Source organism: Pedobacter jamesrossensis (genome assembly GCF_042650905.1).
GTDB lineage: Bacteria > Bacteroidota > Bacteroidia > Sphingobacteriales > Sphingobacteriaceae > Pedobacter > Pedobacter jamesrossensis.
On the sequence record NZ_JBHSBY010000036.1, the window covers coordinates 1 to 53,278 of the forward strand.

At 37.1% G+C, this 53,278-nt stretch carries 43 protein-coding genes; 29 read left to right on the forward strand and 14 right to left on the reverse strand.

The genetic code is table 11. The features are described 5' to 3' along the window. On the reverse strand, positions 1-566 hold a 566-nt coding region (locus tag ACFOUY_RS07975), incomplete at its 3' end, for a hypothetical protein (RefSeq protein ID WP_378959967.1). Between the two features lie 560 nt (positions 567-1,126). Here ACFOUY_RS07975 and ACFOUY_RS07980 point away from each other — a divergent pair. Genes ACFOUY_RS07980 through ACFOUY_RS07990 form a run of 3 tightly spaced genes read left to right on the forward strand, consistent with a single transcriptional unit; the run spans position 1,127 to position 7,147 of the window. Then, positions 1,127-2,593 (forward strand): hypothetical protein, encoded by a 1,467-nt coding sequence (locus ACFOUY_RS07980; RefSeq protein ID WP_378959968.1) that lies wholly within the window; start codon positions 1,127-1,129, stop codon positions 2,591-2,593. Further along, on the forward strand, positions 2,590-5,778 hold the full coding sequence (locus ACFOUY_RS07985) for a SusC/RagA family TonB-linked outer membrane protein (protein WP_378959969.1): 3,189 nt from the start codon (positions 2,590-2,592) through the stop codon (positions 5,776-5,778). The genes ACFOUY_RS07980 and ACFOUY_RS07985 overlap by 4 nt, the downstream gene beginning before the upstream one ends. A gap of 10 nt (positions 5,779-5,788) precedes the next feature. After that, positions 5,789-7,147, forward strand: a complete 1,359-nt coding sequence (locus tag ACFOUY_RS07990) for a RagB/SusD family nutrient uptake outer membrane protein (protein ID WP_378959970.1) — start codon at positions 5,789-5,791, stop codon at positions 7,145-7,147. A gap of 43 nt (positions 7,148-7,190) precedes the next feature. Here the strand turns inward: ACFOUY_RS07990 and ACFOUY_RS07995 are convergent, their stop codons facing one another. Continuing rightward, entirely contained in the window at positions 7,191-7,535 is a 345-nt protein-coding gene (locus ACFOUY_RS07995) for a hypothetical protein (RefSeq protein WP_378959971.1), read from the reverse strand. A gap of 599 nt (positions 7,536-8,134) precedes the next feature. Continuing rightward, a complete protein-coding gene (locus tag ACFOUY_RS08000; protein ID WP_378959972.1) occupies positions 8,135-8,491 on the reverse strand; it encodes a hypothetical protein in 357 nt (118 codons plus the stop codon). Positions 8,492-8,675: 184 nt separating this feature from the next. Between ACFOUY_RS08000 and ACFOUY_RS08005 the strand changes: the two genes are divergently transcribed. Next, positions 8,676-9,515 (forward strand): LytR/AlgR family response regulator transcription factor, encoded by an 840-nt coding sequence (locus tag ACFOUY_RS08005; RefSeq protein ID WP_378959973.1) that lies wholly within the window; start codon positions 8,676-8,678, stop codon positions 9,513-9,515. Between the two features lie 250 nt (positions 9,516-9,765). Here the strand turns inward: ACFOUY_RS08005 and ACFOUY_RS08010 are convergent, their stop codons facing one another. Beyond that, complete coding sequence (locus ACFOUY_RS08010) at positions 9,766-10,266, reverse strand: DUF5712 family protein (RefSeq protein ID WP_378959974.1); 501 nt, start codon at positions 10,264-10,266, stop codon at positions 9,766-9,768. Positions 10,267-10,723: 457 nt separating this feature from the next. On the opposite strand from ACFOUY_RS08010, the gene ACFOUY_RS08015 reads away from it, so the two are divergent. The 6 genes from ACFOUY_RS08015 (at position 10,724) to ACFOUY_RS08040 (ending at position 18,169) form a co-directional block, all read left to right on the forward strand. Continuing rightward, positions 10,724-11,146, forward strand: a complete 423-nt coding sequence (locus ACFOUY_RS08015) for a (deoxy)nucleoside triphosphate pyrophosphohydrolase (RefSeq protein WP_378959975.1) — start codon at positions 10,724-10,726, stop codon at positions 11,144-11,146. A 3-nt stretch (positions 11,147-11,149) separates the two neighbouring features. Further along, the gene (locus tag ACFOUY_RS08020) at positions 11,150-14,302 is read left to right on the forward strand and encodes a DEAD/DEAH box helicase (protein WP_378959976.1); all 3,153 of its coding nucleotides are present in this window, start codon (positions 11,150-11,152) and stop codon (positions 14,300-14,302) included. Between the two features lie 14 nt (positions 14,303-14,316). Further along, complete coding sequence (locus ACFOUY_RS08025; RefSeq protein ID WP_378959977.1) at positions 14,317-15,279, forward strand: HNH endonuclease; 963 nt, start codon at positions 14,317-14,319, stop codon at positions 15,277-15,279. Positions 15,280-15,377: 98 nt separating this feature from the next. Beyond that, on the forward strand, positions 15,378-16,826 hold the full coding sequence (locus ACFOUY_RS08030; protein WP_378959978.1) for a redoxin family protein: 1,449 nt from the start codon (positions 15,378-15,380) through the stop codon (positions 16,824-16,826). A 182-nt stretch (positions 16,827-17,008) separates the two neighbouring features. Beyond that, positions 17,009-17,710 (forward strand): hypothetical protein, encoded by a 702-nt coding sequence (locus tag ACFOUY_RS08035; RefSeq protein ID WP_378959979.1) that lies wholly within the window; start codon positions 17,009-17,011, stop codon positions 17,708-17,710. Positions 17,711-17,785: 75 nt separating this feature from the next. Beyond that, complete coding sequence (locus ACFOUY_RS08040; RefSeq protein ID WP_378959980.1) at positions 17,786-18,169, forward strand: hypothetical protein; 384 nt, start codon at positions 17,786-17,788, stop codon at positions 18,167-18,169. Positions 18,170-18,343: 174 nt separating this feature from the next. On the opposite strand, the gene ACFOUY_RS08045 is transcribed toward ACFOUY_RS08040, so the two are convergent. From ACFOUY_RS08045 to ACFOUY_RS08055, 3 genes are all read right to left on the reverse strand, one after another. Further along, positions 18,344-19,849 carry a serine hydrolase gene (locus ACFOUY_RS08045; RefSeq protein WP_378959981.1) on the reverse strand — a complete coding sequence of 502 codons (1,506 nt, stop codon included), beginning with the start codon at positions 19,847-19,849 and terminating at the stop codon, positions 18,344-18,346. Between the two features lie 6 nt (positions 19,850-19,855). Continuing rightward, complete coding sequence (locus ACFOUY_RS08050; protein ID WP_378959982.1) at positions 19,856-21,010, reverse strand: transglutaminase domain-containing protein; 1,155 nt, start codon at positions 21,008-21,010, stop codon at positions 19,856-19,858. Between the two features lie 294 nt (positions 21,011-21,304). After that, positions 21,305-21,952 carry a GIN domain-containing protein gene (locus tag ACFOUY_RS08055; protein WP_378959983.1) on the reverse strand — a complete coding sequence of 216 codons (648 nt, stop codon included), beginning with the start codon at positions 21,950-21,952 and terminating at the stop codon, positions 21,305-21,307. Between the two features lie 345 nt (positions 21,953-22,297). Between ACFOUY_RS08055 and ACFOUY_RS08060 the strand changes: the two genes are divergently transcribed. From ACFOUY_RS08060 to ACFOUY_RS08075, 4 genes are all read left to right on the forward strand, one after another. Beyond that, complete coding sequence (locus ACFOUY_RS08060; RefSeq protein ID WP_378959984.1) at positions 22,298-22,507, forward strand: helix-turn-helix domain-containing protein; 210 nt, start codon at positions 22,298-22,300, stop codon at positions 22,505-22,507. Between the two features lie 13 nt (positions 22,508-22,520). Continuing rightward, entirely contained in the window at positions 22,521-22,850 is a 330-nt protein-coding gene (locus tag ACFOUY_RS08065; protein WP_378959985.1) for a HipA N-terminal domain-containing protein, read from the forward strand. Then, complete coding sequence (locus ACFOUY_RS08070; protein ID WP_378959986.1) at positions 22,847-23,830, forward strand: HipA domain-containing protein; 984 nt, start codon at positions 22,847-22,849, stop codon at positions 23,828-23,830. Before ACFOUY_RS08065 ends, ACFOUY_RS08070 begins: the two co-directional genes overlap by 4 nt. A 486-nt stretch (positions 23,831-24,316) precedes the next feature. Further along, positions 24,317-24,592 carry a helix-turn-helix transcriptional regulator gene (locus ACFOUY_RS08075; protein ID WP_378960010.1) on the forward strand — a complete coding sequence of 92 codons (276 nt, stop codon included), beginning with the start codon at positions 24,317-24,319 and terminating at the stop codon, positions 24,590-24,592. 370 nt (positions 24,593-24,962) lie between these two features. On the opposite strand, the gene ACFOUY_RS08080 is transcribed toward ACFOUY_RS08075, so the two are convergent. Beyond that, a complete protein-coding gene (locus ACFOUY_RS08080) occupies positions 24,963-26,072 on the reverse strand; it encodes a Fic family protein (RefSeq protein ID WP_378959987.1) in 1,110 nt (369 codons plus the stop codon). 480 nt (positions 26,073-26,552) lie between these two features. Between ACFOUY_RS08080 and ACFOUY_RS08085 the strand changes: the two genes are divergently transcribed. Continuing rightward, positions 26,553-27,920 carry a site-specific integrase gene (locus tag ACFOUY_RS08085; protein ID WP_378959988.1) on the forward strand — a complete coding sequence of 456 codons (1,368 nt, stop codon included), beginning with the start codon at positions 26,553-26,555 and terminating at the stop codon, positions 27,918-27,920. Beyond that, complete coding sequence (locus tag ACFOUY_RS08090) at positions 27,886-28,893, forward strand: hypothetical protein (RefSeq protein ID WP_378959989.1); 1,008 nt, start codon at positions 27,886-27,888, stop codon at positions 28,891-28,893. The genes ACFOUY_RS08085 and ACFOUY_RS08090 overlap by 35 nt, the downstream gene beginning before the upstream one ends. Before the next feature lie 158 nt (positions 28,894-29,051). Here ACFOUY_RS08090 and ACFOUY_RS08095 read toward each other — a convergent pair whose 3' ends face one another. The 4 genes from ACFOUY_RS08095 to ACFOUY_RS08110 all read right to left on the reverse strand — a co-directional run bounded on the left by ACFOUY_RS08095 (position 29,052) and on the right by ACFOUY_RS08110 (position 34,378). Continuing rightward, the gene (locus ACFOUY_RS08095; RefSeq protein WP_378959990.1) at positions 29,052-30,368 is read right to left on the reverse strand and encodes an HlyD family efflux transporter periplasmic adaptor subunit; all 1,317 of its coding nucleotides are present in this window, start codon (positions 30,366-30,368) and stop codon (positions 29,052-29,054) included. Between the two features lie 2 nt (positions 30,369-30,370). Continuing rightward, positions 30,371-32,662: a peptidase domain-containing ABC transporter gene (locus tag ACFOUY_RS08100; protein WP_378959991.1), complete on the reverse strand. Its 2,292-nt coding sequence runs from the start codon at positions 32,660-32,662 to the stop codon at positions 30,371-30,373. A 588-nt stretch (positions 32,663-33,250) separates the two neighbouring features. Next, positions 33,251-33,559 carry a hypothetical protein gene (locus ACFOUY_RS08105; protein ID WP_378959992.1) on the reverse strand — a complete coding sequence of 103 codons (309 nt, stop codon included), beginning with the start codon at positions 33,557-33,559 and terminating at the stop codon, positions 33,251-33,253. Continuing rightward, positions 33,560-34,378, reverse strand: a complete 819-nt coding sequence (locus tag ACFOUY_RS08110; protein ID WP_378959993.1) for a hypothetical protein — start codon at positions 34,376-34,378, stop codon at positions 33,560-33,562. Between the two features lie 61 nt (positions 34,379-34,439). On the opposite strand from ACFOUY_RS08110, the gene ACFOUY_RS08115 reads away from it, so the two are divergent. The 5 genes from ACFOUY_RS08115 to ACFOUY_RS08135 all read left to right on the forward strand — a co-directional run bounded on the left by ACFOUY_RS08115 (position 34,440) and on the right by ACFOUY_RS08135 (position 38,943). Next, the gene (locus tag ACFOUY_RS08115) at positions 34,440-36,014 is read left to right on the forward strand and encodes a nucleotidyltransferase domain-containing protein (RefSeq protein ID WP_378959994.1); all 1,575 of its coding nucleotides are present in this window, start codon (positions 34,440-34,442) and stop codon (positions 36,012-36,014) included. Positions 36,015-36,472: 458 nt separating this feature from the next. Beyond that, a complete protein-coding gene (locus ACFOUY_RS08120) occupies positions 36,473-36,775 on the forward strand; it encodes a hypothetical protein (RefSeq protein ID WP_378959995.1) in 303 nt (100 codons plus the stop codon). Between the two features lie 237 nt (positions 36,776-37,012). Then, positions 37,013-37,372, forward strand: a complete 360-nt coding sequence (locus ACFOUY_RS08125; RefSeq protein ID WP_378959996.1) for a plasmid mobilization protein — start codon at positions 37,013-37,015, stop codon at positions 37,370-37,372. After that, complete coding sequence (locus ACFOUY_RS08130) at positions 37,369-38,313, forward strand: relaxase/mobilization nuclease domain-containing protein (RefSeq protein ID WP_378959997.1); 945 nt, start codon at positions 37,369-37,371, stop codon at positions 38,311-38,313. The genes ACFOUY_RS08125 and ACFOUY_RS08130 overlap by 4 nt, the downstream gene beginning before the upstream one ends. A 21-nt stretch (positions 38,314-38,334) precedes the next feature. Further along, on the forward strand, positions 38,335-38,943 hold the full coding sequence (locus ACFOUY_RS08135; protein WP_378959998.1) for a hypothetical protein: 609 nt from the start codon (positions 38,335-38,337) through the stop codon (positions 38,941-38,943). Between the two features lie 129 nt (positions 38,944-39,072). On the opposite strand, the gene ACFOUY_RS08140 is transcribed toward ACFOUY_RS08135, so the two are convergent. Both ACFOUY_RS08140 and ACFOUY_RS08145 read right to left on the reverse strand, forming a co-directional pair. Next, entirely contained in the window at positions 39,073-40,296 is a 1,224-nt protein-coding gene (locus ACFOUY_RS08140) for a hypothetical protein (protein WP_378959999.1), read from the reverse strand. 61 nt (positions 40,297-40,357) lie between these two features. Then, a complete protein-coding gene (locus ACFOUY_RS08145) occupies positions 40,358-41,239 on the reverse strand; it encodes a HEPN domain-containing protein (protein ID WP_378960000.1) in 882 nt (293 codons plus the stop codon). Between the two features lie 123 nt (positions 41,240-41,362). Here ACFOUY_RS08145 and ACFOUY_RS08150 point away from each other — a divergent pair, with 123 nt between their 5' ends. The 8 genes from ACFOUY_RS08150 to ACFOUY_RS08185 all read left to right on the forward strand — a co-directional run bounded on the left by ACFOUY_RS08150 (position 41,363) and on the right by ACFOUY_RS08185 (position 53,208). After that, positions 41,363-41,773: a helix-turn-helix domain-containing protein gene (locus ACFOUY_RS08150; protein WP_378960001.1), complete on the forward strand. Its 411-nt coding sequence runs from the start codon at positions 41,363-41,365 to the stop codon at positions 41,771-41,773. Between the two features lie 313 nt (positions 41,774-42,086). Continuing rightward, positions 42,087-43,640, forward strand: coding sequence for a type I restriction-modification system subunit M (locus ACFOUY_RS08155; protein WP_378960002.1), 1,554 nt, complete (start codon positions 42,087-42,089; stop codon positions 43,638-43,640). Further along, positions 43,630-44,769 carry a restriction endonuclease subunit S gene (locus ACFOUY_RS08160; protein ID WP_378960004.1) on the forward strand — a complete coding sequence of 380 codons (1,140 nt, stop codon included), beginning with the start codon at positions 43,630-43,632 and terminating at the stop codon, positions 44,767-44,769. The genes ACFOUY_RS08155 and ACFOUY_RS08160 overlap by 11 nt, the downstream gene beginning before the upstream one ends. 120 nt (positions 44,770-44,889) lie before the next feature. Next, positions 44,890-47,271 carry a hypothetical protein gene (locus tag ACFOUY_RS08165; RefSeq protein ID WP_378960005.1) on the forward strand — a complete coding sequence of 794 codons (2,382 nt, stop codon included), beginning with the start codon at positions 44,890-44,892 and terminating at the stop codon, positions 47,269-47,271. Positions 47,272-47,275: 4 nt separating this feature from the next. Further along, positions 47,276-47,632, forward strand: coding sequence for a hypothetical protein (locus tag ACFOUY_RS08170; protein WP_378960006.1), 357 nt, complete (start codon positions 47,276-47,278; stop codon positions 47,630-47,632). A gap of 16 nt (positions 47,633-47,648) precedes the next feature. Further along, positions 47,649-49,136, forward strand: coding sequence for an RNA-binding domain-containing protein (locus ACFOUY_RS08175; RefSeq protein ID WP_378960007.1), 1,488 nt, complete (start codon positions 47,649-47,651; stop codon positions 49,134-49,136). Beyond that, on the forward strand, positions 49,133-52,318 hold the full coding sequence (locus ACFOUY_RS08180) for a type I restriction endonuclease subunit R (protein ID WP_378960008.1): 3,186 nt from the start codon (positions 49,133-49,135) through the stop codon (positions 52,316-52,318). Before ACFOUY_RS08175 ends, ACFOUY_RS08180 begins: the two co-directional genes overlap by 4 nt. A 218-nt stretch (positions 52,319-52,536) precedes the next feature. Further along, complete coding sequence (locus ACFOUY_RS08185) at positions 52,537-53,208, forward strand: hypothetical protein (RefSeq protein ID WP_378960009.1); 672 nt, start codon at positions 52,537-52,539, stop codon at positions 53,206-53,208. Positions 53,209-53,278: the final 70 nt, after the last annotated feature.

The window sequence follows — 53,278 nt, forward strand, 5'->3', positions numbered from 1 at the left end:
CTTTGATGGGTAGGGGTTGATTTTTCAGTAAGCTTAGAAAACACTAAATATTCATCAATAAATAAACTATTTTTATCAAACCTGATTTTTATCGGACAGTAATGTTTATAAATATGCACTTCCTTTCCCTTGATTATTTTTTTTCCAGCAATTTCAACCAAATCTTTATTTCTAGCCATCCCTGTTGAAATATATCCACTAGAAAAATCCCATTCTTTTTCAAGAAATAGGTTACGTATTTCACTTGTAATAAATCCATTGCTTCTGAAATCAGAATTTTCAAGTAACGTAAACCTAATGGCATGCCTCAACGTTGGCCTAGATTCTAAGAGGGTATAATATTCAATATTGTTTTTATGTTTAAGTGCTAGTTTTTCTCGGAAGCAAACATCTATTTCAAGATCTTCACTATTGATCTTATTTATTGATACTGTGAAAAATTCTGAAGCTTTATTGATAGTATCAATACTGAATTCAGCCTTATTAGACTTAATCAATCTCAGTTGTTTGTCAGAAATACCTAATAGGTTTGCAAACATAATATCTGTCAGTCCTGAGTAATCCAATAATTTAAAGATATTTCTCGTAATAATTTTGAGACTTAGATTGGCCATTTCGCTAATCTCGAGCAACACAAGACAACAAAAACGGTAATTTATTTCTTTTCTTGATGTCTATTGTGTAAGTTTGATTTATAATAAATAGGTATAAATAAGAGTTTTGCAACTCCAATCTCAGGCCGTTGATGCAAAACAGTAGATTTATACCCACTTCTTATATGGTTTATGTTATTTTAGCATTTCTAAATAAGAGTGGGTTTCTGCTGTAAATCCGTATCAACGTGAGGCCTGAGAACTGAATGGAGTTACGGTATGTGGGAGCCCACTTTTATAGTCTCTACACCAAGCAAGACTCGTATAACCGATACGAGTATGAATTTTAAACCAACACATCTTTTCGATCACCTCATCTCCTTGGTGATCTGCGCTCCAGAATAGCTCTATAAAATAAGGCAGAGAACCCTAATGGTTAATGATAGAAATAGAATAGGTTCTTATAATGCTCCCTGCCTTATTTTTCGCTCCTTCTCAAGGATTATCTCTTCTAAAACCAACTAACTGAATTCATGAAAAAAACGATAAAAATAGTCGTAATGGCTACGCTATGCCCTTTTCTTCCCAATCGTGAAAGGCCCTGCGAAAAATCAAAGCAGCAAAGACCAATTACAATCAGGCTACTTGCAGCACTTGCATTTAGAGAAACTAGGCCAAAAAAATTATTCCACAGCTTAACAATATTAGTCTTGGTGCTAATGTTTTCTTTAATCAGCGGCGTAAACGGACAAGAAAGTTATTCGAATATCCAGCCTTTACGGATCGGGGAAAAAGTGCCGGAAAATTTCTGGAAGATAAAACATACTTTTTTCGGCCAAGGAAAAATTACTATTCATGATCTATCCATATATAGGGGCAAACTCTTGGTCCTGAACTTTTGGGCTACCTGGTGCGGTAGCTGCGTAGCACATATGCCGGATAATGAAAAAATTTCAACAGAATTAAATGGTATTTTTTACCTAGTGCCCATCACCAGGGAACCTTATACTAAAATTTCTAATTTTTTTTCAAACAATGATCATGTTAAGAATATCAAGCTTCCAACAATTGTATCGGACGTTGCCCTAAAAGATTTTTTTCCTCATCAGATCTTGCCCCATTATATCTGGATAAGTAAAGAAGGGGAAGTACTTGCTTCATCCGAGCATGAGATGTTCACAAGGGATAATATCCGAAAATTAGCTAATGGCAGAGAAGTTTCCTTAGATGAAAAGATTGACCAGGATATGGATAAACCTCTTTATTTATCAAAAGAGATCCAAGGCAATGTTGAAGTTCGCCAATCTACGATACTCATCAAAGGCCGCATTAAAGGGCTTCCTACTATTAAGAAAATAAGAACAAAAGAAAATAAAACAACTGGCGTGCTGTATGCTAACCAACCTTTATTAAGAATCTATGCAGATCTGGGAAAAGGCTTAATCTCTGGCTTCAACCGTAAGAGAATAATAATAGCGCATGATAACCTCACCCCATTACAATCAGATAATGGCGAATTCGGAGATGAAGAATACTACTCTTTCGACGTTAACCAAACCCCATTTACAGATTCCATATTGCTTGAGCAGCTAAATCTTTCTTCCGGATTTTTAGGCAGAATAGAGAACAGAAAGGTCGCCTGCATGATACTTTCGAAAGTTGGCCCAATTCAAAAACTGGCCTCTTTGGGTGGCGAAAGGGTTAATGGGCTTTTTGAAAAAGATTCCAGCTGTATCCGCAATGGTACAATAAAAGCGATGGTCGCACGGATGAATGATATTGATATCCCTCTGCCAGTTGTAATTGATGAGACCGGGATCAGTGAGCGTATCGATATCAGCCTTAAATCGGATCCATCAGATTTAAACGGACTGAATAGAGAGCTGAAAGATTATGGCCTGGCACTTATCCCACAGGAAAGAAATATGGATATGCTTGTGATATCAAAGGGGAAAACAGTTCAGCAGAAATCAACGGAAATTCAAAAAGCAGGATTATGAGAAATACCTTATTGACATTATTATTTATATCGGTTTCAACGTTTGTCCATGGACAATATATCGTGAAGGGAAGAATAACGGGTGCCAACATGAGTCTTGCTGGTGCCTCAGTAAAATCAACCGATAATAAAATAAAGGTCACCAGTGATTCAGCCGGACGCTTCGAGTTCCGCACATCTGAAAAAGAAATCACGATATTGATTTCGCACATTGGTTTTAATACAGAAAAACTAGCAGTAAAGCTGCCACAGGATTTATCACTTACGATTAACCTTAATGCATCTGAAAGACAACTGGAAGACGTATCAGTATCCACAGGTTATCAGCTTGTACCAAAAGAACGATCAACGGGAGCTTTTGATTTCATCAAAAAAGAGACCTTCAACCAGCAAGTCAGCACCGATGTGTTGAGCCGTCTTGAAGCAATTGCCAATGGTGTAAGTTTCAACAGAACGACGCAATCAGCTTCAGGATTGATCATCAGAGGGCTAAGTACATTCAGTGGACCAAAACAACCTCTTATCGTCGTTGACAATTTCCCATATGAGGGGGACCTTAATAACCTGAACCCAAATGATGTAGAAAACATTTCAATTTTGAAAGACGCCGCTGCATCTTCAATCTGGGGGACCAGGGCAGGCAATGGAGTTATTGTGATCACAACCAAAAAGGGAAAGTTGAACACCGCCTTAAAAACGGAATTCAACACCAATTTAACAATAGTAGGTGAGCCAGATCTTTCTTACATACCGCAGCTTTCTTCATCAGTCTATATCGATATTGAGCGGATGCTCTTCGCAAATAAATACCGCTTTTCAGACACATCTTCAACCAGACGCCTTCCATTCAGCCCGGCATATGAGCTGATGTTTAAACAGCTCAATGGTAAAATAAGCAAGACAGAGTTGGAACGGCAGTTATCTGCTCTTGCAGCCGTTGACCTAAGAGATGAGTACCAGAAAGCTATGTATAGAAAAGCTGTCAACCAACAGTATGCATTAGCTTTGAGCGGTGGAACGGCGAAAGCCTCATGGTATTTTTCTTCGGGCTATGACAGAAATATCAGTAACCTTCATGCTGTTTACGACCGTGTAAATCTCAATTTCCAGAATTCTTATGCTCCGGAAAAATTCATAAAGCTCAACACGGCCATCCGCTACACCCAGAGCAAAAGCACCGGAGGAAGGCCCAGTTATGGAAGCATCAGGATGACTAATCAAGAACTTCCGCCATATACAAGGTTTATGGATGATAACGGAAATGCTTTATCTATCGCACGAACCTATAGGCAAAATTATATCGATACTGTGGGAAAGGGAAAGCTATTGAACTGGAATTACTATATGGATGATTACCGGAATAATTCCGCTGTGAATAAAATTAGTGACCTTGTCTTAAACCTCGGTGCAGATCTCAGTCTGGCCAAATGGTTAACCGGAGAGCTCAAGTACCAGTATGAGAAGCAGGATGCAAATTCCGATTTTCTAAATAGCGCGGACAGTTATCTCGCGCGAAACCTGATCAATCAGTATAGCCAGATCAATCAGGCAGCTGGCACGGTAAAATATATTGTTCCAAAGGGCGGCATACTGGACCAGTCAGCAAATCTGCTTATAGCTCAGTCCTTCCGTGCACAGCTTAATTTTAACAAGGCATGGGGTAAACATGAAGCTGCCGCATTGGCCGGAGTAGAACTGAGGGACCAGAGCCTCAACGGAACAACCAACAGAACTTTTGGATATGACCCCGAACTGATCACCTACCAAAATACGGACCTGACCATATCCTATCCGAGTATTGTAAACGGGGCAAGGTCGTTTATTCCGGATATGTCCGGTTTCACAGGGACAACCAACCGGTTCGTATCCGCGTTTTTTAACGGTGCGTACACTTATGATGGAAAGTATGTCATCTCAGGAAGTGCGAGGAGGGATGCATCGAACTTGTTCGGTGTAAACGCCAACGATAAATGGAACCTTTTATGGTCCCTGGGTGGGGCATGGAACATCAGCCGAGAATCTTTTTACGACGTGCAATGGCTTTCCTATCTAAAGCTAAGGGCAACATATGGGTTTAGCGGAAATGTAGACCTTAATCGGTCGGCGGTAACCACTGTACAGTTCCTTAACACCTCTCCCTACACCCTTACACCTATAGGACGTTTCTCACAGTTTGCCAACCCTGAGCTCAGATGGGAAAAGGTGAGGATGACCAATGTAGCCATTGATTTTGCAACTACAGGAAACAGGATCTCTGGCAGTATTGATTTTTTCTGGAAGCATTCCAGTGACCTGTTCGGGCCTTCACAGATGGACTATACTACAGGTACATCGACCACAATCACACGCAACATCGCTTCACTCAATGGAAAAGGGTTTGACCTGGCGCTTAATTCGGTAAACTTAAGCGGACCCGTTAAATGGACAAGCAATATAAATTTTAGCGTTTACCGGGACAAAGTAGGCGCGTATTATAAAAACGCAGTAAATGGAAGTGATTTTCTGACTGGGGCATCGCCCAGTGTAACAGCAGTTTCAGGAAAGCCTTTGTATGCCATGTATTCATATCGTTGGGAAGGGCTGGACCCGCAGAACGGTGATCCAGTCGGCTTTATTAACGGGCACAAAAGCAAAAACTACAATGCCATCATCGGGGATTCAACAAAAGTCACGGACCTCATATATAGCGGATCAGCGTTACCCACGGTTTATGGCTCTATTGGAAATTCTGTGAGCTACAAGAACTTTTCGGTCACGCTCAGGGTACTCTTTAATCTGGGATACTATTATCGAAGGGGAGCAGTGAACTATAGCACACTATTTTCCTCAAACCTGGGCGGGCACCCTGAACTTGAAAACCGATGGAAAAAGCCTGGGGATGAGATAAGTACAAATGTTCCGTCGATGATATATCCCACTAGCAGTAGTCGTGACAGTTTTTATGCCGGTTCTGAGGCTACAGTTGAAAAAGGCGACCATGTCAGATTACAGTATATCAATCTTTCCTATGATTTCACGCGGAATACCTTAAGAAAACTTCCTTTTCAGAACCTGCGGATTTATGCAAATATCAGCAACCTGGGAATCCTATGGGCTGCCAATAAAGAGGGTATAGATCCAGAGTACCGGCTAAATGCAGTCCCACCACCAAAAACATTTGCTTTTGGAATAAACCTCACACTTTAAATGATAAGACATGAAAACACTCAGTATTTTGATAGTGGTATGCGCGGTCTGTACGCTAGCATCCTGCAAGAAATTTCTTGATAAAGAGCCTAAAAAATCTCTGGTAATCCTCAGGACCCTCGCCGACCTCCAGGGAATTTTGGACGATTACGAGAACATCATCAATGAACCCTACTCAATGGAAATGAGTGCTGATGACTACTACATCACTACGGCTGATTTCCTGGCCCTGAATGGGGAAGAGAACAGACGGGTCTATATATGGGAACTCAGCTATCTATTCGGGAGCGGGGCAGCAACAGAATGGTATTTTTCATACCAGCACATCTATAGGGCAAATACTGTTCTGGAAGTTATTGAAGGCATCCAGCGGACACCTTCCAACGCTTCAGAATGGGACAATTTAAAGGGCCAGGCATATTTTTTAAGGGCCAGGGCATTACTGGGTGTTATCAATACCTGGACATCTGCATATGACCCAAGATCATCTTCCACGGATCTTGGGGTACCAATCAGGTTAGGTACAGATCTTAATGTGCCTTCAACAAGATCAACTCTTGAGGAAAGCTATAGGCAGGTTATTGCTGACCTCAAGGAGGCGATTCCACTACTGCAACAAAATCCCCTGCACGTCTTTAGGTCGTCAAAACCTGCTGCATTGGGATTATTGGCAAGGGTGTATTTATTTATGGGACAATATGATAAATGTCTGGAGTATGCAGATAGTTATTTAAAGATTAAAAATACCCTGATTGATTATAATACCTTAAATCCAGCTACCAATTACCCGATTCAGGAGTTCAACAGCGAGGTAGCTTATGCCTGCGCCATGCCGACACCTCAGGCCCTTGGAATTTCAAGGGGAAAGGTAGATACAGTGCTTTTTAGGACTTACCAAAATGGAGATCTCAGAAAAACTATTTTTTTCAGGGATAACAAAAACGGCACTTATGGCTTTAGGGGAAGTTACCAAGGAAGTCTTTACCTTTTTTCAGGGATTGCCACAGATGAAATTTTTCTGATGAGGGCAGAGAGTCATGCGCGGCTTGGAAACCTAGACGCAGCAACTGATGATCTTAACACTTTGCTTAAGTCAAGATGGAGCAAATCACAGGCGTTTATCCCGGTATCGATAAAAAATAAAGATGAAATGCTAAGTATGATATTATTAGAAAGGAGAAAAGAGCTATTGTTTAGAGGGCTAAGATGGCCAGAGTTAAAAAGGCTGAATAGGGACGGGGCAAATATTCTGGTTTCAAGAAATGTCAACAACAGGATCTATACCTTAAAACCTAATGATCTGCGATATGCTTTACCTATCCCAGAAGGAATTATTGGTCTGACCGGAATGCAGCAAAACCCCAGGTAAAAACAGCTGTTGCCAGCAGAACACTGGCAACAGCTGATAAATATTACTCGAACGGACGTTTAGAAACATTCGTATCTTCCATTATATCCTGATCCGTTTTGTCCTCCAGGTAACTATCGATAGTGGTAGGAACCGTAACTTGACAAGGAATCTGCGCAAGACCACCACAAGGTGATGCATCCCCTGGATCGCTTGACCAGTTTGACGGATCGTTCGCCCCTGCTACATCACTACCGGTATAGTAGTAAGTTGTCACCTTTGCATTGGCGTTTTTACTTTCTTTGTTAAAAGGTTTAAACGCAAAAGTCAAACCCATGATTGCTACTAAAGCAAATGTAAACATAGCTCCAAGCCATGTTTTTTTAGTATTAAATGATTTGGTATACATACCGATATTGTTTAAATTTAAAATGATTTAATTATGGTCGCCCTTGCGGCGGGCATTCCGAAAAAGGACTGTTCAACTTTGGACAGCCTTTTTCCTTTTATCAGGCCTCACGGCCTCGCCGGGAACGGCGCATATTTTCGAACATGTGGAAAATGGACAACTACTCTCTTTCGGGCCTGGTATTTATTGGTTTGGGTTAATACAATTGAAATTATTCCATCTCCTGCATCCAGACATTTTTTAATCATACAGAGGAAAAGCATCGCCAATTCGGCAGGGCAGATCCGGAAAACTAATCCCGGTATCCGTTCAATCCATATCGCTATCCTTAAAGTCTTCATAATTTCATGTCTTTAACTAACAATTACCCTTTGCAACAACCTGGCTGTTGCCTGCCCATTCTAAAATACATGCGCTTATCGCTGCGCCTGCGCCCCTTGTGGAAAGTCCGGTTTAAAACTTTCGAGCACCTGCCGGTTTCCGCACCAATAACCCAATTAACCTTCGGGCGAGCTATCTTAGCGCTTTCTACTTTACGCCCGGGAAGGGCGGCTGAACACAGGTGCTACCCTGCATATCTTAATACTATTTTGCCAGAATCAATTGGCTTTAGTCTTTTTATTCGAACGTTGCTTTTCCTGCTGTTCAAGTCTCTTAAGCAGCTCCTCTCTCTTAGCGGCACAGACAATAACACTTTCCCGCTCCTGCTGATAATTGATTACTTGTTTATTTCCTTTACGGGCTAGTGTTTCCAACCTCAAATCCGTTACCTGATCCTCGCAGGTACAGTTTTTCTGGGGAAATAATGTAGCCAGACCAACACCAAGGAATACCGCAATGAAGCTAAAAAGTGTTTGATAAGTTTCTTTTCTCTCCGGTTTTCGCAGCTTCAACCACAGAAATTTATATTCTTTCCTTTGTGACCCGGATGGCATTTCATCAAAATTTTCGTTCATGACCTATCGTATTGGTTGAATAAATTTAGGGTTATCCATCCAAAAAAAATGCGCATTAATGGGTGTTATTCCCTCACCTGTACATAATTAAGGTGTGAACTGCTCCTCAATTTGTTGAAGTAGCCCAAATGACTGGCCAATAAAAAGGGGTTTTTGTACTTTTATGAAACTAATAAGGCAGTTTATGCACAACAGAAAATCAGATGGCAAAAATTCTCCGGATTATTTCAGCTTCGGCTGGATGATGGTGATTGCGCTGTGCATAACGATCTGTCTTAACTGGCCAACGATGAACTCGCGATTCTGGAATACCTTTAACCAAAACTGGTACCATATTGCGTGTGCAAATACTTTCGCAGCAGTATTCTTAATGATAACTTTTACAAATATTTTCACAATTTATCTGGATTCAAAGTGGTTGTGGGAAGAAAATTTGTGGAAAAGACTCTTTTTTCAGGTTCTTCTAGGACTCATGGTCCCTATTCTAATCTGTTATTTTTTTGGCTTGGCTTCCTTTTATTTTCTCAAAGTCAATATTAATTCGACAAGGTACATCAGAAATATGACCAGTCTGCTGGTGCTTATATGCATCATGATCAATCTACTGCACATAGTGCTTTACTATATCAATAAAGTTCCAGAATGGATAAAGAATGAGGCTCTAAACTCAAAAACAGACCTTCCCGAACATTTGTATATTCCTGATGGAAAAGGAGAAAAGAAAATTGCAACGGAAACCATTGCCTACATCTTCATTGATACTAAGACCACCTATATCCAGCATCACAACGGCGATCGCAATGTGTGCTTTGTAGCATTGGACAATCTTTATGAAAAACTTGACCATGCGCTATTTTTCAGAGCTAACAGAACCTATATTGTTTCAAGATTAGCCGTGGAAGGCTATGAAAAAGTTACTGACAGAAGTTTATCGGTCAAGGTACTGCCAAAAACAAAGGAAAACATATCGGTCAGTCGGTTAAAAGCGACACAGTTTATTCAATGGTTTAGAGCTTCATTTTGAAGCTTAGGTCTTAAAATCTTAATTACCATTTTATGGTCAAGTAAAAAAGCTCAATTCCTTCTCACTCAACCTCAAACCAAAAACCTAAAGATAGCTAGCTGTAAAATGAAGAGATTTTTCTCCGTAAATGCAAAAGCAAAAAAAATTAAGGTGGTGCGGTTGGTTTTTGCAGGCCGCAAATGCGCGATGGGTGAATTTTCTAAGAACATGCTTTTTGAGGGTTTTTATTAATCAATTATATCACTCCCCTTCATCGCTGCATACCCTGACCCTGCTCCCTTGCTTTCCGCCTTCTTCGCTTTTCTGCTTCTTCAATCGTGTCAGATGCGATATCCGGAATAAAAGCGGGCTCCATTAAAACTTCCAAAAATTCACCTACGGTTTTACCAGTCGATTCGAGCATGTCTCTGGCAGATGAAAAAATTCCTTCAGCGACACCTAAAGCAAGTTCATTAACCATAGACCTGCTTTGATGATTATTCTTGGATGCCTCATTCAATATACCCAGCTGCTCCCTTTGCTGCAGGCTCCCGTTCTTTAAAATATTTGCATAAGCAAGCGTATCTTTCAGGTTTCGTTCAAAGCCAAACTCCTCATCAAACAAAGTCTCCCCACATTGCTTAAAAGCCATCCGGTCAAACTGGCCCATTTTTTTAGAGTGCTCCGCGTTTCTTCCCTTCGAGCTGTTCATAGGGCTGAGCTTTATTTTATTGGTGATATCCTTGCGGCTGACAATCACCTGTATATGCATCTGGTCTCCGCTCTTTTTTCTCCACGTTTCCTGCTACCATCCTTTACCGCCACATTGTTATAATTATTATAGCATGTAACTTTTTTCAACGCTACTAGGTATAATAAAGAGCTTGATTCATCATCAAGGGCAGTCCTAAATTAATTCAGAATCACTGATGGCTAGTTCAATCTAGTGCAATGAGTAAATTTAGGTTTACCCCCTATTCCTTGACGTAAATTTCCCTTTCAATATTGTTGCCTTCTGTACATTTACTGTTGTCATGGTAAACATTTTGTTTAATTGAATGAAAAGCAGCTACTTTTGCCATAATGATTATATTTAATAAATGAACTGTAAAAAAATTCAATAAACACCACATTTCCATACGGTAAACCGTAAAAGCGCACTTGATTCAAGATATTTAATCTAAAGATTCGAACGCCGGGCAAACTAGTCACAAATAGCAACTACCAACATGTCATTACCCAAAAGTAAACTTCAAAAAATCATCCCGGTAAGTTGTGCGATTATTGTTTCCGAAGACAGCAAAATATTGGCAACCCAAAGAAGTTCAAGAATGTCATTATCATTAAAATGGGAATTCCCCGGTGGTAAAATTGAAAGAGAAGAAAGTCCAGAACGAACAATTGTTAGAGAAATCAAGGAAGAGCTACACATTGAAATTAGCATCAATAGTCAATTGCCATCGGTGACTCACCATTACGAAAATTTCAGCATCATTCTCATTCCTTTTATCTGCAAAATAGAGCACGGCGAGATAAAACTCACCGAGCATCAAGCATTCCGTTGGCTTAATCCTAATAAGTTATTAGATTTGGATTGGGCAGAAGCTGACATACCAGTGGCTCAACATTACCTGCAAACGCTCAATAAATAACATATGTCATTCGAACTCGGTCTGTACGAACAATTGATTACCAAAATAATTGCTTCAAAACTCGACCAAATGGATGAGGAAAAGTTCTTCATTCAAAAAGCTGTACTCGATAAATCAGAAGCGGCCAGATACTTAAGTGCTTATCTCTCTGAAACTATTCAGTTCGCTTTACAACAAGTAAAGGAAGGTGAACACGGTGGCATTCAAAAGAAAATCGAACTATCCAACCAGATTATACAAGTACTCATTTCGGCCTTACCAGATTTAACCCTAACCAATAACCTAATCACCTCGGAAGGTCAACTATTAGAAGCCGTTTTATCCATTGAAGATTCACCTTTTCCGGACCTAAAGGAGCGTGTAAAGCAGATTATGCCTTATACTAGATTAAGTCAGAGCGAATTATTTACCGGAAGTAATGCCGGCATTTCTTTGGAAAGTGAAATCAAAAAAGAAATTCTATCAGCCGATGAAATCTGCTGGCTTGTATCCTTCATCAAGTTTTCAGGTATTAGGATTTTTAAAGATGAGCTGCAGACTTTCACCAACAGTGGGCGAAAATTAAAAATCATCACCACCACTTACATGGGGGCAACGGATGTAAAGGCCATAGAATTTCTGTCGGGCTTGAAGAATACAGAAATTAAAGTTTCTTATAACACAGAGCATGAACGCTTACATGCAAAAGCTTATTTGTTTTTGAGAAAATCAGGTTTTGATACAGGTTATATTGGCTCTTCCAATCTATCCCGTTCAGCATTGACCAACGGCTTAGAGTGGAATTTAAAGGTCACCCAAAAAGAAATTGGACATATTATAGCTAAGTTTAAAAAAACCTTCGATACCTATTGGGCCGACAAGGAGTTTGAAAGTTATAGTATCGGTACTGACAAAGCTAAATTAAGCAATGCTTTAAAGCAACAAAGCACGCGCGACTATCGGGGCATTTTATCTTTTTTTGACATCACACCAAAACATTTCCAGCAAGAGATTTTAGAACAATTGGAATCTGAACGGATCAATCACCACCGGTATAGGGATTTAATTGTTGCCGCAACCGGTACTGGTAAAACTGTTATTTCCGCCTTTGACTACAAACGGTTCAAAGACTATAATCCGCAAGCTAGATTACTTTTCATCGCGCATAGAAAAGAACTACTTGAACAGGCGCAGGATATCTTTCGCCATGTATTACGTGATGCCAACTTTGGAGATCTATGGGTAGATGGAATAGAGCCGATGCAATATGAGCATGTTTTTGCATCCGTTCAAACCCTGAACAACCGCTTGTCTGGTTTGAAGCTAAGTGCTAACTATTACGATTTTATCATTATTGATGAAGTACACCATATTGCCGCAAACACCTACCGCCCTGTTCTGGACAGGTTTGAGCCAAAAATATTGCTTGGCTTAACTGCTACACCCGAGCGGATGGACGGCGTTGATATTTTAAAAGATTTTGATCATACCATTGCAGCAGAAATCAGGCTGCCAGAAGCGCTGAATAGCAAACTCCTTACACCATTTCAATATTTTGGCCTATCAGACTCAGTGGATATTAGTCAAGTCCAATGGAAAAATGGCAGGTATGAAAGTAAGGAGCTGACCAAAATTTACACCAGTGATGACCGGCGGGTCCAAGAAATATTGAATAACTGCGAACAGTACCTTACCGACGTTCATCAGGTAAGAGCGCTTGGCTTTTGTATAAATACCGAGCATGCCCGGTATATGGCAGAAAAATTTATTTTTTATGGATGGAAGGCAGATTACCTAACTGCTGAGAATGCATCTGCTAAAAGGGAGGGAATTCGTAAGCGATTATACAATAAGGAAATCAATTTTCTGTTTGTCGTGGATATGTTTAATGAAGGAATAGACATCCCAGAAGTTGATACTGTGCTTTTTTTAAGGCCTACTGAAAGCTTAACCGTTTTCTTGCAACAATTAGGCCGGGGTCTGCGCCTGGCACCAAACAAAGATTTCCTAACAGTACTGGATTTCGTAGGTCAAGCGCGCGTAGAATATGATTTTGAACATAAGTTTAGGGCACTTGTAGGAAAAACCAATACACCTATTTTGAAAGAAGTGGAAGAAAATTTCCCGCACCTGCCGCTAGGTTGTAGCATAGTTTTAGAAAAGAAAGCAAAATCTGTAATCATAGCCAATATTAAAGCAGCAACAGGGCTAAACCGCAGGCAGCTTATTATTAAGCTACAGAATTTCAAACACCAATCGACACTTGCTCTATCTCTGCAAAACTTTCTGAACTTTACAAGTTTGGAATTAGCCAGCATCTATAAAAAGGGGAGTTGGAAAAGGTTATGTGCAGACGCGGGATTAATTGATAATTTTCAAGACCCCTTAGAAAATCAGATTACCAAAGGCATTAAAAAACTCATGCAGTCCAATTCTATTTCTTACTTTAAATTTCTTTTGAATTTTATTGAAAATGATTTTAGTATCAGTGCACATGTTACTGGGCAGGAAAGGCTAATGAGCCTCATGTTCTACTATGACTTTTTCCAATCTGATACTAAATCTGATTTTAAAACCCTAACGGATTGTTATCAGGCATTGAGATCAAATCATGTAATGCTAAGTGAATTAACGGAAGTGATTCATTACCTTATCGAGCAGGTTAAATTTATAGAAAAACCTATCAACCTGCCGTTTGCCTTTCCCTTGAAAGTACATAGCAGATACAACAGAGACCAGATTCTGGTTGCACTGCAGCTGCATCAATTTGAAAAAGCTTCATCCAATCGTGAGGGGGTAGCTTTAAATAGCAAGCTTAATACAGAAGCGCTATTTGTTACTTTAAAAAAATCAGAGAAAGAGTACTCTCCCACGACATTATATGATGACTACGCCATTAATGAAACGCTATTTCATTGGCAGTCGCAAAATGCAACGAGTTCAACCTCGCCCAAAGGCAGATCATACATTGAACAAAAAAAACTCGGCAAACACATTTTAATCTTTGTGCGAGAGCAAAATGATGATGAGTTTGGGAATACCATGGGCTATGTGTTTTTGGGAAAAGCAGGTTTTATGGAAAGCGAGGGGGATAAACCGATGAATATTCAATGGCTGCTTAATGAACCTATGCCCGCATACCTATGGAAAGATACCGCTAAATTAGCCCAAGCTTAAACGTAAATTGAAAAATGTTGAACTCCGCCCTCCAGAAATACCTCAAAGCATTCGTAGGCCTTAAACGTGGTATTACTAAATATGGCCTTGCGCCACATAAGCCAGTTTTATTACTAAGCTTAATTGAACTTATAGACAAAGGCACCGTAACCAACAACCAATTTGAAGTTAATGCCGATTTGGTGGCAACTTTCAAAGAAAACTGGCTTTTACTCGTCCCGACATTACATCAGTCAGATTTTACTCAGCCGTTTTACTACCTACAAAGTGAAAAGGCAGCAGGCAAATCATTTTGGTCGTTACAGCCCAATTTGGGCATGCAGATTAATTCGCACATTAAATCAGTGAATCGATTAAGCGAAACTTGTGCCTTCGGTTACTTTGAACCAGAGCTCGCTATTTTATTGACTGATCAGACAAATAGAATGATTGCAAGAAATCTTTTATTGGATACTTATTTCTCAACTTATAAAGCTAATTTCATATTGGCAAAAAATCATGGAGAAGGCTACCTTCACCAGCTGGAAGAGTTTGTATTAAATGAACCCGAGGCAAACTATAAGCGGGTTATTATTAATACAGAAGAGGATATCTTTGTGCGAAACGGACTCTTCAAAAGGCTCATCCCTAAAATCTATGGTAATCAATGTAGCATTACTGGCATGCAACTCAGCAGCACATTTGGCCATAGCTTTGTTGACGCTTGCCACATCGTACCTTTCAATGTCAGTCATAATGACAAAGTAACCAATGGTATCGCTTTATGTCCAAATTTACACCGCGCTTTTGACCGTGGACTCGTTAGCATTTCAAACGACTATACGGTTTTACTTTCGAATCATTTAATTGAAAACGAGAAACACACCTATGCATTGAATAGCTTAACCCATAGAAAAATCCTATTGCCGAAAGAACGAATCCATTTTCCTGAGCTTGCTGCAATAACATGGCATAGGGAAAACGTTTTTAAAAATTAATTCCGTGCAACAAAGCAAATAGAACCACCTGAAAACTAATCAATTAGTTGTTATTCAGCAAAAAAACATTTATCTTCATTCCATCAGATCTTCCGGCAATGAAAAAACTAGTTACCTTATTTCCTCTTTTACTGTTAAGCATCAGCGTTTGGCCCCAAAAACCTACTCCAGAGCCACTCATTATCCAGGGTAAACTCACAGGTTCGCCCGAAAGAATGCTGAAAATTTTTTTTATCGACGAAAAGGAAAAAATAATCCTTGACACCATCCACCTTGAGAAGGATGGTGCATTTTATTTTAAGACTACAAAAATCAACCGGCCCCAGCGTACAAGCATACAAATGAACCAGACGCAGATCAATCAGATTTATGTAGCCCCAGGCTATAAACTGACCATTACTGGCGATGCATCTGATTACAAAACACTGTTTACTACTAAAAAAATCAGTGGTAAAGGAGCGACAGCCAACCTTTACCGGGTAAAGCTAGATTCGCTTTATGCATCTAGACCACGAGGTAAAGCTTGGTATGAGATGAATTTGGAAGAGCTACTGCTCTACATTAAAACGGAGCGAAAATTACAGGATTCAATCTATAAAATTGTGTTTTCCAAAAAACCAGCAGACGAGAAGTATTTCGATACTTTCAAGACCATGATTTCCATAGACAATCAGTCCATCGCATTATATAATATACTGGAGCATATTGCCATGAATAAATACAGCCCAGAGAAAATGATCGACCTGGTTCAGCAACATACACCAGAAGCTTTTAAAAAAGGGATTTCAAATGATGCTTACCTCAGTGCCGAAGACTATAAAACCTGGTTATTGGGGGATTATCTTTCTTACCGCAAACAACTCGATAAAGTCAAAGATTCAACCCTATCCAAACAACCTGGTTATGGACTCAAAACCATACAAGCGGCTTTTAGCGGAAAGGTCCGCGATTATTATATTTATAAAGTAGTGACTAGCAGTATTGGATCTTCTAAATCCATCGAGGCCCTGAACGCGTCCAAAAAAAGACTAGAACCATACCTTGCCTCCCTTGCCGATGACACCTATAAGGACGAAATTAACGCAACTTATATGGATAAAGAAAAACAACTGATGGAGGTACAAATTGGAAAGCCTGCGCCAGATTTCACATTGCTTAGCGCGGAGGGAAAAACTTACCGCCTGGCGGATTTCAAAGGAAAAGTGCTTTACATCGATCTTTGGGCCAGTTGGTGCGGCCCATGCCGAAAAGCCATGCCTGATTATAAAAAGCTTTACGATAAACATAAAGACAAAGAACAAATCGCTTTTCTTGGTATTGCTGTTTCTGATGGCGAGAAAGAATGGCGTCAGGCACTCAAGGAAGAAGGCCCCGAATGGATACAGCTGCATGACAAGGAGGGAATTATTTCCAGATCCTACATCGCCAATGCCATCCCAAAATACATCATCGTTGATAAGCTGGGTAATATTGTCAGTTTCGATGCACCCGGACCAGAAGATCCGCAAGCCGAGAAACTGCTACTTGCTGAACTGGCTAAGGAATAAACATTACATACAAAGAACTTATTTCCATTATAAAATAGCTTTCAGTTTTCTGCCTTTTGAACTATTCCTTAAATTCTGATTTGCATGATTAACCTCAAAATTCTAGAAATTAATATGAGGGTAAAACATTATTTTGCCCTCACATAAAGATATAAATAAAACAAACTAAAAATACCCCAAACATGAAGACGACGCTACTCTCCTTATTCTTTTTATTAACCTTAAGTCACACAAAAATCTTTGCACAAACTGAATTCACAGCCCAGCAAATCATCGAAAAATCAATAGAGGCTACCGGTGGAAAACAGTACCTGCAGTCCATTAAAACACTTTACTCGGATATGACCACAGAAATGGAAGGTCGTAAGGTCAACTGGGTTACCAAAGAAATGCTGCCAAATAAAGGTTCATTTATGATTATCTACCAGGGCCGTACCGTTTTCAAGAACATTTACGATGGAGAGAAAGGCTATGAAGTATCAGCAGGAACAAAGAAGCTATCCGACCAAGCAGAGTTTAGTGATAAAAAATTCCGCAGGAATATTTTCAACGAACTGGATTACATAGATCCCAGCCTATATACCTTAACGCTTGAAGGAACCGAAAAAGTTGATAAAGAGGACTCCTATAAAGTCAAGGCCGCCTGTATAAATGGTACTGTTAGAATGCTCTATTATAGTACAAAAACATTCTTTCAGCTGCGTGAGGACAAATCCACAACCGAGAAAGGAGGCTTCAGCAGTACTTATTTTTCAGATTACAAGAAGTTCGGAAAATTAACCTGCTACTCCCAGATGAGCTTTGGAGAAGGTGATAAAATTCAAAAAGCTAAAATGGTGGAACTTTTGGTAAACGAGAAGATCTCAGAAGACGATTTTCTTTAAGTTAGGCGAAACAACATCCTTTGGCTTTGTAGCGTTTTCAGCGCTTACCCCGTATCAATAAAAAAAACCATCTCCATGAAAAGATTAGTATTCTCCCTAATGGTTATCACCATATTTATTTCCTACACATCGTGCAAAAAAAATGGCATTGATGATGGTCCCGGTGAAGTTTATGGAAAATGGAAACTAACAGAAACCCTCGCCGATCCTGGAGATGGGAGTGGTAAATATATTAAGGTAAAAGAAGCCAAATACCTCATTGTGTCAAGGACAGGCAAAATAGAAGGTGATGCATTACCAGATTTATCTGACTTTAAGATTATAGATAGTCTAACAATGGAAGTCACTTCTAAAACTTACAATAGAACCCTTCCATACCGATATAAAGCGACCGCGAATAGCCTTACCCTCAACCCACCCTGCTTTGAGGGGTGTGGATTTAGATTTATCAGACAATAAATAACCGAAATCCAAAGAAACAAAATACGGTTGCTTCATCAAGAGTTGTTATCGCTCTAAAATTTGAAGTGATTTAGGTAAGCGCTTATTACTCCACGCTAGCGCATCTAAAGATTTCGCCGGTTTGCTTATTTATTATAAGATGGCCTTCGCGAAAAGTGTGGACGTTAGCCGCTACAATTTCTTCGCACGAATGGTTTGACCTTGCACAAAAATCATCTCTTTTATTATTACATTCTGATCTTTTACAAACTCCATACTTGCCTGAATCGTTTTAAAAAAAAACTTGTTACTGCTTTCCGCAAAAGCCTCTATTCTGGACTGGCCGGTTGCCTGTACGAAAACCTTTTTACCCTCGCGGCTTACAGTTAATACAAGTTCGGGAGTAAGCTGATAATTGCCAAGATAACTATTTAGATCCTGGTCCGAAACTTCAGCAAGGGTAACCTTTCTGCTTTTGCTTAGGCCTTTAAAACCATAAACGGTAGAGATGCTATTGATCAGTTCCTGAATAATTTCCCCATTATCTGAATTGACCATAATGATTAAACCATTCCCGCCTTCAAAGCTTCCATAGTATCCGCCGGTGAATCCCGCATTGCCTGCACCATGGCCGAAGTACTTAACTCCATTGTAATCTTCAATAAAAACACCCAATGCAGCACCATTTTTATTCATGTAGGGACTCAGGCGTAACTTTGTTGTCTGCTCATCGATAACCTTTGCCGATTTACCCTGGTAGGCAAGCTGGGTCTCGATGATATACTTGGCCAGATCCCTGGGGTTTGTCCATAAACCCGCGGCCGCCTGCTCCGGATAAATATGATACTTGCCCTTCACCTCTTTTCCATCCCCATCATATCCTGCAGACAGCAGTTCCTGCCTGATAGCTGTTGGTGGTTGCGCAAAAGTGCTGCTGAGCATACCCAGCGGCCTAAGTACCTGCTCGGATAAATAGCTTTCATACTTTTGCCCGGTAATATCGGTGAGTACCAGTTGAGCAATCGTTGTTCCACCTCCGGAATATTCCTGGCGGGTTCCCGGGACGAACAGCGAACGTACCGCATCAGAATTGGCCGGGGATTCACCATTTAAAATCTGGATAACCGAAGGTAGCGGCTTTCCTGCCTCATAACCTCCAAAGCCATGCACATTTAACCCAGCGGTATGGCTGAGCAGATTGGCCATATTGATTTTCATACCCTTAGAAATCGAATCATAAGGAAATTTCCAGCTTTTTAGATAAGTATTAATGTCTGCATATAAATCCAGATTCCTGTCCTTAAATAGCTTTAAGATGGCCAGGCTGTTCAGCGATTTACTGATAGATGCTGCCTGAAAAAGCGTTTTATCGCTTACCCGAATTTTCTTTTCTGTATCTGCAAAACCATAACCCTTTGCAAAATCAACCTTATAATCCTTAATCACTGCAATACTCAGACCCTGCACCTTAAAATGTTTCATCCGCTCCAGCAAATTAAAAGGAGCGGAATCACTGGTCTGGATGTTCTGGGTTAGGCTGTTTTCAACCTGTCTGATCCGCTCTTCCAGCGTGGATTGCCCAAGGGCATGATTAAAAAGGAAAACCAAAAAAAACAAAACCAGCCTAGCGGTCAATTTATAGGAATTTTGAATATTCATCCGGAGATTCCCCAAATGGAGTATTTCTAAATTTTTCATAGCAGGTTATCTTGGTGTAGTCCAGAATAGTTCAGGATTGTTTGTTTTATAATTGATAAACTTTACCCCGGTTTTCTGATTGGTTGATTCTCTTTTTTGCGGCCCTTGGACAATACCGTCCAATGGCAACAGTTCCACATAGGCTACTTCTTTCCCACTGGTCCAGGTTTCAGTATCATACTGGCTCATCACCGGAGTTTCCAGGCGGTAGAGATTCTTTGCCATATAGGTTTGCAGGTAATATTCCTTGGATTGCAGTGCGGTGCGGTTCCAGTTTGCATCCGCATTTAATACCAGCGGCATGCCTTTTACCAATCGCTCCCTGACTTCCTGTATACCAAGCAGGTTGCCTTTTTCATCCATAACATAGGAATCAAAGGTAGGGTCAATCCAGATCCACTTGCTGAGGTCTTTGCTGTATACCATATTAATCACATGGCAATCATCAAAATTAGTTTCCTTTGGCATGCAGGTAATGTAACGGGAGGTGATGCCCATAGCGAGGTAACATTCGTTCAAAACAGTTGCCAGCATCCGGCAGTTTACCCCACGGTTTTGCTCACGGCAAACCTTTATAAGATCAACTGCATTTTTCAGCGTCGGATTATCACTGCTCCCATCATGCCTGATCAGGTTATGCACCCAATGCATAAGATTGAATACTTTAGAGAGCTCGTTTCCATTACCAGCAACTGAATCCAGTTTCAAGTCTTTTCTAATCCGGACCAGATTCGCATTGTCCATCGACTGATAGCTAAAAACCGGTATTTCACGTTTGTCCGAAATGTTATACTTTCCCGCCTTCTGAAGCGTGTCCAGATAAGCGACAGGCCTTCTGTTGGGTGCTTTAGGATCATATTTCACCTGCGTTCGGGCACTATCGGTACCATTAACCAAAATAATAAAATCATATTCGCCCACCTTTGGATCAACATTAAAGGATATGGACTCCTTGTCGGTATAAAACGTTACCTTTTTAGCAGAGGTTGTGTAGACATCCAGTTTTTCTTTGGGCATAACCGTCCAGGCATTTTTTCTGACCGGATAGTTGTCATCCCTGATATCAACACTGGTTGAATTTGCCTTAATAACCTTTAATTTCTTCTGGGCGAATGTAAAGCCCACATTAAAAAGTAGAAAGAATAAAATAGAGCGTTTCATTTTTATTTAGTTTAAGGTTCATGCTTAAAACAAAGACGTGCGGAAACTTGGGAAGGTTGCATTAAACCAAAAATAATAATTCATCGTCTAAAAGCAACCTTCCTTCCGCAAATTAGAAACCAGGCATTCAATTGTAAATGTTTACTATAGCTACATGTCAAAAACAGCATGAATCACCTTTAATTCACCCGACACTTTTTTAGGTCTTTAATCAAGTGAACTAAACATACGAACCGCCTTACACAATAAAAGCTGCCTAACTGGGCAGCTCTGATTAATCTTAAAGACAGGTTTCTATTTTGCTAATGCCATTGCATTCTGTTCGGCTTCCATGATTGCCTCAGAGGTAAAGGATGCTGATTTAAGCGTAGCAAAATCTGCCAACTTTACATTTTTCATGTTGCTAGCTACCATAGTACTTTGATCTGCAGTACCATTTAATTTCAATACCGCATCATCCTTAACGATGGTGTATAAACTGCCAGCTGTTGTTTTAATCTTCGCAGTAGCACTTTGGCTCAAAATTAACTGAAGGTATTTCACATCCAAATTATTGCTGGTCACTACAACTGATTGACCATAAGCTTCAATTCTTTCCAAATCTTTTACCGTTATATTTAGTGTTACCTGACTTGTTTCCAATGAATTAATAAATAAGGTTTTTCCATCAGTTGATACTGAGGTTTTTGCAGCATCATAGTTGCTCGTACCCTCAACATTTTGTTTGTCACCTTGGGTTAAGACGATCTTCACATTCCCGCTCACCCAGATCCTGTTGAACTTTGATAAAGAAGAAGTTTTTGTTTCTGCTTTAACTGGCTCAGCGGCAAAAGTTGCCATTGCTGATGAAGTAAATACCACTGCTGTTAATGCTGCTGCGAATAATGTTTTTGCTAGAGTNGGTTTTTGTTCTTGTTTTGTTATTAAGACGCAGCTGTCCATCAAACGTTTCAGGCAAAAATCTCGTATTATACCAGCGTTGGTAACCACTAGACCAACGCCTGTAATTTCTAGACGAACCGTTATTAATTTCCACGGTTTGATGCAATATTTTTCAGTGATGCAGGGTAACTAAAAATATTTTTTTATTCTCTCAGATTTTGGAGGCTTTTTTTAACTTAAATGCACGTGCAGTAAAGCTCTAAACTTCATTCAATATGTGCGCTATGCCGCACTTTTACACTCCATATCAAGCTCCAAGAACAAACATCAACAATAAGTGCTTTTTACCGCACTTTCCTTGCGATGCTGATTTGAAATTATTATTTTTGAATTAAATAATGCGGTATGGTGCACTTTTTAGAACTAATTAATACAGTTAAGGAACGTAGGGAATCGCTTAAGGTCACTCAAGAGATTTTGGCTGAGCTATCAGGAGTAGGACTGCGTACGCTGAAGGAATTCGAAAGCGGCAAGGGAAATCCCACACTTTCGACTTTACAAAAAATAGGAGATGCACTGGGGCTTGAACTTTTTTTGAGGGTGAAGAACAAATAACGCCTATTAAGAGATGAGAACAGCAAAAATATTATTCAAAGGAGAAGAGGCCGGTATATTAATGCAATATGATGATGGAGCGTTTGAATTCCATTACCATGATAGATGGGTAAATGACGACAATAAACCGCCCATTAGTCTGACCCTACCTAAAAGCCTGAGGGCTTATCATTCCAGATTCCTGTTCCCTTTTTTCTACAATATGCTTCCTGAGGGAACCAATAAACAAGTGGTCTGTCAGCTAAATAGAATCGATCAAAAAGATTATTTTGGTCTGCTATTGAACACGGCAAAGTATGATACAATTGGAGCAGTAACGGTAATCAAAATCGAACAAGAATGAATTTACCAGAAATAAAATACTGCCCTGGCACATTAGCTCCAGACCATAGCACCTACAGCACTACTTGCTTAAAACGGGTATTCGAAGGAAAAAAAGTGAGCCATATATTAGCCTACGATTCCCCAACCTCCGACACAGAAACGGATGAGCTCTTTGATGAAAACCGGAAAAGGATGTGCATTTCCGGCGTTCAGGAGAAATTTTCCGTGCTGCTGAAAAAGAATAAGCTCAGGCTGACCGCGGAAGGAGAGCAGGGAGAATATATCCTTAAACCCATTCCGGCAGCGGGCAGAATGCCAGAGCAGATGCCGGCAAATGAGCACCTCACTATGCAGATCGCCAGACAAGCATATAATATTGAAACCGCTGAAAATGCATTGATATTTTTCCAGAATGGGCAACAGGCCTACATTACCAAACGCTTTGATTTCGGGCCAGATGGTAAAAAGTTAGCACAGGACGATTTCGCATCACTCGCAGGACGGACACCACAGACCCATGGCGAGCATTATAAGTATCTTGGAACCTATCTTGATCTTTTCGAACTGATGGAAAAATATGTGCCAGCCTATAAAGTGGAGGCATTGAAATTGTTGAAAATTTTGATGTTCAACTATCTCTTTTCAAACGGAGATGCTCATTTTAAGAACTTTTCATTGCTGGAGACACCCATGGGCGATTACCGGCTTAGCCCAGGTTATGATCTGCTGAATAGCCGAATTCACATCAAGGATAAGGATTTTGCATTAGATGATGGCCTACTTCCTAGAAATAAGGCAATAGGCAAAATAAGTCAACAGTTTTCATTGTTGGCTGAAATGGTTGGGATCAGCAAGAAGGCATTTGAAGGAATATTGAACTCAATGCTCGGGCAGGCTGACAAGGTCGAAAAACTTATTCACGCTTCCTTTCTGGATGAAAAGACAAAAAGAAATTACCTGCAGGCTTATCAAGGCAGAATGAAGCAACTTTTGAAATAAGGGTAAAGTGTTATGATGCGGAACATCTGAAGAAGAATGATCATAACATCCTTGCCTGTATCAGTTCACTTATATACCAACTCTAATTAATGATCTACGTTTAGAGTATATAAACCTAGTTTATTAACAAAAACTCTAATTAAACTCTAATAGTTAGTGTTCTATTTAACATATATATATTAGAGTGGAAGGGTTCTATTAGAACTAGATTAAATTGATCCCATCTCTCCAAAAGTATTTTTTCGCATAACCATTACTCTCCTTGTTTTTAAGAGTTTGGTCAAGCTGTAAAATAAACTGGTTTGTGAATGCATATCAGCGAGGACCCCTCTTTTCTAAGCAATGAAAGCATTTTAATATAGTCATAAATGACTGGGCACACGCAGTTTGTTCTGCTTAATATTTTGTGCATATTTGTTGTAAACGCATAGAATATTAAGCATGAAATCTAAAAAACCTATATTATTTCCAAAACATAAAAAAATCATGGAGATTCTTGGAGAAAACATTAAGCTCGCACGGAAGCGCAGGAGTCTTACCATTTTACAGATGGCAGAAAGGGCAAACCTAAACCGCAACACCATAACCAGTATTGAAAAGGGAAGTCCTAATGTTTCGATAGGTGCATATTTTAATGTGCTCCGCACAATGAACCTACAAGATGATTTTCTTAAGCTGGCGGAGGATGATGAATTTGGGAGAAAACTTCAGGACATAAAACTCTTAGCCGCCGTAAAAGACACGCGTAAATTAAAAAGCTAAGTAATTCTTGTCACATAAGAGTGCCAATATTTACATAATTTAGGGTGTGTCGTCCTGATTTTACTTGTCGCTTAACAAAAAGTTTAACAGCAGCAGCCGTTCTTTAAAAAGTAATTACCTATTTTACAATCAGTTGAAAACGAGAAAAGAGAGCTATTATACTCTCTTTCTTAAAGTGGTCCCGACGATACAGAACTCGAACTTTTTTATAGATGACTTGCGGAATGCAGCTGGCTTAGAGGACGATTCATTTAACCTGCTTCCGCCTGGTTTAACAGGACTTTAACTCTATAAACCTTTAAAAGCCAGCACTCGTTTTGCTGGCTTTTCATTTCCACCCAACTTATGCGTGAGCCGATAGAGCCGTTAACTAGCCTTCTAAAATGGAAATTAGATCTCCGTTAATATAAAAGACTTCTTTTCCTTCTTTTGCAAACTGCAGGATACCTGCATCAACAAGCTCGCCAAAATATTTAGTAAGGGTTGTCCTTGATGTAATCCCCAGCAAATCTCCAATAAACTTAGGTTTAATGTAAGGCTGACTAAAAATCGCCTCGTTAACCTCTTTATTGTACCATTTCATTCGCCCCCGTGCATGTTCAAGGGTAGCCTCCATCTGGTCCAGAATGCTAACGATTAATTGACTTGTTAATAGTGCCGTCTTCTCTATAGCCTCTAGCATATAAAGTATCCAGGGTTTCCATGATCCTCTTTGAGTTACAATACCCAAATTGTAGTAATATTCGTCTTTATTTGCAATGATGTATTTCGATAAGTACAAGACTGGTTGATCCAATAATCCCTTATGCACCAGATACAACAGGTTTAATATCCGCCCGGTTCTCCCATTTCCGTCACGAAAAGGGTGTATAGCCTCAAATTGATAATGAGCGATACACATTTTAATCAAAGGGTCGGAGGAATGTTTTCGATCGTCATTTAAATACTCCAATAGATTTTCCATTAAAGGCTCAAGAACTCCAACACCTCTTGGCGGAGTGTAAATAACCTCACCTTCACGAAATTCGCTTTGGCCGCGATTGATTACTGTTAATGATTGAGGAGCACGTAAACCATCTGCAGAATTTTTGATTTTCCTAAAAATTCCCTTAATACAATCCAGATCAATTGTTGATTTATCACGTAACAAATCATACCCTTGCCATAATGCCTCTCTATATCTTAACACTTCTTTCGTACCGACATTAGCATCACTTTCTTTCACTGAATCTGAAACCGCCTTATACAACTCGTCTTCAGTCGTAAAAATATTCTCTATAGCCGTTGATGCTTTCGCCTCCTGCAAAGCTATCGTATTTATCAGCATATAAGGATTTGGTAATCTTTTTACTGTGCTGTTTGCCGCAGCAAGTGCCCGCGATGTGGTTACGAGTTTTTTTAGAATTTCTATATCCTCTACTTCTTTAGATGGAGGAAGCAATGGAAGATCATTAAAAGGCTTAGCTCTATCGTAGGACATATGCGTGTTCATTTTATGGTTAAAAACTGGACATGTATGCAAATTAAAGCATAAATATGAACATATCAACTACACATGTTCATATTTTTATAAATATTGGACACGTTAAACATATGTGTCCAGTTTTTAATGTGTAATTTTCTATATATCCAGATTTGAAATAAATAAAGCCTCCAGATATTTACCTAAAGGCTTTCTCATAAAATCATACATCCGATTTAAACTTTTCGGATAATCTTCCCATGTTGTTCCCAAGATGGGAAGATTTTGTGGTCCCGACGGGACCACTTTTTAGCATTCATTAAAGTTCAAAGGGGTTTAAAAAACCCTTTTTTTATGTATTTAAAGCAGTCTTTAGCGTTTTTAAAAAAATTAATGTGTCACGAAATTCAATGAAAACAACAAAAAAGTACCACGAAAAGTACCCCCAAGTTTTCGTTTTTTAACCGCAGATTCGTAACTTTCATAAAATTAAATTCTATGAGAGTTACTAAAGCTGACTGCAGCATTCGTTTTAGACTTAGAGATCAAGAATCCGAGTCCTCCACCCCAATCACCTGTTTTATAGAATACGATGGCAAACCAGTAATAAAGATTGCAACTGGATTGAAAATTTCGCCTAATAAGTGGGTTTCAGAAAAAGAAAAGCCGCTGACTGGAATAAAGGGATTATCAATAGTTGAGGCATCCATTTATCTCGAAAAGCTAATGGCTATGCGAAATCTTATAAGTCAAAGATTCAGAAGGTTTGTAACTAACAACAATACTTATCCAGACAAAATTAAATTTAAGATAGATATCATTAAGGCAATGGTGGGCGTAGAAGAAAATGCTAAAGCTAGGGATGAATCTTTTATCAAGTTTATAGATGTTATAATCATTCGTACTCAGAACAACATTAGGGTCAAATTGAGTGGAAATGGCAAAGGCCAGCCATTTACTAAAGCTACTGTTCTATCCTATAAAGGGACAAAGAATTTTCTTAATGAATACTTGAATTGGGTAGGTTCTAAAGATCTAAAATTTAGTGAGATCAATCTAGACTTCTATTGGGATCTTCAGGGGTATATATACAACGAGCGTAAGTTGTCCCTGAATTATTTCGGCAAATTGATTAAGCACATAAAAACTTTTATGCGAGAAGCGGAGGAACTTGGGTATCATAACAACGACATATACCGTTCGAAACGTTTTATAAAACCTCAGGAAGAGACCGATGCGATTTATTTAAACGTGGACCAATTGGAAAAAATAAAAAAATTGGACCTTTCAAATGAATCTTATTTAGACAACGCAAGGGATCTATTTTTAATAGGATGCTGGACTGGGTTAAGATTTCAGGATTATTCGCAACTTTTTAACAAATCAAAAATTACAGGAGATTTTTTACATATTGAAAGAACAGCTAAAACTGGCGCCGGAGTTGCCATCCCTTTACTTCCAGTTGTAAAAGAGATTCTTGAAAAATACAAAAAGGGCGGGGAAAATTTATTTCCTAGGACTATAACAAACCAGAAACTTAATGATTATATTAAAATTATAGCAGAAAAGGCAGAACTTTCCCATCCTGTTTCAATTTCAATTCCTGTGTCAGGTAAGAGAAAAACTGTTACACAACCATTTCATTCTATAATAACCACTCACTCAGCAAGGAGATCCTTTGCCACTAATATGTTCAAACATTTTAACTTGCCACCAGTTACCATCATGAAAGTAACTGGTCATAAAAGTGAAGCAGTTTTTCTAAAGTACATCAGAATGACTCCAGAAGAAAATGCGCAAACAATATTAGATGCAGTTAATAAAAAGTTTAATGATGATAAATCAATGGAGGTTACCAATGCATAATAAAACCCCAGATTATACTAAAACCCTTTTAGAAATATTAGATTATGGGAATAAGTTTCTAGCAGCAGAACTTGGCTCGGAATGGTCAAAAACTGCTTTTTTTAATATGGAATCTGAAAGCTTTCCTTTGTGGTTAAGTTTTTACACAGATTTTTTAGAAGGAAAAATTGATAGGTTAGCGGATATATTATTATCCTATGAACTCACTAGTTTTCACAGCGAAAAACTAATCAAGGAAATCAATACTTTAAAAGTTCAATTGGAAAATAAACAATCTTTGCAAGGCACTTCTGATCAAAAATATTATAAGATAGCAATCTCTCCCACTGTAGTTGAAAAAAATCAGCCTAAAATTGAGGATCTATTCGATAACGATTTTATTGAAAATTGTCCTTGGTCCCCAGGGGAGCCCAATAACGTCATAGTTGTTAAAAGGTCTACAAATCTTTATATCTTAGATTCTCTTTTAGATAATTATACATCAATAGCCAAGTTTTTTGAAAGTTCCTGGTCAAGGTCGATCCGAGACCTTAAAAAAGAAATTTTAAATCTTGAGGATAAAAATAAAACATTATTAGAGAGTATAGCCATTCTCCAAGAAGTAAATGTTATATTAAAATCTGAAAATGAATCGATTTACCTTGTAAATGAAGAGGAAGAGGAGGGAACGCATAATGATATGTTTGCGCTAATCCTTCTTAATGAATTGGGTTTTTTAGAAAGTCGAGAAATGTTAGGCTCTACAAATAGTAGGGTGGCTACATTTCTGTACAATGTGCTTAAAATTTCAAAAAAGAAAAAACTTTCTCCACAGTCAATAGCAAGGTATAGACATATTCTTGTTAATCCCGAGACCGAACCCTCAATTTATGAAGGGTGGCAGAGGATATATGGTAATAGGGTTACGGAAGTGATGAAAGGATTTTTGCCTAATCGACAGGTTAAATTAACAAAACCAATAAAGCTTAAGTGATATACCCTGCTTCTTTCACATCTTTTGATAATTAATAATTGAACTTACTAAAATTTAAAGCAAATCTTATTTAAACCAGTCTCTATGATATTAGAACTTACATCTGGGTGACATCGAATTTCTTTTTTTGGTATAAACCTTTGAAAATGATATAAAGATTACTTTCTCATCACGTATTTTAAGTTATCAAACAGACGCTGAATAAGCCGTCTATCGTTTGTTATAATTTCTGCAGATCCCTTAGCTTCTGCCTTGAAATCAAGTTTAGTTCCATAGTTAGTCTTAAGCTGCTCGGGAAAGGTTACAAGTAGCATGTACGTATCGATCTCGGATTTTTCTGTTTTGGTTATATTTGCTGTCAATGAGATCGATTCTATACGGCCCGTGACAGATCCATATTCTAGATATGGATAATTATCTAGTTTAACAATCACTTCCTGACCCATTTTAATTTTACCACTTCCCTGCGCTGGCAGCATTACCTGTCCGAATGCCTTTTGTTCTTTTGGAACAATGGTGAAAATCTGCTCTCCACCCTGAACAAACTGATTCTCACGATAGAATTTCATAAACTGAACTTTTCCGTCGAAGGGCGCCTTGAAAATATACTTTATTTCCCAGCTCTTAATATTATCTAATAGGTCATTATAACTTGAAATCAATGAGATCTGCAACTCCTTTTCTTTTTCCGGTTTTTGTATGCCAATTTCCTGAATTTTGCTTTCGGTTTGTTGTGCAGCCTGTTTTGCACTGGTCAAATTGTTGAGGGCATTCTGTAGCGCGTCCTTACTTGTCAGGTAGCTCATCTGTGTTTTATCAAGCTCTGATTCACTGATAACCTTCTTTGCAAAAAGCGTGGAGTCCCTGCTGAAAAATTTATGCGCGTATACGAGGCTATTTTTTGCCATATCTATTCTATTATATGCGGTTGATATTGCCTTTTTTTGTTCTTGCAAAAACCCCCTATAGTTATCAGATTGTTTAGCTAATAATCTATCCTGTTTATAGTTAATGAATTCTTGAAGACTGTTGGCAAAAGAAAAGTATTTGGAGTTCAGTTCTCCTAACGAAAAATTGTTGGGTAATTTGCTCTGCAGATTTATAATGCTCTCGGTATTCGGATTGAAAAGCTTTAGCAGGCTGTCGAGGTAAACCACACTTTTTGGGTTTGCAGAATTTTCGATATAGGCCAAAAGCTGCCCCTCTTTTACCTCATCCATAGATTTAACACCATTAAGTCTCAGTTTACCATTACTATTTGATATCAATTTTAGAGGAGAGTTGTTTGTACTGATGGAAATTTGTCCATTTATTATATCCGGATATCTGACTATCCACCCGAAAACAGACATTAATGAAAAAAGGAAGAATACGATTGCCGAAACCCAGATTCCAAAGCTAGTTGGCATTCGCTCAATTATATGCTGGACCTCTTCGGTTCTTTCATCTCCAAAGCGTATCTTATCGTCAATCATAACTAATTTTGATTATTTTTATCTGCCTCAACCAAAACAGTACTGGTCAAGTCCATTTGAGACTGCACTAATCTATTATAATGCCCCTGTCTTTCCATCAAAGAGTTGTGGTTCCCGATTTCGATTACACGTCCGTCCTGCATGACTATTATCTGGTCTGCCTTGCGAATGGTACTCAACCTATGTGCAACAACTATTACGGTCTTATCTCTAAACACATCATCTAAAGCTGCTACTATCTTCTGTTCGTTTATAGTGTCAAGACTGTTAGTTGCCTCATCAAAAAATAAATAATCAGGGTTTTTATACAGTGCCCTGGCAATAAGAACTCTTTGTTTCTGTCCACCGCTCAGACCTCTTCCCTGTTCTCCCATCATAGTCTGATACCCAAGGGGAAGCATTTCAATTTCTTGAGCAATATTGGCTGTTTCTAATGCCTTTTTTAGTTTGCCGTAATCTATTTTTTCATCATCAAGGACAATATTGTTCAAGATGGTATCATTGAATATTTTACCATCCTGCATAACTGCACCACATTTATCTCTCCACTGCCTCAGACTGATATTATTGATATTCATGCTACCTATCATGATTTCTCCATAACTTGGCTTATACAAACGAAGTAATAACTTTAAGAAAGTTGATTTGCCACTACCACTATCTCCAACTATAGCGGTTACTTTTCCTTCTGGAATAACTAGTCTTACACCTTGCAATACCATTTTGCTGTTTGGTGAATACTGAAACATCACATTGTTGATGATCAGACTTTTGTTTTCTGGCAAATCTATATTATTACTACCAACATTTTCATGTTCATCATCCAACTGATGTATCTCGTTAAGTCTCAAGAAACTGATCTTAGCGAATTGAAATGATATAATAAACTGAATAAACTGTACAACGGGGGCATTAAGCATACCTATGATAAATTGGGTAGAAATCATGACTCCAAAGGTTATTTCACCAGAGATCACAGCTTTCGCGCAATAAAATGTAATAAATAAGTTTTTAAGGCTATCTATAAACTGCGCACCTAAATTTTGGGTATTCGTAATTCCCAAAACCCTTAAGTTTACCTTGTATAAACGAGCTTGAATATCCTCCCATTTCCACCTTTTTTGCTTTTCATAATTATTTATTTTTATATCCTGAATACTAGCTATTGTTTCAACCCAATAGCTCTGGTTTTTACTTACAAGATCGAAATATTCCCAATCTAGTTTTTTTCTAACGTTTAAAAATGCAAGTACCCATGCGACATAAATTATACTTCCAGCCAAAAAAATATAGAATATTACAGGATTGTATATGAACATTATTACTCCAAAAACTATAAATGTAAGTGCTGAAAAAACCATGTTGAGCGAATTGTTCATTACAAAACTTCTGATACGTTCATGATCCTGGGCTCTCTGTAAAATATCGCCAGTCATCTTATTCTCGAAGAAAGTGATGGGCAAACGCATTAGCTTGATAAGGTAGTCAGATATCAAAGCGATGTTGACCCTTGAGGTTACATGTAACAAAATCCAGTCTCGAACAAGATTACTAAGAAGGACACTGACTATTATGGCAACATTAGCAATTAGGACTATGTTTATAAAATCGATATCATGTGTCTGTATTCCTACATCAATAACAGCCTTACTTATGAAGGGAAGTAATCCCTGCAAAATTGTTACCAGCAACATGACGATGAAGAGATTAATAAAGCTTTTCCTATAAGGCGTAAAGTAGCCAATGAAGTTTTCAAATGTTTTGCGACGTTCAAGCTTTTCATCACCTTGCCTCTGATAAAAGTCTGCCTGTGGCTCTAAAGCCATCAACTTTCCCATGTCACTACCGGATTTGATCCATTTGTCTGAGAAATCTTTGGCCCCATACTTAATATGACCTTTTGCAGGGTCAGATACATATATCGACCCATCAGCGTTATTTATCTGTTTTGAAGCTACGGACGAACTTTCATTTTTTTTCTTTCTTTTGCTTGCTCTAACTTTATGGATAACAACAAAATGGCTTTTATTCCAATGAACTAGGGCCGGTAGAGGAATTCTAAATAGCAGGTCGTCAATTGAACATTTTATGGAAAGGCTACGAAGACCTATCTCTTCTGCAGCATTGCTGATGTCCAAAAACGAAACGCCTTCCTTTGTCGCGCCACATTTATCTCTCAGATATTGAAGGGAATAGAATTTACCATAATACTTAGCAATCATTTTCAAACAAGCCGGTCCGCAGTCCATCTTGTCCAATTGCCTATCACTTGGAAAGGAGCGTAATTTTATCAATTTAGTGTTATTAAGAGTGCGTATCAGTCTATAAGACTTTTTGGTGCGAGGCCTCACAGAATATTGAGGTTAGCAATAGAGCGTACAATAGTCGAATCTAGCCGGCACCGTACGCTCTTTTGGAAAGAAAAGCTTATTTGGATTTATCGTCAATATCGTAGCGATAAATCCTCGGCTCGGCATTACCTGTTGATTTAAGGATAAACCTTTCCTCAGTAGGCTTTATCGATCTTTCAACATGATAGATCACAACAAATGATTTGTATATAGTGTCCCGTTCTTTTATGGATTTGGTTTGGCAACTAACAAGAGACGTTTTGGTAATTATGCCAGTTTTCTTCTCATAATCTCTATAAAATTTGAAGAGCTTGACAGTGTCCGTTTTCTTTGAAAATGCCTCAGAAAAATAATTGACAGAACTAGTATACTTCTTCTCCCTTATTGCGTGGTAGAATTCGCCCGTAATTTTTTCCGCCAATAATTGGTCAGCTTTTTCATTTAATTTAGTCGTGCTAAAAGTACAACTATAGAAAAGAAAGCAACAAGTGATGTAAGAAAAGAAATTTCTAAAATTTGACATATTTTTTTTTAAAACTCAAAGTTAATTATTTCACCGGTCTTCTGCTTTGTAATCTTATAAACAGATATGCCTTTTTTTTTCTCTATCAAATCACCTACTCTAACCTTTTCCTTAAATTCTTTTCTGAGCGGGGTAAGGTTATAGGTTATACCTTTAACTGTTACATCTGGTATGTTTTTTTCATCATAACTTACTTTTTCAATTATTCCTGTGAAGTTTGTCGTCTCAAGGACTTTACGCCCGTTAAAATACATAACAGCAGTAATTCCAAAAAATAAGCCGAAAAAAGCAATGGCAAACCAAATATTTATTTTCATTTAATCCAATTTTAACGGAACCCCATTGATATAAAGAAGATGTGTATCGGTAACACCTACCGATCCTCCTTCACCAGGGCCGACTCCAATGCTCATACCTACCCATGTAGGCATCCCAGTACTACCATTATTTGATGTCCAACCGCCAACTCCAACAGCTTCAAAATCAAGACTTCCTTCAACCCCTCTTCCGAGAATCCCGTCCAATGAGGCATTCTTGACATCACCAATTATCCATCCGACAGATGCATTTACAGATGCATCAGCATGAAGTCCAACTTTTACTCCTTCTGTAAAGGTAGCCGAAAGGCTTGGATTTCCCCTTGTAATAATATTTATCGCGAGGGTTCCACTAGCACCAACTCCCAAGACACGACTTGAAGAAAGGTTTATACTTACAATATCAGGAAAATAGGTTCGCATGGTTGGACTGTTCCACCAGTCTCTCATAATATCCATAAAAGCATTTTTAAAGGTTGAGGCAATAGAGCTATCACTTCCAGTACTTCCTTCTCCAGAACCCCCGCCATCACCGCCCCCAGTGCTTCCGCCTCCACCGCCACTATATGGGTTTGTCTGTCCATTATAAGGACTCCATCCATATTGTCCTCCTGGCGTGTTATTGCCATCTGGTCTTATTGTGGCTCCTGTTCCCAAGTTTCCACCATTATAAGTTCCCTGTCCGTCTTGTGTCCAATTTCCCCATCCGCCGCTACTCCAGCTCCAGCCAGAATAGTCATCAGAGCCACCTTTTGTCGATTGCTTCTCAGACTCTTCCATCTCTGGAAAAGAGAGCATTAATTCAGTTAGATTTTTCATATTAAAATATTTTTTTTAAAGCTACTAAAATGTTAGTTTTAAAAAAGATTTCAAGGTATAAATGATTACAAATCTTAATAAAAAATTACTAACATTTGTTAAAGAAAAATTTCCAGATGTTTATGTCGCATTTCTTACGGGCAGCAGGGTTGATGGCTATGCGAGTGATGAGTCTGATTATGATATTTATCTTCTAACTTACACCAGAGATTATGTATTTAGCGAACTCTTTATGTGGGAGGGAAAGAAAATCCAGCTTGTTCATATTCCTGTTTCTAAAGTCGATGAGATTTTATGGTATGATTGGTTTGTTAGAACAGGGATTCATATTGGTTGTTTTGCCAAGGGATTGATACTTTTGGATAATGGAGAATATTTAATGGATCTCATTAATGAATGCAAAAAACTTTATATCGAAGGCCCGCGACGTTGCACATACAGTGAGTTGAATTTATACAAGGTAAATATCATGAATTTGGTCTCTGATTTGTCTGGTAATAATCGAGGTGAGGAGAAAATGATGCTTGGCCAAGAACTCTACAAAACATTTATACAGTATTATCTTGAATCAAATTTGCGCTGGGTTAACAACCATAAACATCTGGCTAGGCAAATGAATTTGTTCAACCCCTCCCTATCCACTAAACTTCTCAATGAATTTAGAAATTTTAGCAATTCATTAGATCCGTGTGCCCTACTAGATTTGATACGTGTAGAGTTGGTTCCTTTGGGCCGTTTAGACAACGGATACAGCAGATATTCTGGATTGATAGAATTAAAATCTGACTACCTGATTATCAATCTACTGGCAACTCAAGACTTTTTCAAAGTATATGAATGGATTCAAAATTCTTTTCAACTGCTGTCGAAAGATATAATATCACATTTTGTCTTTAGATCAAGACCATTAGGGGACGATTCTTCATCAGGAGAAACCTTGTACCTTGTTTTGCAGTTAGATCGACAAAACTTCGCAAAACCTTTAATTTCCAAAATAGAAGGAATTTTTAATGCCCAACCGAACCGGATCAGGCCCCACTATCCAGTAAATATAGATTTTTCATTGATTTTTGGAGGAGAAGGCCTCGTGGTTCCATTCTTTAAGTTCTTTAGTACCATTACCAAAAAGTACGGTAAAGATCTAAAAAATGAGAGTAATTCAATATTTTATGCATTAATTATCGTAAAAAAAATTAAAGACGTTTTCTTTGAATCAGAAAACAAATGGATCGATTTCACGGAAATGATAGAAGCGAGCTGGATTTCTAGTGCATATGATAATAAAAGGATACATTTATTCGATCAGATTGTTAAGGCAAAAAAAAATATTTACTCGGTTTTTTTTCAGCAGTTTGCCGAGCAAAAGGAAATTCTTTCGGAAATATTTCTTGCGCATTCTTCCAATAAGGACTACTTTTTGATTGAAGAGCAACTTAAAGAGTTGGAAAAATTACTCAAGTTAAATTATGAGATCAAGCCCCATCAGATGTGCATTCCAGAGGCAAAAAGAGTGGAACCACATTGGATAGTGCTTAAAAGTCTATTAGATTATTCTCTGAGAATCCTACTTTTTAATGAAAGCCAAAAATCATATTTAATTTATGTAATTACGCATCTTTCAGTGGTTGCAGTATAACATATAATAATAGGTAGTTAGCTACTGTGTTTCAACCGAATGATTGCCATCCTTAATTTTTCCTCATAATAATTATACCAACTTAATGAGCTTTTTTCGCTAGTATCACTGGCATGTACCATAGTGTCTCAACCCCCATTTCTTGATCATAGTCCCATCTGATCGTCTTTTCTAAGAGTCGCGAATGATGATTTTAGAACTTAAAGTCCAGATCCTTGTAGATATATAGCTTCGGCATTTATTAGTAAACAAACAAGTTTTATAATTAAGTACCATCTGTCAGCTACTATACTGTAAATGATGGCAATTGTTGTATTTACAAACTAATGCGATTTGTCAAAAACTCAATCATCTTAATTCAGTAAACAACCTTCCTAAGGGCTGATTTATCTATTCAAAAAAAATGAGGGTATCACTCTTTTTATCCTAATGAATCTTGTGCATTAAATAACAATTATATGGCACAAGTTTTAACAAGTTATTCGGATTCGGAATTCAAGGAAATTCTTTCCGAAAAAGTAAAAGAAGTTCTTTTTGAGTTTTTTAAAAACTCTAACCCACTTCCTTTAAAAGATAAGGATGATACTCTCATCTATAAAACTAGAGATGAAACCAGGCGTATTTTGAAAATTTCCTTAACAACCCTTTATTATTGGGAAAAGGCAGAAATCCTAATTCCAAATAGAATCGGAAGGAGAGTTTTGTACACTATGGAGTCAGTTCAAGCAGCGATTCAAAAACAGAAAGGGCTTTCGATTTGATATATTTCAATTCACAGCTTCGTTGTTTATTTCTTCTAGATTACAAACGCAGGAGCAACGCATTCCGAGATTTCTACAGGCAAACCCCACACAATATATTGACCGGGTTTTTAAAAGTTCTGAGGGAGCAAGTTTATGTTTTTGCTATACAAAAACCTTTTTCGCTTCAGCGAAAAAGAACTTGCCTTTTTACTCCCGATGGTCGCAAAAAGTAGGTGAAGAAAAATTAAAACACTGATGGAAGAACTATTTAGTGCCGGAAAGTCCAAAGGGGGCAGGCCGGTAAAGAAGATAAAACGAGAAAAAATTATTATGGTGAGATTGAGCAAAACGGACCATTTTATCATTGAGGGAAAGGCGAATAAGGCTGGGATTAAAATCAGTGACTGGTTTCGCCAGGCGGCTAAAGCGGGAAAGGTTTCACCAAGAATAAGTCCTGAGGATTTGAAGGTATTCAGGATACTTGCAGGAATGGCAAACAACCTGAACCAGCTAACCAAGCTTTCTCATGAGCAAGGACTATTGGTGTTCCAGAAAAAGTGTAGGGAGTTGATAGGTGAGATACATGAATTGATTGCTAAGTATTTCAGGGAATGATAGGAAAAGTTGTAATTGGAAAAAGTTTCGGTGGTTGTGTTCGCTATGTGGTAAATAAGAAGGATGCAGAGATTCTTCATGGGGATGGGATCAGGATGGATAATCCATCCCTCATTGTAAGGGATTTTGATTTGCAAAGAAAGATGAATCCTGAGCTTTCAAAAGCGGTAGCCCATATTTCCCTTAGCTGGAGTGAAGTTGATAGAGATAAATTGCGTAACGAAAATATGTTGGCAATGGCAATGGAGTATTTGAAGCTCATGGGCATAAGAAATACGCAGTTGCTTGTTGTCCGGCATAATGATAACCATCACCCCCATTTACATATAATTTATAATCGGGTGGATAATGATGGCAAGACAATTTCTGACCAGTTCCAGTTTAAAAAAAACGTTTCGGCGTGCAAAGAATTAACCGTAAAGCATGGGTTATTTATGGCAAAGGATAGAGACAAAGTTAACAGAAAGGCGCTCAAAGGGAGCGATAAGATCCGGTACCTGCTTTTTGACCAAATTAAATCAGCACAAAAAAGTAGTAAAGACTGGGAGAGCTTTGGAAGTAAACTAGCCAATGCCGGTATTGAAATGGTTTTCAAATATAAGAACGGTAGCAACGAAATACAGGGCATTTCATTCAAGAGCGGAGAATATATTTTTAAAGGTTCTGAAGTCGACAGGTCGCTCAGTTATGGTAAGCTTAATACCTTTTTTCAGGATATATCTGTTCAGCAGGATTCTACCAAACTAAGCTTGCCAGAAAGGGAATTTGTTGAAAGTTCTGCTAATAAAGGGACGTTTAGTGAACACTCTAAACTCACTGAAGTATTAGAAATTCTATTTAGTCCGACGTTCTCGCCGATTCACGCTGAACCAGAGCCAAGGAAAAAGAAAAAAAGAGGAACCAGTTATGATGAAGAACAAAGTCAGGGAAGAGGCAGGTAATTACAAATTAAATGCAAGTTAATGGAAAAGATAAATGAAAAATTAGAAAACATAGAAGAGATCATGGATCTGCTTATCGGTCAGCTGAAATTCCAGGATGAAAAGTTATCGGCTATTATTGCGCATCAGAATTCGAAGGCGGATGAGGCGATTGCAATTACTACTCCTGTTGAAGAGATAATGCCTTCCATTGAAGAGCTTAATAGATTTTCAGTTTCGATCAATGAGTTAAAGCAAAAAATAGAGCAGTTACCTGAAGCATTTAAGGTAAAGCACGAACATCACCATGAGATAAAATCAAAGTTCTATTTTGTTGGTGCAATAATTATTTTTCTTGTTGTTGCAATTTCCTTAGGAAGTTCCATCTCTTTAATCTTAAGGAACAGCGAGCTCAAAACTGAATCAGATAAATTTAAGGTTATACGCGGTGCCTACCCTGAGCTATCCATTGAAATTGACGGGCATTACCTGAAAGACAAAGATAACCTGATGAAAAACGCTGATCTCCAAATCCATCAGCAGCAGGTGTTAATCGAGGCAAGCTTAAAGGAAGCCAAGGCTAAAAAAGATTATGAAACGGCACAGAAATCAAAAAAGAATTTAAAGGATAAGCAGAAAAAAGCTAATTGATAATTACCCACCACGCATTTGTGGCCTGCAAACCCTGCCACTCAACCCGCCTCAGGTTTGCGTTTTACATCTACGAAAAAAATCCTGCCCATTCTAAAATTCCAGAATGGACAGGCACTCGGTGTAGGACTATCTTTTTGTTACGCCATAGGTTTGCTCAATCTGTTGAACAAGGGGCTTCAAGTGGATATCATAATGTTTCTTTAGTACAGGCAACCGAAAACTTATTTTTGAGAAATAAGATACGACTTCAGCATCAGCCATCGAGCCTAACAAGTAAAACTTCATCGGCTCCTTTTCTGCAGCAGCAAAAAAAAACATGTTAAAAATTGGCGCAAAATTGGAGAGCTTGCCATTAACCATAAATTTGAGGTCAAGGAAATAGTATTCTCCTTTGTCAATAAGAAAAAATTTGAGTTGAGGTATATCACTCGTAACCTGACAGAATCGAATATCTTTTTTTGTCGGCTTTCCTTTTATGTATCTTAAGCCATAAATCCATTGATAGCTAATGAACCGTTCGTTTATCATTAGCGGAAGTGCACTTTTCCAAAGATCAAACTGTAGTTTCTTTCTTTCGGAAAAGGTTCTGCTATAATTTTCGTCCTTATGGTTTTTCATTTGAAAATAGAAAGAGTTCTCCCACATTTTTTCACAAATGTCGTTCAGATTAAGCTGCTCTGGATTGGGGTCTAAATTGTCCGATATTGTTTTGCTGTTTAGGTATGTCAATAAAGATTTAAACTTTCTTTTGTCATTATTTAGTGTTGCTGTAAAGGGAACGAGCAGGGTTAGCTCTTTTTCTTCAATGTATCTCTCGTGCAGGTTCAAGGGGTCTAAAATACAATAGGCGATAACGGTTGTTTCATTTCCTAACGAATCTGATAGTTGAGGCTCAATGAAAATATTGGTTCGTGCCTCCTTTTCTAATGGAACAATTGGAAGTGACACGCCTGGTTTAAAAAGATTCCTAAATGGATCTTTTAGTTTAATGGTTAGCCCCTTGCTATTGCTCGCGATTTTCAGATATTTCGAAGTTCCATTATCAGTATCAAAGAAATCCGGGTAGTAATAATCTTCAAAGCTTTTTTCATGATAAAACCATAAATATTTATTTAGAAAAAAGTAGGCATTTCTGCTTAAATAAAATTCATCTGTATCCACACTGCAGCTGATAAGTAAATGATCCTGAGTGACTTTAAAGTATACCATTTCGAGATCTTCTTTTTCGATACTGATAGAGGCGGAAAGTATCTCGTTAACAAAACCCAAATGTTTCACATTGACAGAAAGGTAACCGCGTTTTGGTGGCCTGAATTCTGACAAAGAATCCAGGGTTTGTCTTTCCAGCATTCGGGTTCCTTTTTTAAAAGGAAGTTTGAAAAACCTGTGAGAAGGTATCTTGGGAGTTAAATTATTCAAAACCTACCTCCATTTCTATTTGCACCTCGTTTTGCAATTTAAACTCAGCTATTTTATTGGTGCAAATCTTTTTGGTGAGTTCGAAGAATGCATATGCTTTTGATACAAGTTTATCAGCATCGTCTGAATCAACTTTAAAAGTATCCTTATATCTTGCCTGGGAATAGCTCCTTAGTAAAATTTCAAATAATGAAAGATCATTTTTTGTGGTTCTAAAAAGATTAGAAGGTTCTTCTGAAAAGCAACAGCAGAGATCGAGTTGACGGCCTAAGTGATGAATATCTGACCTGTAAGCAAGATTTACCCTGATCAATGCAATGGTACATTGTTCGATGACCTGGTGGGTCAAAAAAACGGCAATGGAATAATGTTGATTGGCATAACTATCTGCTGCCGCATCTAAAAAACCTTGAGCCAATTTTATCCGATGTTCAAAATGCTTTTTAGCCTTTTCAAAGTTTTGGCTGGGGTCAAATGGGATCTCGGTGTCTTGCGCCAGGATTCCAGTATTATTATAGAGAAGCCTCCCTTCGTTTAATATCGTAATGAAAAACCTATTGTTTTTTTGGATACACTCCTTGATTGTCTCAACGCCATGCGAAAGAATAGTGATTTTACCCTCATTAAAGTGTGAACGACAAAAGTCTTGGGCTTCATGTTCATTCCTGGTTGAGCTTTCCATGATCATTAGCAGAAAATAGTGTGGCTCGTCTTTCTCTATACAAGTTATAAAGCAACCTGTTCGATTATTGGATTTTATAATTCTGCAAAATGAATAAATTTTCAATGGCTCAAATTTCTTTACCAATAATTCAATGAATGAATTTAGTCGAGCCGAAATGAATTCTGTGCGGCTTAAGTTTGCTACTGTCATGGATTTTTCAATTTGTTTCTTCTAATTTCTAAATCAACATAGCGGTACCGAACCATAACAGATTGTTTTATACAATAGCTTGGTTGTTTTTTACCAAAGGAAAATTTTAGATATATTTGGAATATGGAAACCTCAGAAAAAAATACTCGCATGCATTTAGGTCGGAAAATTAGCCGTTTAAGGGAACTGAGAGGGATGAAGCAAGACACATTAGCGTTAGAATTGGGCATTAGTCAACAATCTGTTAGCAAACTTGAACAGAGCGAAGTCATAGAGGATTCAACACTAGAAAAAATTGCTCTAGTTTTGGGGCTTCCAGCGGATTCGATTAGAAATTTCGATGAAGAAAAAATGATCTATAATATCCAGAATAACTACGAAAACTCAAATAATACTGGTGCGAATGTTGGATATCAGGTTACGTTCAATCCACTAGAAAAAGTGATAGAGTTGTATGAAGAAAATAAAAAACTCTACGAAAAATTGTTAATCAGTGAACGAGAAAAGGTCGAAATTTTGAAGTCTAAACAGTAAAAAAGCGTCCTTAAATTATTCATTATACAGCATAACTATTAATTCTTGATTTAATTGAGTCCAAACTAGGAACGCAATTCATTTATCACGAACCTCTGACTAGTATCTAGTATAGAGCTATATCGAGTTTTCAATTCTCAATATCTTCTACTGACTTTCGCAGATTACGGGAAACCATAGTTTAAGGCCGCTTCACTTACCTATCTTAGCTTTTTCATAGATAAATCTATTGAATATATTAGCTAATTTAGTGCGATTACTTTGAATGAACCTCAGTTCATTCCTAAAAAAAACAAATAACAAACATTAATTAATGGCAAAAGAAAGTAAATCCATCGAAGAAATCCTGTGGGATTCTGCAAATAAACTTCGTGGAACAGTAGAATCATCAGAATATAAACACGTTGTGTTGGGGTTGATTTTTTTGAAGTTTTCGAACGATAAGTTTGAAGAGCGCAGAAAAGAATTGGTTGAAGAAGGGAAACATAAATATTTGGAGATGAAAGAATTCTACAATATGAAGAATATCTTCTTTTTGCCTGAAGAATCTCGTTGGAGTTACATAATTGAAAATTCTAAACAAGATGATATTCCGTTAAGGATTGACACTGCGTTACACACCATTGAAAAAAATAATCCTGCGCTTACAGGTGCCTTACCTGATAATTATTTCTCTCGTTTAAATCTTTCTATAAGCAAACTTTCAGCCCTGTTAGATACTATTAATAATATAAATACGATTAAGGACAAGGAACAAGATATTGTTGGAAGAGTTTATGAATACTTTTTAAGAAAATTTGCCATTGCTGAAGGAAAAGGTAAAGGGGAGTTTTATACGCCGAAAACCATCGTAAATCTCATAGCCGAAATGATTGAGCCATATAAGGGTATAATTTATGACCCAGCTTGTGGTTCAGGAGGCATGTTTGTGCAGTCGATAAAGTTTATAGAAAACCATCATGGCAATAAGAAAGAGATTTCTATTTATGGTCAAGAACAAACTGCAACAACATATAAATTAGCTAAAATGAATTTAGCGATAAGGGGAATTTCTGCCAACCTGGGAGATATTCCTGAAGATACCTTTGGACGTGACCAACACCCAGATTTAAAAGCAGATTATATTATGGCTAATCCACCATTTAACCAAAAAGATTGGCGGGCAAGCAATGAACTCATAGATGACCCTCGTTGGCGAGGTTATGATGTGCCACCGGCTAGCAACGCGAACTACGCATGGATTTTAAATATGGTGAGTAAACTTTCTGAAAATGGTGTGGCAGGATTTATCTTAGCCAATGGGGCATTAAGTGGTGGTGGCGAGGAATACAAAATCCGTAGAAAACTAATTGAAAATGATCTGGTTGAAGCTATTGTTATTATTCCAAGAAATACCTTTTATACTACCGATATAAGCGTAACGCTTTGGATTTTGAATAAAAACAAAAAAAGTAGAGAGTTTGAAGTAAACGGAGGAATCAAACGATATAGAAATCGAGAAAATGAAATACTCTTTATGGACTTAAGAAAATGGGGTTCCGAATTGGAAAAGCAATTCATTGAATTAACTAGCGAAGATATTGCTAAAGTTGCCCAAAATTATCATAATTGGCAACAGTTAGATGGTAAAACCAATTATCAAAATGTTCCCGAATATTGTTATTCAGCGCGTTTTGAAGAACTACAAAAAAATAATTTCTCCCTCGTTCCAAGTAAATATATCGAATTTGTTGACAGAGATAGTTCCATAGATTTTGATAAAGAAATGAAACGGATTCAAAAAGAATTTAAAGTGTTATTGAATGAAGAAAAACAATCTCAGGACCAACTAATAAGCGCTTTTAAAACATTAGGTTATGAGTTATAAACGAATTGGAGATTACATAAGATTAATAGATAATAGAAATAAAGATTTAGCTATTGATAATTTATTAGGGATAAATATCACCAAAAACTTTATGAAATCTGTGGCGAATGTTTCTGAAACTGATTTATCAAAATATAAAGTTATTAAAAAAAATCAATTTGCCTACAGTGCAATGCAAGTAGGTAGGGATGAAACAATTCGACTTGCACTATACAAAGAAGATGTGCCAGCTATAATTTCTCCAGCGTATCTAGTTATAGAATTGTTAGATGAAAAACAGCTCCTGCCCGATTATATGATGATGTGGTTTCAAAAGCCTGAGTCTGACAGATACGGCTGGTTTATTAGTGATAGTACTGTTCGAGCTAGTTTAGAATGGGAACGCTTTTGTGAAATTAAAATTCCTATTCCAAACATAGATGAGCAATTAAAATATGTTGCAATTTATTCTGGTTTACTAGCCAATCAAGAAACATATCAGAAGAGTCTAAATGATTTACAGTTGATTTGTAATTCTTCAATGGATAAATTGAAAAAAATCGACTATCATCTACCCTTAAATAAATTAATTAAACTGGTAGATGTTCGAAATGACTTTACTGAAATAAAAAAGTTGCTCGGAATAAACGTAAACAAAGTTTTTATGCCATCCAAAGCAAATGTAAGCCAGACGGATTTGTCTAAATATAAAATTATAAAAAAAGACCAGTTTGCCTATAGTGCAATGCAAGTAGGCAGAGACGAGACAGTAAGAGTAGTGCTTTATTCGAAAAAAGAACCTGCTATTATTTCACCAGCTTATCTTGTATTTGAGGTTATTAATAAAAGCGTTGTTATTCCTGAATTCCTAATGTTATGGTTTTATAGACCTGAATTCAATAGATATGGTTGGTTTATAAGTGATAGCACAGTCCGTGCAAGTCTCGAATGGGATCGTTTTAAAGAAATTAGTATCCCTATCCCAGATTTAAAGATACAGGAAGCAATAGTCGCATTATACCACACTCTTGAATCTAGGAAAAGAATAAATAAACAGCTTAAAGAAACAATCAAGCCTCTTTGTCCTATTCTTATGAAGGGAGTAATGGATTCGATCACTATAAAGAAACATGAAATAGAATTAGTGTAATTGATTTAACAAATCACAAATTATCGCTCAAATGAAATATCAACTTATTTTACTGAAATCAAATATTTTAGAACAAAAATATCTACTGAACGACATTAACTTTTCAATAAAACTTATATTATGAATATTTATTCTGATTGGTTTAAAGTTGATCTTCACATCCATACTGATTTTAGTAAGAAAACAAAAACAAATGATTATCAAGGACATTTTGATATTAATGTTTTAAAACAGAAATTACTTGATAACGATATCAAATTGTTCTCATTAACTGATCATAATATAATTAATGTTGACGCATACGAAAATTACTATACCAATTTTAAAGCAGGCGATCCAGAACTACTAATTGGGTGTGAATTCGATATCGAAGTTCCAGAATCAGGGACACCAAGAACATATCACAGTGTGATAATTTTTGACAATAACTCTATCGATGATGTCAAGATAATTTCAAAAAAAATAGAAGATTTATACATCGCTAAGAGACTATTAGATACAGATAGAAAAATTGTTATTGACGATTTGTATGATTTGTTCAACGAGTTTAACTTTTTCTTTATACCTCATGCTGGTAATACGAAAAGTATTCTAGACCCATATAGAGGATATGATATGAAATTATGTCAACAAATGGTTTTACTAATGCCGAGTGCTTTTGAGAAAGTAAAAGAAAGTGTAAGGCAAAAATATAATGAGGGTTTCGATTTATTGAAAAGCTTTGATTTTCAAGAAAAGGACGATATACCATATATTAATTTTTCCGATAATCATAATTGTGATAGATATCCATGTACAAATAAAGATGGTGATGATCATGAGTTTTATTGCATAAAAGGGCAACCTACATTCGAGTCAATTCGTTTTGCATTTATTGACCCAAAGTCAAGAATAAAAAAATATAGCGAAGTTGAAGTACTTAAACGATTTGATAATTTCTTACATAGTATAGAAATAAAAAACAACAAATTAATTGAAGATGCTAATGTTTTCTTCAGCCCAAATCTTAACGTTATTATTGGCGGTAGGTCAAGTGGAAAAAGCTTGCTTTTTAATATTTTAGGTAATAAAATAGGTAATAGTAAAAGTGATTTAAATAAATATACTTTAGATGTTTCAGATATAAAAATTAAAAGTTTTTTAGATACCGACTACAAATCCTCTATCACTTATAACCTAAGTGACGTTATATACATTAATCAAGGAGATATTGTTAACTATTTTGAAAATAATTCTTTGAAAGATTTAATAAAGGAGTCTGGAAAATCCGAAGAATATAAATTTGCCTTAGAATATTTCAAGGGAGAAAAAAATGGACTAAGTGAACTAGTTGATAAATTAATTGATTTATATTCAGAATTAATTGATAGTTTAAATTCGAATTTTACATTACATCATAGGGATATTGAATCAATATTTGATACTAGTTATTTCTTTAAGGCAATAAATAATGTTGAAAATAAAAAAGAAACATTTGATAAATCTTCTGAACTGCTAAATGAATTATTGAATAATATTGATGACTTTAAAGTAAATGAAAACTGGGAGCTAATCGATTTGGAGCTTAAATTAGTTGATGATTTTAAAAAATTGGTAACTTCTAAGAAAAATGATTTTGACATAGTTCAACAACGTCATCTCAGTAAGGGCAATTTAATTAGAAGTGTAAACGAAATAATTAAATCTAAAAACGAAACTTTAGATTTAAAAGGTAGAGAAAAGGAATCTTCAAACCATCGACTTAGATTATTAAAAGATAACATATTTGACTTATTTGATTTATTAAAGCGCTTTCAGGATCATTGTTTGTTGATTGATAGCTATTCATATAATTTTAGTAAAGAAATTAATATCAATAATGAGGTTACAGTCGTTTTAGAGATTGAAAATCAAGATAATATTAATAAAAAGATTTTTGATGGCTTAAATTTTGCCGGATTACCTCCCAAAAGTGTGTATGATTCATTAGTGAAGTTAGCTAACTCACAAATTAAGATTAAAAACTTCCCTGATAATTCTCCTGATAATCTACGAAAGAAAATAGTAACACTATTAGGGCCGATTCATGAGTGTTTTGATAAACCAATGGAATATTTAAAATATTCAGAAGATAGTTCATCCAAAAATAATTCTCCTGGTTTCAATTCTGAAAAATATTTAGAAACAATATTAAAAAATGGCAATTCTAAAATTGTATTCATCGATCAACCAGAAGACAATTTGGGGAATAGATTTATAACAAACAATTTAATTGATATAATAAGAGACTTAAAGTTCAAAAAAGAAATCTTCCTAGTCACTCATAATCCATCTATTGTGGTTTATGGAGATGCAGAGAATATAATTATGTGTACAAACGATGAGAATAAGGTAAAATACCAACAATTTGTACTAGAAGAAAAAGTACATCAGAAAGAAATATGTGAAGTATTGGATGGTGGTCACTATATTTTTGATCAAAGGGCTAGGAAATACAACATTAAAAAATTAATTCAATCATAAATTTATGAGTAATATTGTCATAAAACATATTTTTGAGACTGAGCAAATACTACTTTCTTTCGATATGCAGGATGGTTCTTTGTCGTTTCCATCAATTAATCTTGATATCAAATCAGATATTGACTTGAATTCTCTTTTAATAAAACTAACAGAGTTTGTTGAAATTAAGAGAGAGCTAGAAATTCAATTTGAAGATCCCAATAGCTTATTAAAGAGTGATGCAAAAATAAAGCTTATTGGAGAAACTCTAGAAGAGATTTATGCCAAGTTCAATGAGAAAATTAAAATAGAGGAAGTATCTGACGCGTATTCTTCAACAGAAGCGGATGTTTCAGATGATAACGGAGATTTGCCTTTTTAAATAGTTTAAAATCAAAATGTCAGAAACCAACCGTATAGAATATAAAAAAGAACTTACCGATTCGTTAGAAAAAGAAGTTATAGCCTTTTTAAATTATAAAGAAGGTGGGGTAATTTACATTGGGATTGATAAAGTAGGTAAAACTACAGGTGTTGCAGATAGTGATGGCGATCAATTAAAAATAAAGGACCGCTTAAAACATAATATTGCTCCTTCTTGCTTAGGCTTATTTGATGTAGTTAGTGAGGATAAAGATGGCTTGGATATTATTAAAATTATAATAGCCAGTGGCAGCGAAAAGCCTTATTTTCTACGGAAATACGGTATGACAGAGAAAGGGGCTTTTATTAGAATTGGTACGGCATCGGAGCCTATGCCTCAAAAAATGATTGATACGCTGTTTGCCAAGCGTACAAGAAACTCCATCAGCAAAATTAAATCTAACCATCAAAATTTAAGTTTTGAGCAGTTAAAGATCTACTATGAGGGAGTAGGTAAAAGATTGAATAATAATTTTGCTGCCAATTTGGAACTACTCAATGCAGATGAGTATTATAATTACGTCGCTTATTTAATCTCCGATAAAAATAGCACATCTATTAAGTTAGCCAAATATAAAGGCGAAACTAGAGCTAATCTTGTGGAGCGCAATGAGTATGGTTATGAATCTTTAATTAAAGCCACTAAACAGGTTTTAGATAAAGTAGATTTAGAAAACAAAACCGTTACTCAAATTACAGCAAGAGAAAGAAAGGAAACCAGGTATTGGGATGCAATTGCTCTACGAGAAGCCATTATTAATGCATTTGTACATAATGATTACACCACTGAAGTTCCGCCAAAATTTGAGTTATTTGATGATCGAATAGAAATTACTTCTACAGGAGGGTTGCCTGATGGTTTGAGCCAACAAGAGTTCTTTGAAGGCTTTTCTGTGCCAAGAAATAAGGAGATTATGCGGATCTATAAGGACTTGGATTTGGTAGAGCAATTAGGTTCAGGCATTCCTCGTATCTTAAAAAGCTATCCAAAAGAATGTTTCAAATTCACAGACCATTTTTTAAGGATGTCTTTCCAAATTAACGACCAAGCTAGCGACCAAGTAGACGACCAAGTTAACGACCAAGCTAAAGCAAAAGACTTGATGGAACATCTGAAAGCTAGTTTGAATAGCCTAGGTGAAGTAAAACGCGAGGTGATGGTTGAATTCAAAATGCCAACTGAAAAGCAGATAGAAAAATATGCCAAGTTAGCAGAGCAACTTACGGCAGAACAAATTGAAATCTTAAGGTTTTCGGGAAAGCCAAGATCAAATAAGGAGATCCAAGAAGAATGTTTAGGTTTAAAAAGGCACAATGATAACTTTAAACGATACATAGAACCGTTAATAAATTTGAAGGCATTGAACCGAACATTACCAAACGTCCCTAACAGTCCGTTGCAGAAATATTTTACAACAGAAATCGGTCAGATTATGTTGCTGGTCATCGATTATATAGCATGAAATTTACCGAATCGCAATTAGAGCATGCATTTATTAACTTACTTCAAGACGAACGAATGGTTCATCAGGTAGGCAATGCAGCGCGCCAAACCACAACAAATTTCCTTGAAGAGCCTGTTGTAGTATATGGTAATATCGTTAGCGATAAAGTTCTAATTGATGAAGATTTAAAAGCCTATCTGCGTACTCAGTATCAAGACGAAGAGATTACGGAAAATGAAATTAAATCCATTCTTCGGGATTTAGAGCGTCTACCCTTTTCCGATTTGTATGAGAGCAATAAAACCTTTATGAAAATGGTTTCAGATGGTTTTTTGCTTAAACGTGAAGATCGGTTCAAAAAAGACATCTATATTCAACTAATTGATTATTCAGTATCAGATCAAAATATTTACAAAATTGTAAATCAATTGGCCATTAGAGGCTATGAGATGCGCATTCCAGATTTGATATTGTATATCAACGGTTTGCCATTAGTCGTATTTGAATTTAAATCTGCAATTAAAGAAGATACCACCATACACAATGCCTATGAGCAATTAACCGTACGCTATAAAAGAGATATTCCCGAATTATTCAAATACAATGCATTTTGTGTGATTAGTGATGGGGTGAATACCAAGGCCGGTTCATTCTTTGCGCCTTATGAATTGTTTTACGCCTGGCGAAAAATTGAGGGAATGAAAACCGAGGTTGATGGTATTGATGCCATGTTCACCTTGATACAAGGGATGTTTAACCGAATCAGATTGAGGGATATTATTCGTAATTTCATTTACCTACCAGATAGCTCGAAGAAAAATGAAAAGATTGTTTGTCGTTATCCTCAATACTACGCTACAGTTAAGCTTTTCGAAAACATAAAATTGCACCAACGCCCTAATGGAGACGGTAAAGGTGGGACTTATTTTGGCACCACAGGATGTGGTAAAAGTTACACCATGCTTTTTTTGAGTAGAATGTTGATGAAAAGCACATACTTTGGTAGTCCAACTATAATTTTAATTACGGATAGAACTGATTTAGATGATCAGCTCTCCGGTCAGTTTACCAATGCCAAAGGATTTATTGGCGATGAAACCGTTATTAGTGTAGAAAGCAGGAGTAATTTAAGAGAACTATTGCAAGGTAGAAACAGCGGTGGTGTTTTCTTAACCACCATACACAAGTTTACGGAGGATACGAAATTACTTACAGATCGGACTAATGTGATTTGTATTTCCGATGAGGCGCACAGAAGTCAAACCAATTTAGATCAGAAAGTAAATATTACTGAGAAGGGCATTACTAAAACTTACGGCTTTGCGAAGTACTTACATGACTCATTGCCAAACGCCACTTATGTAGGCTTTACCGGAACCCCAATTGATGCAACGATTGATGTATTTGGTGATATAGTTGATGCTTATACTATGACAGAATCGGTTAATGATGAAATTACGGTTAGGATAGTTTATGAAGGTCGTGCTGCAAAGGTTTTGCTTAATAACCATAAGCTTGAAGAAATAGAAGCTTATTATGCACAGTGTGCAGAGGATGGAAGTAATGAAAATCAAATAGAAGAGAGCAAAAAGGCGATGGCACAAATGAATGCCATTATTGGAGATCCAAAACGTTTACAAGCCATTGCCGAAGATTTTGTCCGCCATTATGAAAATAGAATTGCTGAGGGAGCAACAGTAAAAGGCAAAGCCATGTTTGTTTGTAGTAGTAGACAAATAGCATTTGAGTTATACAAAAATATCTTAGCCATACGCCCTGATTGGGCTGAAGTAAAAATTGCCCCAGATGATGTTGTGCTGTCGGAAAAGGAGCAAAAAGAAATTAAACCGATGGAACGCCTAAAAATGGTGATGACCAGAGGTAAGGATGATGATGAAGTGTTATATAAGTTATTAGGCACAAAAGACGACCGCAAAGAATTTGATCGTCAATTTAAGAACGAAAAATCTAACTTTAAAATTGCCATTGTTGTAGATATGTGGCTCACAGGGTTCGATGTTCCGTTTTTAGATACCATGTATATTGACAAACCCATTCAAAGACACAATCTAATTCAAACCATCTCCCGGGTTAATAGGAAATTTCAAGGAAAAAATAAGGGTTTGGTTGTCGATTACATTGGAATCAAGAAGCAGCTAAATTTAGCCTTAGCACAATATGGTAAAGGGGATTCGCAAAATATTGAAGATATTGAACAATCAATTGTGGTTGTAAAAGATCAACTTGACCTTTTGAATAAACTATTTCATAAATTCGATTCTTCAAAATATTTTCATGGAACCCCGGTAGAACAACTTAAGTGTTTAAATGAGTCTGCCGAATTTGTGCAACTCACTCAAGAACTTGAAAAGCGTTTTATGTATATCGTAAAACGCTTAAAGTCTGCTTATGATATTTGTTCGGGTAGTGGCATTTTCAAAAACGAAGAACGAGATATAATTCATTTTTACTTAGCCATCAGAGCTATTATTTACAAGTTAACAAAGGGTGTGGCACCTGATGCGGCCCAAATGAATAATAAAGTCCGCCAAATGCTTCAAGATGCAATAGAAAGCGAAGGCGTTGAAGAGATATTCAAACTTGGAGATGATAACGAAACAGAAGTAGATATCTTTTCCGAGGATTATATGGCAAAGATTGATAAAATAAAACTACCTAATACCAAAATTAAATTATTGCAAAAACTACTGGCGAAAGCAATTGATGATGTTAAAAAAGTAAATAAAGTTACCGGTATAGATTTTTCAAAGCGACTTCAGTTCATTGTAGACAAATACAACGAACGTAAAGAAAACGACGTTTTAAGAAGTGAAGTTTTAGAAGATTTTACAGACGAAATTATTGATTTGTATTATGCCCTAAAAAAGGAAAAAGATTCTTTCAAAGGTCTAGGAATTGATTTCGAAGAAAAGGCATTTTACGATATATTAAAAGCCTTAGCCATTAAATATGATTTTGCCTATCCAGAGGATAAATTAATTCATTTAGCCCAAAAGGTAAAAGATGTAGTTGATGATAAAGCCAAATACACCGACTGGAGTAAAAGGGAGGATATTAAAGCAGAGTTAAAAGTTGATTTAATCATCCTGTTAGCCGAAAATGATTATCCACCAATTGATCGTGATGAGGTTTACAAAGAAATTTTCGAACAGGCTGAAAATTTTAAAAAATATAATTAATAATCAAAATCGAATTCTAAATCTATGAGCTTGACTTCGTTAGGTTCTCATAAAAGATGCTACTCCTTCATGATTTTTTAGATAAGACTACTAGGCGTTTCAGTACAAAAAATTATTAATAGTTGTAAGATAATCAGGTGGTTATGGATGATAAGTAGAGTAAAGCACTGTGGTAAATTATGTTTTAATTGATATAGGTTTAATAGATTCATAAAATAATGAATAACGAAAACTGGTCTTCGGATGAAATTATTAACTTTTTAAATCATTTTGAGCAGCAACAGCAAATTTCTCAGGCTTATGATAAAGAATGCGAATTGGCTTCATTAAGCTTCTTCGGGGATGAGCAGTTGCAACCATTAAAACTCTGTGATGCGGCAATGTGTTTTTTGGTTTCAGAATTTTCCAGGGGAAAGCGAAGTTGGGATACGAGACTTAATGAAAAAATGCAGCTTTTCGCAGCATATAGACAGGGTTTTAATGTTTCTTATGGCTTGGTTATCGAGGGGAATTACATCAAAGCGAGTGGCGTGATTAAGCAGGATTTTGAAATAATCACAAGACTCACCGAGATTACTCTAAGACGGAATAAGTATGGAAGAGTCCCGAATGTTCAAAACTCACCAGTAACATATCGGGAAATGTATAACTACCTTAACGACATTGCCCATATTTCTAAGGATGACATTTTGCGCAGAATTCTCTTATATGAGAGGGAGGACAAATCGTTTGCCATTACACACGCTAAAAAGTTTAATAAAGTTATAGCACATCGGCTTATGAGCTATATAATCGCCATAAAAATTGAGCTTCTAAGACAATGCCTTAACTTTTACAAAGATTTTATAGGAATGGATGTAAGCAGCCTACCAAGTACATCTTTTAAATAACTTTCGCGATGTTTTTCTTTGCATAAAAGAAATATATGAGAACATCAGAAGAAAAAATGTTAGCAGTTGA

What these genes read in the sequence shown, in the direction of transcription:
- ACFOUY_RS07980 (WP_378959968.1), top strand. Translation starts at nt 1,127, where the DNA reads ATGAAAAAAACGATAAAAATAGTCGTAATGGCTACGCTATGCCCTTTT.
- ACFOUY_RS07985 (WP_378959969.1), top strand. Translation starts at nt 2,590, where the DNA reads ATGAGAAATACCTTATTGACATTATTATTTATATCGGTTTCAACGTTT.
- ACFOUY_RS07990 (WP_378959970.1), top strand. Translation starts at nt 5,789, where the DNA reads ATGAAAACACTCAGTATTTTGATAGTGGTATGCGCGGTCTGTACGCTA.
- ACFOUY_RS07995 (WP_378959971.1), bottom strand. Translation starts at nt 7,535, where the DNA reads ATGTATACCAAATCATTTAATACTAAAAAAACATGGCTTGGAGCTATG.
- ACFOUY_RS08000 (WP_378959972.1), bottom strand. Translation starts at nt 8,491, where the DNA reads ATGAACGAAAATTTTGATGAAATGCCATCCGGGTCACAAAGGAAAGAA.
- ACFOUY_RS08005 (WP_378959973.1), top strand. Translation starts at nt 8,676, where the DNA reads ATGCACAACAGAAAATCAGATGGCAAAAATTCTCCGGATTATTTCAGC.
- ACFOUY_RS08010 (WP_378959974.1), bottom strand. Translation starts at nt 10,266, where the DNA reads ATGCATATACAGGTGATTGTCAGCCGCAAGGATATCACCAATAAAATA.
- ACFOUY_RS08015 (WP_378959975.1), top strand. Translation starts at nt 10,724, where the DNA reads ATGTCATTACCCAAAAGTAAACTTCAAAAAATCATCCCGGTAAGTTGT.
- ACFOUY_RS08020 (WP_378959976.1), top strand. Translation starts at nt 11,150, where the DNA reads ATGTCATTCGAACTCGGTCTGTACGAACAATTGATTACCAAAATAATT.
- ACFOUY_RS08025 (WP_378959977.1), top strand. Translation starts at nt 14,317, where the DNA reads ATGTTGAACTCCGCCCTCCAGAAATACCTCAAAGCATTCGTAGGCCTT.
- ACFOUY_RS08030 (WP_378959978.1), top strand. Translation starts at nt 15,378, where the DNA reads ATGAAAAAACTAGTTACCTTATTTCCTCTTTTACTGTTAAGCATCAGC.
- ACFOUY_RS08035 (WP_378959979.1), top strand. Translation starts at nt 17,009, where the DNA reads ATGAAGACGACGCTACTCTCCTTATTCTTTTTATTAACCTTAAGTCAC.
- ACFOUY_RS08040 (WP_378959980.1), top strand. Translation starts at nt 17,786, where the DNA reads ATGAAAAGATTAGTATTCTCCCTAATGGTTATCACCATATTTATTTCC.
- ACFOUY_RS08045 (WP_378959981.1), bottom strand. Translation starts at nt 19,849, where the DNA reads ATGAAAAATTTAGAAATACTCCATTTGGGGAATCTCCGGATGAATATT.
- ACFOUY_RS08050 (WP_378959982.1), bottom strand. Translation starts at nt 21,010, where the DNA reads ATGAAACGCTCTATTTTATTCTTTCTACTTTTTAATGTGGGCTTTACA.
- ACFOUY_RS08060 (WP_378959984.1), top strand. Translation starts at nt 22,298, where the DNA reads ATGGTGCACTTTTTAGAACTAATTAATACAGTTAAGGAACGTAGGGAA.
- ACFOUY_RS08065 (WP_378959985.1), top strand. Translation starts at nt 22,521, where the DNA reads ATGAGAACAGCAAAAATATTATTCAAAGGAGAAGAGGCCGGTATATTA.
- ACFOUY_RS08070 (WP_378959986.1), top strand. Translation starts at nt 22,847, where the DNA reads ATGAATTTACCAGAAATAAAATACTGCCCTGGCACATTAGCTCCAGAC.
- ACFOUY_RS08075 (WP_378960010.1), top strand. Translation starts at nt 24,317, where the DNA reads ATGGAGATTCTTGGAGAAAACATTAAGCTCGCACGGAAGCGCAGGAGT.
- ACFOUY_RS08080 (WP_378959987.1), bottom strand. Translation starts at nt 26,072, where the DNA reads ATGTCCTACGATAGAGCTAAGCCTTTTAATGATCTTCCATTGCTTCCT.
- ACFOUY_RS08085 (WP_378959988.1), top strand. Translation starts at nt 26,553, where the DNA reads ATGAGAGTTACTAAAGCTGACTGCAGCATTCGTTTTAGACTTAGAGAT.
- ACFOUY_RS08090 (WP_378959989.1), top strand. Translation starts at nt 27,886, where the DNA reads ATGATGATAAATCAATGGAGGTTACCAATGCATAATAAAACCCCAGAT.
- ACFOUY_RS08095 (WP_378959990.1), bottom strand. Translation starts at nt 30,368, where the DNA reads ATGATTGACGATAAGATACGCTTTGGAGATGAAAGAACCGAAGAGGTC.
- ACFOUY_RS08105 (WP_378959992.1), bottom strand. Translation starts at nt 33,559, where the DNA reads ATGAAAATAAATATTTGGTTTGCCATTGCTTTTTTCGGCTTATTTTTT.
- ACFOUY_RS08110 (WP_378959993.1), bottom strand. Translation starts at nt 34,378, where the DNA reads ATGAAAAATCTAACTGAATTAATGCTCTCTTTTCCAGAGATGGAAGAG.
- ACFOUY_RS08115 (WP_378959994.1), top strand. Translation starts at nt 34,440, where the DNA reads ATGATTACAAATCTTAATAAAAAATTACTAACATTTGTTAAAGAAAAA.
- ACFOUY_RS08120 (WP_378959995.1), top strand. Translation starts at nt 36,473, where the DNA reads ATGGCACAAGTTTTAACAAGTTATTCGGATTCGGAATTCAAGGAAATT.
- ACFOUY_RS08125 (WP_378959996.1), top strand. Translation starts at nt 37,013, where the DNA reads ATGGAAGAACTATTTAGTGCCGGAAAGTCCAAAGGGGGCAGGCCGGTA.
- ACFOUY_RS08130 (WP_378959997.1), top strand. Translation starts at nt 37,369, where the DNA reads ATGATAGGAAAAGTTGTAATTGGAAAAAGTTTCGGTGGTTGTGTTCGC.
- ACFOUY_RS08135 (WP_378959998.1), top strand. Translation starts at nt 38,335, where the DNA reads ATGGAAAAGATAAATGAAAAATTAGAAAACATAGAAGAGATCATGGAT.
- ACFOUY_RS08140 (WP_378959999.1), bottom strand. Translation starts at nt 40,296, where the DNA reads ATGCTGGAAAGACAAACCCTGGATTCTTTGTCAGAATTCAGGCCACCA.
- ACFOUY_RS08145 (WP_378960000.1), bottom strand. Translation starts at nt 41,239, where the DNA reads ATGACAGTAGCAAACTTAAGCCGCACAGAATTCATTTCGGCTCGACTA.
- ACFOUY_RS08150 (WP_378960001.1), top strand. Translation starts at nt 41,363, where the DNA reads ATGGAAACCTCAGAAAAAAATACTCGCATGCATTTAGGTCGGAAAATT.
- ACFOUY_RS08155 (WP_378960002.1), top strand. Translation starts at nt 42,087, where the DNA reads ATGGCAAAAGAAAGTAAATCCATCGAAGAAATCCTGTGGGATTCTGCA.
- ACFOUY_RS08160 (WP_378960004.1), top strand. Translation starts at nt 43,630, where the DNA reads ATGAGTTATAAACGAATTGGAGATTACATAAGATTAATAGATAATAGA.
- ACFOUY_RS08165 (WP_378960005.1), top strand. Translation starts at nt 44,890, where the DNA reads ATGAATATTTATTCTGATTGGTTTAAAGTTGATCTTCACATCCATACT.
- ACFOUY_RS08170 (WP_378960006.1), top strand. Translation starts at nt 47,276, where the DNA reads ATGAGTAATATTGTCATAAAACATATTTTTGAGACTGAGCAAATACTA.
- ACFOUY_RS08175 (WP_378960007.1), top strand. Translation starts at nt 47,649, where the DNA reads ATGTCAGAAACCAACCGTATAGAATATAAAAAAGAACTTACCGATTCG.
- ACFOUY_RS08180 (WP_378960008.1), top strand. Translation starts at nt 49,133, where the DNA reads ATGAAATTTACCGAATCGCAATTAGAGCATGCATTTATTAACTTACTT.
- ACFOUY_RS08185 (WP_378960009.1), top strand. Translation starts at nt 52,537, where the DNA reads ATGAATAACGAAAACTGGTCTTCGGATGAAATTATTAACTTTTTAAAT.